The 57,214-nt window shown below is 45.2% G+C and carries 59 protein-coding genes, 1 tRNA gene, 1 rRNA gene, 1 other RNA gene and 2 riboswitches (1 of these 64 cut by a window edge); of the genes, 36 read left to right on the top strand and 26 right to left on the bottom strand.

Annotated elements, in window-relative coordinates; genetic code table 11:
* From L1N97_RS10145 to L1N97_RS10155, 3 genes are all read right to left on the bottom strand, one after another.
* Positions 1-124, bottom strand: a 16S ribosomal RNA gene (locus L1N97_RS10145); the annotation flags it as partial.
* Between the two features lie 341 nt (positions 125-465).
* Positions 466-1,185 carry a DUF3581 family protein gene (locus L1N97_RS10150; RefSeq protein WP_229585982.1) on the bottom strand — a complete coding sequence of 240 codons (720 nt, stop codon included), beginning with the start codon at positions 1,183-1,185 and terminating at the stop codon, positions 466-468.
* A gap of 49 nt (positions 1,186-1,234) precedes the next feature.
* Positions 1,235-3,013 carry a GGDEF domain-containing protein gene (locus L1N97_RS10155; protein WP_236129720.1) on the bottom strand — a complete coding sequence of 593 codons (1,779 nt, stop codon included), beginning with the start codon at positions 3,011-3,013 and terminating at the stop codon, positions 1,235-1,237.
* Between the two features lie 156 nt (positions 3,014-3,169).
* Here L1N97_RS10155 and L1N97_RS10160 point away from each other — a divergent pair, with 156 nt between their 5' ends.
* Positions 3,170-3,604: a SulA-like leucine-rich domain-containing protein gene (locus L1N97_RS10160; RefSeq protein ID WP_229585980.1), complete on the top strand. Its 435-nt coding sequence runs from the start codon at positions 3,170-3,172 to the stop codon at positions 3,602-3,604.
* Between the two features lie 155 nt (positions 3,605-3,759).
* On the top strand, positions 3,760-4,236 hold the full coding sequence (locus L1N97_RS10165) for a YchJ family protein (protein WP_236129721.1): 477 nt from the start codon (positions 3,760-3,762) through the stop codon (positions 4,234-4,236).
* Positions 4,237-4,248: 12 nt separating this feature from the next.
* On the opposite strand, the gene L1N97_RS10170 is transcribed toward L1N97_RS10165, so the two are convergent.
* Complete coding sequence (locus tag L1N97_RS10170) at positions 4,249-4,725, bottom strand: VC2046/SO_2500 family protein (protein WP_236129722.1); 477 nt, start codon at positions 4,723-4,725, stop codon at positions 4,249-4,251.
* A 108-nt stretch (positions 4,726-4,833) separates the two neighbouring features.
* On the opposite strand from L1N97_RS10170, the gene L1N97_RS10175 reads away from it, so the two are divergent.
* Together L1N97_RS10175 and L1N97_RS10180 are read left to right on the top strand one after the other, a co-directional pair.
* Positions 4,834-4,918, top strand: a tRNA-Tyr gene (locus L1N97_RS10175).
* Positions 4,919-5,127: 209 nt separating this feature from the next.
* Positions 5,128-5,251: non-coding RNA, RtT sRNA (locus tag L1N97_RS10180), on the top strand.
* 197 nt (positions 5,252-5,448) lie between these two features.
* Here the strand turns inward: L1N97_RS10180 and deoC are convergent.
* Both deoC and L1N97_RS10190 read right to left on the bottom strand, forming a co-directional pair.
* On the bottom strand, positions 5,449-6,183 hold the full coding sequence (gene deoC / locus L1N97_RS10185; protein ID WP_236129723.1) for a deoxyribose-phosphate aldolase: 735 nt from the start codon (positions 6,181-6,183) through the stop codon (positions 5,449-5,451).
* Between the two features lie 235 nt (positions 6,184-6,418).
* Positions 6,419-7,126: a M48 family metallopeptidase gene (locus L1N97_RS10190; protein WP_236129724.1), complete on the bottom strand. Its 708-nt coding sequence runs from the start codon at positions 7,124-7,126 to the stop codon at positions 6,419-6,421.
* Between the two features lie 97 nt (positions 7,127-7,223).
* On the opposite strand from L1N97_RS10190, the gene xthA reads away from it, so the two are divergent.
* A complete protein-coding gene (gene xthA / locus L1N97_RS10195; RefSeq protein WP_229585975.1) occupies positions 7,224-8,039 on the top strand; it encodes an exodeoxyribonuclease III in 816 nt (271 codons plus the stop codon).
* A gap of 23 nt (positions 8,040-8,062) precedes the next feature.
* Here xthA and yfbV read toward each other — a convergent pair whose 3' ends face one another.
* Entirely contained in the window at positions 8,063-8,503 is a 441-nt protein-coding gene (gene yfbV, locus L1N97_RS10200; RefSeq protein WP_226751578.1) for a terminus macrodomain insulation protein YfbV, read from the bottom strand.
* 528 nt (positions 8,504-9,031) lie between these two features.
* Between yfbV and L1N97_RS10205 the strand changes: the two genes are divergently transcribed.
* From L1N97_RS10205 to L1N97_RS10225, 5 genes are read left to right on the top strand one after another with little or no spacing between them, the layout of a single operon-like run.
* Entirely contained in the window at positions 9,032-9,538 is a 507-nt protein-coding gene (locus tag L1N97_RS10205) for a PTS glucose transporter subunit IIA (RefSeq protein ID WP_226751577.1), read from the top strand.
* Between the two features lie 6 nt (positions 9,539-9,544).
* Entirely contained in the window at positions 9,545-9,901 is a 357-nt protein-coding gene (locus L1N97_RS10210) for an ArsC family reductase (RefSeq protein WP_236129725.1), read from the top strand.
* Between the two features lie 11 nt (positions 9,902-9,912).
* On the top strand, positions 9,913-11,076 hold the full coding sequence (dapE, locus tag L1N97_RS10215; RefSeq protein WP_268964701.1) for a succinyl-diaminopimelate desuccinylase: 1,164 nt from the start codon (positions 9,913-9,915) through the stop codon (positions 11,074-11,076).
* Entirely contained in the window at positions 11,073-11,765 is a 693-nt protein-coding gene (locus L1N97_RS10220) for a M15 family metallopeptidase (RefSeq protein ID WP_236129726.1), read from the top strand. The genes dapE and L1N97_RS10220 overlap by 4 nt, the downstream gene beginning before the upstream one ends.
* Positions 11,762-11,983 carry a DUF2897 family protein gene (locus tag L1N97_RS10225; RefSeq protein ID WP_229585972.1) on the top strand — a complete coding sequence of 74 codons (222 nt, stop codon included), beginning with the start codon at positions 11,762-11,764 and terminating at the stop codon, positions 11,981-11,983. Before L1N97_RS10220 ends, L1N97_RS10225 begins: the two co-directional genes overlap by 4 nt.
* On the opposite strand, the gene yejK is transcribed toward L1N97_RS10225, so the two are convergent.
* Positions 11,943-12,980, bottom strand: coding sequence for a nucleoid-associated protein YejK (yejK, locus tag L1N97_RS10230; protein ID WP_226751572.1), 1,038 nt, complete (start codon positions 12,978-12,980; stop codon positions 11,943-11,945). The genes L1N97_RS10225 and yejK overlap by 41 nt on opposite strands.
* A gap of 69 nt (positions 12,981-13,049) precedes the next feature.
* Here yejK and L1N97_RS10235 point away from each other — a divergent pair, with 69 nt between their 5' ends.
* Positions 13,050-13,274 (top strand): DUF1414 domain-containing protein, encoded by a 225-nt coding sequence (locus tag L1N97_RS10235; RefSeq protein ID WP_236129727.1) that lies wholly within the window; start codon positions 13,050-13,052, stop codon positions 13,272-13,274.
* A 7-nt stretch (positions 13,275-13,281) separates the two neighbouring features.
* Entirely contained in the window at positions 13,282-14,790 is a 1,509-nt protein-coding gene (locus L1N97_RS10240; protein WP_226751570.1) for a DUF3413 domain-containing protein, read from the top strand.
* 14 nt (positions 14,791-14,804) lie between these two features.
* On the opposite strand, the gene L1N97_RS10245 is transcribed toward L1N97_RS10240, so the two are convergent.
* A complete protein-coding gene (locus L1N97_RS10245) occupies positions 14,805-15,095 on the bottom strand; it encodes a hypothetical protein (protein ID WP_236129728.1) in 291 nt (96 codons plus the stop codon).
* Between the two features lie 213 nt (positions 15,096-15,308).
* On the opposite strand from L1N97_RS10245, the gene L1N97_RS10250 reads away from it, so the two are divergent.
* Entirely contained in the window at positions 15,309-15,500 is a 192-nt protein-coding gene (locus L1N97_RS10250; RefSeq protein WP_226751568.1) for a DUF2061 domain-containing protein, read from the top strand.
* Between the two features lie 102 nt (positions 15,501-15,602).
* Positions 15,603-16,442, top strand: a complete 840-nt coding sequence (locus L1N97_RS10255) for a CvfB family protein (protein WP_226751567.1) — start codon at positions 15,603-15,605, stop codon at positions 16,440-16,442.
* 149 nt (positions 16,443-16,591) lie between these two features.
* On the opposite strand, the gene L1N97_RS10260 is transcribed toward L1N97_RS10255, so the two are convergent.
* The 13 genes from L1N97_RS10260 to dapA form a co-directional block, all read right to left on the bottom strand.
* Positions 16,592-17,836: an SAM-dependent methyltransferase gene (locus L1N97_RS10260; RefSeq protein WP_229585968.1), complete on the bottom strand. Its 1,245-nt coding sequence runs from the start codon at positions 17,834-17,836 to the stop codon at positions 16,592-16,594.
* Positions 17,833-18,582 carry a DUF1365 domain-containing protein gene (locus L1N97_RS10265; RefSeq protein ID WP_236129729.1) on the bottom strand — a complete coding sequence of 250 codons (750 nt, stop codon included), beginning with the start codon at positions 18,580-18,582 and terminating at the stop codon, positions 17,833-17,835. The genes L1N97_RS10260 and L1N97_RS10265 overlap by 4 nt, the downstream gene beginning before the upstream one ends.
* Positions 18,582-19,835, bottom strand: a complete 1,254-nt coding sequence (locus L1N97_RS10270; protein ID WP_236129730.1) for an NAD(P)/FAD-dependent oxidoreductase — start codon at positions 19,833-19,835, stop codon at positions 18,582-18,584. Before L1N97_RS10270 ends, L1N97_RS10265 begins: the two co-directional genes overlap by 1 nt.
* 45 nt (positions 19,836-19,880) lie before the next feature.
* Entirely contained in the window at positions 19,881-20,312 is a 432-nt protein-coding gene (locus L1N97_RS10275; RefSeq protein WP_236129731.1) for a nuclear transport factor 2 family protein, read from the bottom strand.
* Positions 20,305-21,744 (bottom strand): deoxyribodipyrimidine photo-lyase, encoded by a 1,440-nt coding sequence (gene phrB, locus L1N97_RS10280; protein ID WP_236129732.1) that lies wholly within the window; start codon positions 21,742-21,744, stop codon positions 20,305-20,307. The genes L1N97_RS10275 and phrB overlap by 8 nt, the downstream gene beginning before the upstream one ends.
* Positions 21,745-22,010: 266 nt before the next feature.
* A complete protein-coding gene (gene ihfA, locus L1N97_RS10285; RefSeq protein WP_226751561.1) occupies positions 22,011-22,307 on the bottom strand; it encodes an integration host factor subunit alpha in 297 nt (98 codons plus the stop codon).
* A 2-nt stretch (positions 22,308-22,309) separates the two neighbouring features.
* Entirely contained in the window at positions 22,310-24,697 is a 2,388-nt protein-coding gene (pheT, locus tag L1N97_RS10290; protein ID WP_236129733.1) for a phenylalanine--tRNA ligase subunit beta, read from the bottom strand.
* A 15-nt stretch (positions 24,698-24,712) separates the two neighbouring features.
* Complete coding sequence (pheS, locus tag L1N97_RS10295) at positions 24,713-25,693, bottom strand: phenylalanine--tRNA ligase subunit alpha (RefSeq protein ID WP_226751559.1); 981 nt, start codon at positions 25,691-25,693, stop codon at positions 24,713-24,715.
* 121 nt (positions 25,694-25,814) lie between these two features.
* The gene (gene hda, locus L1N97_RS10300) at positions 25,815-26,507 is read right to left on the bottom strand and encodes a DnaA regulatory inactivator Hda (RefSeq protein WP_236129734.1); all 693 of its coding nucleotides are present in this window, start codon (positions 26,505-26,507) and stop codon (positions 25,815-25,817) included.
* The gene (locus L1N97_RS10305; RefSeq protein WP_236129735.1) at positions 26,508-27,593 is read right to left on the bottom strand and encodes a DUF2066 domain-containing protein; all 1,086 of its coding nucleotides are present in this window, start codon (positions 27,591-27,593) and stop codon (positions 26,508-26,510) included.
* Positions 27,594-27,677: 84 nt separating this feature from the next.
* Entirely contained in the window at positions 27,678-28,394 is a 717-nt protein-coding gene (gene purC / locus L1N97_RS10310) for a phosphoribosylaminoimidazolesuccinocarboxamide synthase (RefSeq protein WP_229585960.1), read from the bottom strand.
* Between the two features lie 84 nt (positions 28,395-28,478).
* The gene (gene bamC / locus L1N97_RS10315) at positions 28,479-29,546 is read right to left on the bottom strand and encodes an outer membrane protein assembly factor BamC (RefSeq protein ID WP_236129736.1); all 1,068 of its coding nucleotides are present in this window, start codon (positions 29,544-29,546) and stop codon (positions 28,479-28,481) included.
* Between the two features lie 5 nt (positions 29,547-29,551).
* Positions 29,552-30,439, bottom strand: coding sequence for a 4-hydroxy-tetrahydrodipicolinate synthase (gene dapA / locus L1N97_RS10320; protein ID WP_229585958.1), 888 nt, complete (start codon positions 30,437-30,439; stop codon positions 29,552-29,554).
* Between the two features lie 188 nt (positions 30,440-30,627).
* On the opposite strand from dapA, the gene L1N97_RS10325 reads away from it, so the two are divergent.
* The 4 genes from L1N97_RS10325 to L1N97_RS10340 all read left to right on the top strand — a co-directional run bounded on the left by L1N97_RS10325 (position 30,628) and on the right by L1N97_RS10340 (position 34,881).
* On the top strand, positions 30,628-31,149 hold the full coding sequence (locus tag L1N97_RS10325; RefSeq protein ID WP_229585957.1) for a glycine cleavage system protein R: 522 nt from the start codon (positions 30,628-30,630) through the stop codon (positions 31,147-31,149).
* 9 nt (positions 31,150-31,158) lie between these two features.
* Positions 31,159-31,626, top strand: coding sequence for a thioredoxin-dependent thiol peroxidase (gene bcp / locus L1N97_RS10330; RefSeq protein WP_236129737.1), 468 nt, complete (start codon positions 31,159-31,161; stop codon positions 31,624-31,626).
* Between the two features lie 112 nt (positions 31,627-31,738).
* Positions 31,739-32,854, top strand: coding sequence for a PQQ-dependent sugar dehydrogenase (locus tag L1N97_RS10335; protein WP_236129738.1), 1,116 nt, complete (start codon positions 31,739-31,741; stop codon positions 32,852-32,854).
* Positions 32,855-32,856: 2 nt separating this feature from the next.
* Positions 32,857-34,881 (top strand): TonB-dependent receptor family protein, encoded by a 2,025-nt coding sequence (locus L1N97_RS10340; RefSeq protein WP_236129739.1) that lies wholly within the window; start codon positions 32,857-32,859, stop codon positions 34,879-34,881.
* A 2-nt stretch (positions 34,882-34,883) separates the two neighbouring features.
* Here the strand turns inward: L1N97_RS10340 and L1N97_RS10345 are convergent, their stop codons facing one another.
* On the bottom strand, positions 34,884-35,954 hold the full coding sequence (locus tag L1N97_RS10345; protein WP_236129740.1) for an AI-2E family transporter: 1,071 nt from the start codon (positions 35,952-35,954) through the stop codon (positions 34,884-34,886).
* Between the two features lie 318 nt (positions 35,955-36,272).
* On the opposite strand from L1N97_RS10345, the gene L1N97_RS10350 reads away from it, so the two are divergent.
* The 5 genes from L1N97_RS10350 (at position 36,273) to L1N97_RS10370 (ending at position 39,741) form a co-directional block, all read left to right on the top strand.
* A complete protein-coding gene (locus L1N97_RS10350) occupies positions 36,273-37,649 on the top strand; it encodes a M48 family metalloprotease (protein ID WP_229585952.1) in 1,377 nt (458 codons plus the stop codon).
* 19 nt (positions 37,650-37,668) lie between these two features.
* The gene (gene arsC / locus L1N97_RS10355; protein WP_236129741.1) at positions 37,669-38,013 is read left to right on the top strand and encodes an arsenate reductase (glutaredoxin); all 345 of its coding nucleotides are present in this window, start codon (positions 37,669-37,671) and stop codon (positions 38,011-38,013) included.
* Complete coding sequence (wrbA, locus tag L1N97_RS10360) at positions 38,010-38,594, top strand: NAD(P)H:quinone oxidoreductase (protein ID WP_226751546.1); 585 nt, start codon at positions 38,010-38,012, stop codon at positions 38,592-38,594. Before arsC ends, wrbA begins: the two co-directional genes overlap by 4 nt.
* Complete coding sequence (locus L1N97_RS10365) at positions 38,594-39,049, top strand: DUF2069 domain-containing protein (RefSeq protein WP_226751545.1); 456 nt, start codon at positions 38,594-38,596, stop codon at positions 39,047-39,049. The genes wrbA and L1N97_RS10365 overlap by 1 nt, the downstream gene beginning before the upstream one ends.
* 113 nt (positions 39,050-39,162) lie before the next feature.
* Positions 39,163-39,741 (top strand): LON peptidase substrate-binding domain-containing protein, encoded by a 579-nt coding sequence (locus L1N97_RS10370; protein ID WP_236129742.1) that lies wholly within the window; start codon positions 39,163-39,165, stop codon positions 39,739-39,741.
* Positions 39,742-39,771: 30 nt separating this feature from the next.
* Here L1N97_RS10370 and queE read toward each other — a convergent pair whose 3' ends face one another.
* Positions 39,772-40,437: a 7-carboxy-7-deazaguanine synthase QueE gene (gene queE / locus L1N97_RS10375; RefSeq protein ID WP_324295602.1), complete on the bottom strand. Its 666-nt coding sequence runs from the start codon at positions 40,435-40,437 to the stop codon at positions 39,772-39,774.
* Positions 40,438-40,550: 113 nt separating this feature from the next.
* Here queE and queC point away from each other — a divergent pair, with 113 nt between their 5' ends.
* Together queC and L1N97_RS10385 are read left to right on the top strand one after the other, a co-directional pair.
* Positions 40,551-41,207, top strand: a complete 657-nt coding sequence (gene queC, locus L1N97_RS10380) for a 7-cyano-7-deazaguanine synthase QueC (RefSeq protein ID WP_229585948.1) — start codon at positions 40,551-40,553, stop codon at positions 41,205-41,207.
* A 49-nt stretch (positions 41,208-41,256) separates the two neighbouring features.
* The gene (locus L1N97_RS10385) at positions 41,257-41,682 is read left to right on the top strand and encodes a hypothetical protein (protein WP_236129743.1); all 426 of its coding nucleotides are present in this window, start codon (positions 41,257-41,259) and stop codon (positions 41,680-41,682) included.
* A gap of 138 nt (positions 41,683-41,820) precedes the next feature.
* Here L1N97_RS10385 and lysC read toward each other — a convergent pair whose 3' ends face one another.
* Entirely contained in the window at positions 41,821-43,170 is a 1,350-nt protein-coding gene (lysC, locus tag L1N97_RS10390; protein WP_236129744.1) for a lysine-sensitive aspartokinase 3, read from the bottom strand.
* A 92-nt stretch (positions 43,171-43,262) separates the two neighbouring features.
* A riboswitch (Lysine riboswitch) is annotated at positions 43,263-43,435 on the bottom strand.
* Positions 43,436-43,553: 118 nt separating this feature from the next.
* On the bottom strand, positions 43,554-43,823 hold the full coding sequence (locus tag L1N97_RS10395) for a DUF3081 family protein (RefSeq protein WP_229585945.1): 270 nt from the start codon (positions 43,821-43,823) through the stop codon (positions 43,554-43,556).
* 76 nt (positions 43,824-43,899) lie between these two features.
* Here L1N97_RS10395 and L1N97_RS10400 point away from each other — a divergent pair, with 76 nt between their 5' ends.
* The 11 genes from L1N97_RS10400 to L1N97_RS10450 form a co-directional block, all read left to right on the top strand.
* Complete coding sequence (locus L1N97_RS10400) at positions 43,900-44,496, top strand: hypothetical protein (RefSeq protein ID WP_236129745.1); 597 nt, start codon at positions 43,900-43,902, stop codon at positions 44,494-44,496.
* 89 nt (positions 44,497-44,585) lie between these two features.
* Positions 44,586-46,289: a M28 family metallopeptidase gene (locus L1N97_RS10405; RefSeq protein ID WP_236129746.1), complete on the top strand. Its 1,704-nt coding sequence runs from the start codon at positions 44,586-44,588 to the stop codon at positions 46,287-46,289.
* A gap of 128 nt (positions 46,290-46,417) precedes the next feature.
* Positions 46,418-48,994, top strand: coding sequence for a YdbH domain-containing protein (locus L1N97_RS10410; RefSeq protein ID WP_236129747.1), 2,577 nt, complete (start codon positions 46,418-46,420; stop codon positions 48,992-48,994).
* Entirely contained in the window at positions 48,991-49,179 is a 189-nt protein-coding gene (locus L1N97_RS10415; RefSeq protein ID WP_226751535.1) for a YnbE family lipoprotein, read from the top strand. The genes L1N97_RS10410 and L1N97_RS10415 overlap by 4 nt, the downstream gene beginning before the upstream one ends.
* Positions 49,180-49,189: 10 nt before the next feature.
* A complete protein-coding gene (locus L1N97_RS10420; RefSeq protein ID WP_226751534.1) occupies positions 49,190-49,561 on the top strand; it encodes a YdbL family protein in 372 nt (123 codons plus the stop codon).
* 128 nt (positions 49,562-49,689) lie between these two features.
* On the top strand, positions 49,690-51,369 hold the full coding sequence (locus L1N97_RS10425; RefSeq protein WP_229585940.1) for a carbon starvation CstA family protein: 1,680 nt from the start codon (positions 49,690-49,692) through the stop codon (positions 51,367-51,369).
* Complete coding sequence (locus L1N97_RS10430) at positions 51,366-51,638, top strand: cory-CC-star protein (protein ID WP_229585939.1); 273 nt, start codon at positions 51,366-51,368, stop codon at positions 51,636-51,638. Before L1N97_RS10425 ends, L1N97_RS10430 begins: the two co-directional genes overlap by 4 nt.
* On the top strand, positions 51,629-52,636 hold the full coding sequence (locus L1N97_RS10435) for an ArsA family ATPase (RefSeq protein WP_236129748.1): 1,008 nt from the start codon (positions 51,629-51,631) through the stop codon (positions 52,634-52,636). The genes L1N97_RS10430 and L1N97_RS10435 overlap by 10 nt, the downstream gene beginning before the upstream one ends.
* 162 nt (positions 52,637-52,798) lie before the next feature.
* A riboswitch (cyclic di-GMP riboswitch) is annotated at positions 52,799-52,885 on the top strand.
* Positions 52,886-52,988: 103 nt separating this feature from the next.
* Positions 52,989-53,360: a DUF3718 domain-containing protein gene (locus L1N97_RS10440; RefSeq protein ID WP_236129749.1), complete on the top strand. Its 372-nt coding sequence runs from the start codon at positions 52,989-52,991 to the stop codon at positions 53,358-53,360.
* A gap of 389 nt (positions 53,361-53,749) precedes the next feature.
* Positions 53,750-56,326 carry a TonB-dependent receptor plug domain-containing protein gene (locus L1N97_RS10445; RefSeq protein ID WP_236129750.1) on the top strand — a complete coding sequence of 859 codons (2,577 nt, stop codon included), beginning with the start codon at positions 53,750-53,752 and terminating at the stop codon, positions 56,324-56,326.
* Positions 56,327-56,842: 516 nt separating this feature from the next.
* A protein-coding gene (locus L1N97_RS10450) for an amidohydrolase family protein (RefSeq protein WP_236129751.1) crosses the window boundary here: on the top strand, positions 56,843-57,214 show its 5' portion. Its footprint extends 2,799 nt past the window's final position; only the first 372 of its 3,171 coding nucleotides appear in the window; the start codon lies at positions 56,843-56,845; its stop codon lies off the right edge, out of view.

Here is a 57,214-nt window from a genome sequence, read left to right on the forward strand (position 1 = left end):
TCCCTATACATTACTCACCCGTCCGCCGCTAAATCAGGTAGCAAGCTACCCTCATCCGCTCGACTTGCATGTGTTAGGCCTGCCGCCAGCGTTCAATCTGAGCCATGATCAAACTCTTCAATTTAAGTTCTTTCGAGACCGAAGCCTCAGCTCAGCATTACTGACTAAATCTTTATAACTTGGTCACTCATACTGATTATTTCGTTTTAAACGAACATCATCATAAGTGCCCACACAGATAATTGATTGCGAATTGTTAAAGAGCGTGCTCTGCATTCAGAGCGAGGCGTTTGCCTCAGTTAGCTTTCGCTTCACAGACCGGATGTCGTTGCCGTTGTCCCTGTCTGTGGATGCGCATTATAGGGAGTTTAATTAAGCCTGCAAGCATAATTTTAAAAAAAGAGTTTGTTCGGCTACTTTTTGAACTAAACAGCTAAAAATGACACTTTTTAGCTGTTATAGGGCTTATAAATCGAAATTGCCACAACCCGCAGAGGTCTTACGATTATTATATTCATCAACCATACGCTGCATCTCTGTAGCATCATAAGGCTGAAGATTACTTAAAATCATTTTCTTCTCACCCTTGCCAATCTGCACGCCCTTTGCAGTCAATATAAAGTTAAGCGTCACGTTACCTCTTTTACCCTCTATATCTAACTTACTGCTGGCAAGACTGAGTTCGACTTTACTTGTGGGTAACGTCGTGAAGCTTAATGCCATACTTTCATAAATGACTAAAGGACGCAGTGGATGAATCATCACACCTTGCTGTTCCATTAACGGTTGCAGAATATGCGGAAAGTTTTGACCTGAAAATTGCACATAATCTTGAAACAACGGTTCGATCACCCCGATATCATGGGTGTGCTCACCAGAAAACTGTACCGTAAGGTAAACGCGGCCCTGTTCATCACATACTTGAATTTGTCCTTCAGACAACTCGCAGTGTAAAAGGACATCGGCGCTGACCATACCGGAGAATTGACAATTCAGTTGTTGGCTTACTCCATAGCGGGTAAGTAAATAACTAAATAACAAATCACCTGGGACACAGAACCGTTTAGCGTCAACATCATGAATAGGATTAAAATCACCCGCGATCTTCTTGGCAAAATTACAGGAGTGCTGACGTGTAAAACTAAAGGCGTCGCCATGACGACTGACAAATGCATCTAAAATCATTACTTCTGAATTACCTTAATAACATATCGATGGGATATTCTAGCCTAAATCAGTCTGCAGATGGTCTAGCCAGTGCGGTTGCCTTACTGATTGGCCCTTGATGTCTTGACAAGAATAGCGCGTTACCACCCATTTGTTTAGCATTAAACTTAGCTGAAGTGCTTAAAGCCGCCACATCATGATGTGTATGACATAAAGTAGGATCAGGAAAAGCCACGCCAATAGACAATGACAGCATAGGATAAAAACAAGAGTCGCCCATTCTATTTAAAGCATGGATCCCTTGTTGTTGCACATGTTCAGGTTCATAGTGAACCAAAATACGTACAGCAAACTCATCCAAAATCGCCTGACACAGTGGCTCAATAACAACAGTATCACTGACCAGCACAAAATCATCCCCTCCTATATGACCAACGAAACACGCTACCCCTTGGGCATTTTGCTGGATAATCTCGGCTAACATCTGCAATACCGCATCACCTTTACTATAACCATAGATATCGTTGTAGGGTTTAAAGTGATTTAGATCTAAGTAAGCTACGGCAAACACACTCCCCTTAGATAACCATTTATCAATCTCTAAATAAATAGGCACATTACCGGGCAAAAAGGTCAATGGATTTGCGTAACGTGCAAGCTGGAGTTTCTCTTCGCTGACTTTTTTTAATAATTGCCGTACCGAACCTAAACCTAAATAATGACCATGACGACAAATAATGAAATACCAACTTGCGGCACTGTATTCATTTTCAGCAACCATTTTACTTACATCATCGAGACTAGAGTCTGCATCGACAATGACTGCGTTAGTATTCATTATCTGGCCAATCGTTTTTCTTTCATGTAACGCTCGACCAAAATGTTGTGAGAAAAGCGCTTGCAGCTCCGAACGACACACTAAACCGACAGGCCTGTTATTACTTACCACAGCCAGCGTTTGCAATCTGGCATCCTGCTCAAACAGCGTGGCCACTTGTAACGCAGTTAGCGATGTTGATATCGGTGCAATATCAATCATCAGCGAAAGAACACTATGTTGACTGGGTAATGGAGGTTTCGCACCCATGATGACTTTACTACTTATTTGCGTTAAAAAAGAGACTTGCGGGCGCCCTAGCAAATAACCTTGCCCAAAGTCGGCTCCAAGTTCTTTACATTGCAAGAGCTCTTCTTCCGTTTCAATCCCTTCTGCAATAATTAAGGAGCCCGTTGCTTTTGCCAAACTGATAATATTTTTTACAAATGCTTTTTTGGTTGGATCGCGATAAATCTCACTAATAAAGTATCGATCAATTTTAACAAAGTCAGGTTGCAACTCTGACCAAAGTTTTAAACCCGAAAAGCCACTCCCTAAATCATCAATGGCAATTAAAAAACCCAGATCACGATAATGATTTACAGCCTTAATCAGTAAGCTAGCATCTTCAACTTGGTATTGCTCAGAAATCTCAATCACGACTTGTGACGGATCTAAACCTGCTTGTTGCAACATGCTTTTGGTTAGCCCACTAGGATGATCAGCAGTAAGTAAAAGCAAGGGGTTGACGTTTAAAAATAATTTACCGCAAACAGCCGCACTGGCAAAAGCCGTAATACTCAACTCGCGACACAGCAACTCTAACTCAGCTAAAGCATGGCATGCTAACGCCGTTTTAAATAGTTGAAAGGGCGAATGCAGTGGGCTATTGGAAGGCCCACGAATTAACGCTTCATAACCAAATACATGAGCATTATTTAAAGAAACAATAGGTTGAAATAGCGGTTGAAGCGCTCTGGAACGCAAAATACTTTTTAGCTCAAGACAAGACTGTTCAGAAGTTGCCATACATCAAATCCAAAATTAACAACAATGACAATATTATGCAGAGCTCATGACAAAAATATGACTCACTAAAAAAACCCACACAAAACACTTGCTTTTTATTTGAACAAAAACTACTGTATAAGCATACACTGTATAAATAACCAGTTAGAGGTTTACATGCTTATCACCAGCAAAGTTTTACATTCCGATACCCCATCTCGTACCAGCAAAACGTTAAACACGAGTCATACTGGATCAATACCGCCACTCACCTTATTGCAACGCAATAACACTGAACTCCAACTCTTAAAATTGTTACAGCAACACCGCGATGTGGACGGCTGGATTGTATTAATTGCACCGAAAGTGAAGCCTAATAAAAATTTTTGGGCAAGCTGCCAGATCCCTTTAGAAAAAATCTTAATGATTCATCCGCACCAGGTTAAGGATTTAGCGAAAACGGTACAACGCGCGATAAACAGTGCTAGCTGTAAAGTTGTGTTGCATGGTGGTGTGTTAACTGATGAGGAAGCAACGCAATTAGCGCAATTAGCAGAGAAGCAGCAAACTGCGTTGTATCCCTTAACGCAGGCAATGGTAAAACAACACTAAAACACTATATTAGTGACAAGTGACAAGTGACAAGTGACATATTTTATCTGAGCTATGCATCACAATACTTAACAAAAAATGATAAATTATCAATAAAGTGAAACACCCTGAGCTGGCTTAGGGGTAAACTAGCACGCATTAATGTGGAGATAACGATGCTGTGTTATTGCTGTTCAAAAAAACCGTTTATTGAATGCTGTGCCCCTTATTTATTAGAAGGTGAGTTAGCACCAAATTGTGAAGCGTTAATGCGATCACGTTACACGGCCTATTGTCGCGGTCAGATTGACTATGTTTACCACACTACGCATCCAACACAACGTTCAGCAGAATTGATAGAAGAAATTCAACAGTTTGCTGATAGTGTGCATTTTTTTAAGTTAGCGATCAGCGCAAGCAATCAGAATATGCCCAAAGGTGAAGTGAGTTTCAAAGCCTACTTTATTATCGATAACACCGTTGAAGTGATCACAGAACAGTCATTTTTCGAATTTATTGATAAATGGTATTACCACAGTGGCAAACTGTCAGCCACACCAAGCCATAAGTTAAAACGTAATGAGCTTTGCCCGTGTGGTTCATTGATAAAAGTGAAACATTGTCAAACTCATCTAAGAAGCGGTCAAGCATAAGATCAAAAAGCACTAAAGCGGTAAAGGGTTAGCATTCAGTTCTTGCAGCATTTCATATAACGCGGTTTCGTCCCCTTCTTGGATCGGTTGTTCCTTGCCACTTAGACGACGTATAGCATGCTGATCTAAATTACTCATCAAGCGACCATCTAATTTTTTGGCATCATCTTTTCTAACCCAAGGCTCAGGGGTTAAAGCGCTTTGTAATTTTAATTGGCGTAAACTCGTTTGCGCAGATCGATTAAGTTGCGCTAACACAGTCGCATCAGTTTCTTGCCATGCAAAACTGCGGCGTTGACGCACAGATAATTGCTGATAGAGCGTTGCGTTTACCTCAGCGCTTTTAGGTAATGGCGTATAAAAAGCCGCCATTTCTTGTACCGCCGGAGACAACACCGCTAACCACAACGCAAAATCAGCACGATGCTGTTGTTGCAATGCTTGGTTAAGCGTTGTACCCAGTTGCCATTCGTTAATGATTGCTTGCATTATCTACACTTTTTAACCTAACTGTTTGCTTTATCGGCAAACAGTCAAAAAACTTTAGTAAAGTGCTTTACTTAAAAACTGAATTTGATAATATGCGCCTGCACTTGTGGAGGGGTTCCCGAGTGGCCAAAGGGATCAGACTGTAAATCTGCCGGCACTGCCTTCGAAGGTTCGAATCCTTCCCCCTCCACCATTTCTCTTTCTGCCTAAGTTCTTCAATTTAAATCAATACGCTATAAAATAGTCTTAGGGGAAGGTGAGAACCTTCGTCAGTTTTGACAATGCGCAGCATTGAACAGCTGAACAACGTGACGCTGGCCTGCAAGGCGAGCAACGCGAGTTATCCTTCCCCCTCCACCATTTCTCTTTCTGCCTAAGTTCTTCAATTTAAATCAATACGCTATAAATAGTCTTAGGGGAAGGTGAGAATCTTCGTCAGGTTTGACAATGCGCAGCATTGAACAGCGGAACAACGTGACGCTGGCCTGCAAGGCGAGCAACGCGAGTTATCCTTCCCCCTCCACCATTTCTCTTTCTGCCTAAGTTCTTCAATTTAAATCAATACGCTATAAAACACTCTTAGGGGAAGGTAAGAACCTTCGTCAGGTTTGACAATGCGCAGCATTGAACAGCGGAACAACGTGACGCTGGCCTGCAAGGCGAGTTATCCTTTCTACCGCCTCCCTCTGTTCTCTAGCGTCCTTGCATGATTCAAATGGCACGTTACTCACTAGCAAGTTGCTGACATAGCTCAGTTAATAAGGTACTGGCACCAATACGTAGCCCTTCGCTTTGTGCCGTTTTACCCGTCACTTGCTCATATAAACTAACTATCTCTAATGCTTGCTCAACGGTTTTGACACCACCTGATGCTTTAAATCCTACCGAGCGATCTGCGGCAGCTATACTGGTTAAGATAATTTTAGCCGCTTCCAATGTAACGCCAACCGGCACTTTACCGGTTGATGTTTTAATAAACTCGGCACCACTATCTATAACCAATTCACTGGCTTTAGTAATTTGTTGTGCGGTTAATAGCTCACCTGATTCAATAATGATTTTTAAACACAGACCTTGGCTTGCTTCACGCACCGCAGCTAAAAACTGAGCGACTTCGGTTTCTTTGCCGCTGAGTAAGGTTTGATAAGGTAAAACACAATCAATTTCCGTCGCACTGGCTTGGAGTGCTGTAGCGATGTCTGCTAGTACGGTAGATAAGGGTTGATCGCCAGTTGGAAAGTTAACAACCGTCGCCAGTGCCACAGTTTCATTAGACTGAGTAATATGTTCACGGGCCTCGGCTAAAAATTCAGGATACACACATAATGCGGCCACCGGCGCGGGAGTTACCGGTAATTGGGCTAACCAATCGGTCATTTGACGCTGATCATCGTTATCTTGTAAGCGTGTTACATCTAAAAGTTTAAGCAGTTGCAATAAACGAAGGGGATTCATCATGGTTAGTTGCCTGTCTGATTCATTATTATTAATTACCGTCTAATTAATCGCGGTATGCTCACCTAGTAAGGGCAGAGATTAAACTAAAATAGCGATTTAATGCAAAATCTAATAAATAATTATGCCGCAATGGAATCTTTTCATAATCAGTGGGTCTTAAAAGGTGTGTTATCCCTGGATGTATTCTCCTTTAATCAATTTATCTTGATACCGACCTGCAAAGGTCGGTTTTTTTTTATAACAACAACCGCTGATGTTGCTTTAGCCACTGCTCCGCTAACCTGTAATCAGCAGAAAACTTCGCTACGCGTTGCCAAAAAGCGTTTGAATGATTCATGTGGGTTAAATGTGCTAATTCGTGCACAACAACATAATCGGCGACCCAAGTAGGCGCTTGCATCAAGCGCCAATTAAACCCGACCTCTGACAAACTATTGCAAAACCCCCATTTACGCTGCCAGTTACCAATACGGATTGCCTTTGGCTTACACCCCATAAGCTGAGCTTGAGAAGCTACGGCTTGCTGAAAATACTGTTCAGCCAGCGGTACAAAATATTCTTGCAGTTGTCGATTCAGGTATAAAGCACGTCGTTCTGGCTTCACCCGCGTTGGGATCGATACTTTACACTGACGTTCCGTCATTACCACATCGGCTTTGGCCGCTAACTGCCAACAAAATGGTATCGATTGCCCTGACACTAAAATTTCATGACGATCTAACGCTGTCACGACGCTATCAGCTTCGGCTTCCGTTCGAGCAAGGTGTAATAAGATCCATTGTTGTTTGCGCGCTAATAACGCAGAGATGAACTGACTTGAAGTGCCTTTTGGTGCTCGAATGGTCAATTGCCCTGCCTTAATGGCCAATTGCACAGAACGTCGCCGACTGTAGATGACTTGATAGTTAAAAGGCAAAGCTGTTTGCCCAGATAATATTGCCAAAGATTGCTCCGGATCCGAGTTTGTCACAGGTCGTGCTGATTTGGATTACATGGTATGATCAACAACAAGCGTTAACAGGTCTTAATTCGGATAGTGTATGAAAATAATTTCTTTTAATATTAATGGTATTCGCGCCAGGCTGCATCAACTTCAAGCATTAATTGAAAAACATCAACCTGACATTATTGGTTTACAGGAAATCAAAGTACATGACAGTGAATTCCCATTAGCTGATGTTCAAGCCATGGGTTATCACGTTTATCATTTTGGCCAAAAAGGGCATTATGGCGTTGCCATCATGAGTAAGCAACCGGCCAGCGAAATGCAATATGGTTTTCCCGGCGATGCTGAAGATGCTCAACGTCGAATGCTAATTGGACAATTCGATTTAGCCGATGGCAAACGCCTAACCGTGCTAAACGGCTATTTCCCGCAGGGGGAAAACCGCGAGCACCCGATAAAATTCCCAGCGAAAACTCAGTTTTACGCTGATTTGCAACATTACCTAGAAACTTCGCATAACAGCGAAAAGGACTACGTGGCCGTAATAGGTGATATTAACATCTCGCCTATCGACTTAGATATCGGCATCGGCGAAGCCAATGCCAAACGTTGGTTACGTGAAGGTAAGACCTCTTTTTTGCCGGAAGAACGTGCTTGGCTACAACAATTGAAAGATTGGGGCTTGATCGATACTTTCCGTGCACTGCATCCAGAAACTGGCGCTCAATACAGTTGGTTTGATTATCGCTCAAAGGGTTTTGATGATAATCGTGGATTACGCATAGACGTGGTTATGGCTACCCCGTTGCTGGCGGCTAAGTGTATTGAGTCAGGCATCGATTATGAACTCAGGGGTATTGAACGCCCATCTGACCACGCCCCCGTTTGGTCAGTATTTAATTTAGCTTAAGACACTGCCATGAATGCGTCTTGTTAAAACCAACGGCGCATTACCGTATTGTCTAACTGCTGATAAGCCTGTTGTAGTAGCTTAGCCAGATCAAAATAACTTTTTAACGAGCCAGGCTGGCTTTGTAATTGGCCATGCTTGATGATTTGCTCACGAATTTCGTTTCCCCAATTTATCAGCGCAGGAGGTAAACTGTTGTCAGCTCGTATACCTAGCCAGTAAAAACCCTGCAACGGTAACGCGGCTAAAAACAACATCATGGCAATAATCTGACCGAGATGTTCTGCACCAAGCAATTTGAATTGGACTAAAGCCGTGATTACCGATAACACCGGCAAAAAATGAACGCCTTTACGCGTTAAGAAAATGACTTTATTTTCAGGGAAAATAGCATTTAATTCTGGTTTAGTCGGCCAAGTACGACTATAACGAATACCTTGGCTTAGAATACGAATCAGCTGCAATTACTCTACTCCCGTGCTGGCCTAGTTTGATAACTTTAGCATACTTTTAATTGTTCTAAACAAAATAAAAATGCCATTGAAACGTTAATGACAGACCCAGTGACGCCTCAGATTTAACAAAATATAAACAACAAGATATTTAAACCAATTTGATAGCAAAACTCTGATTTTTTTACGTTCTCTGTACTTTTTCGATCATGACAGACTAAACAAAAAATATGCCAAAACAAAAAGCCAATAAAATACATAACGATAAACAAGATAAACCGTGTTATTCACAATGTTATTCACAGAATCTGTGGACAACATGAGGCTTGTTAATAACGGTTTAATGGCTTAACCACTGTTTTTTTGCTAGTAAAAATCGTTAATTAAGCTACAAATTTGAGCAAATACGGCAAAAGCAGCAGTTTTATGGCCAAAAGCGCTGCTATCGCTTCAATGCTGGGCTACATAAGGCAGTGAAAGATGCTGATATTGCAAAAACTTTAAGCTATCATCAAAGCTTCATGATCTTGGAGAGCAACAGTGCAGCAATCAGTCATCATCTGGCAACAAGATTGGACCACACTAGAAGGTTTTATTATTAAAAGCCCGTTTAGTGGTCAGGTCTTACCGATCAGCATGCATCCTGAATTACTGTATCAGCAGGATATTTTTCCGGCGACCTTATGCTGTAAATTACAACAAGGTACGCTTTATGCTCCATTCAGTGGCCACTTTACAACAGCCAGAGCCGGTGAGCGTCGTTTAATCTTTACTCATACTTCGGGGCTAACGCTGACCGTCGATTTGCCTTTTGCTATTAGCATCGATCACGGCAAAGGCTTACATTGGCTGTGCCGAGCACCACGTGAAGTCAAGGCTGGTACACCGATACTGCAAATCGACTTAGCGTATTGGCAATTAGTGCTCGATGAACTGTATTGTGTCGCGAGCTTATCTTTACCGAGCAAACTCGATAAGTTACTCAGCCGACAAGCTCAAGTGCTAGCCAACCAAGATCCTCTTTTTGTTCTGCAATTTAAAAAGTAAAAAACTATGATTACCTTATACGGCATCAAAAACTGTGACACTATCAAAAAAGCCCGACGTTGTTTAGAGCAACAAGCGTTAGCCTATCAATTTCACGATTATCGCACCGATGGCTTGGACGCTGAATTGCTAGCGCGTTTCGCCGTGGAATTAGGCTGGAAAAATTTACTTAATACACGTGGCACAACTTGGCGTAAGTTAGCTGACAGCAGTAAAGCGGAGATCAACGAAACACGTGCTTTAGCCTTAATGCTAGAACAACCTGCGCTAATCAAACGGCCGGTATTACAACATAACGAACAACTGTTACTGGGCTTTGATGAGCAAGCTTATCTTGCTTTATCTGCCTCTTCTGAAAAATAGGTAATTCATTTATGACTGATCTCACCAATCCGGCCAGCAACCCAACATTAGCGCTCACCATGGCTTTAATTGAACGGGCGTCAGTAACACCTGAAGATGCCGGTTGTCAGCAACTGATGGCAGCACGTTTAGCTAAAGTGGGCTTTAATATTGAGATGATGCCGTTTGCCGATACGCTCAATATGTGGGCTCGCCATGGTCAAGGCAAACCGTTATTTTGTTTTGCCGGTCACACCGATGTAGTACCGAGCGGTCCTGTCGATGCATGGCACACCCCCCCATTTCAGCCAACCATCATTGGCGATACCTTATTTGGTCGCGGTGCTGCCGATATGAAAGGCAGCTTAGCTGCGATGGTTGTTGCGACTGAGCAATTTTTAGCACAAGAACCGTCACCGGCTTTTAATTTAGCTTACTTAATTACCAGCGATGAAGAAGGCCCCTTTATCAATGGTACGGTCAAAGTGATTGAAACTTTAGAAGCACGCCAAGAAAAAATTCGTTGGTGTTTAGTGGGCGAACCCTCTAGCCATCTGCAAGTGGGTGATGTGATAAAAAACGGTCGGCGTGGTTCGTTAACAGGGCACTTAACCGTAAAAGGTATTCAAGGCCATGTCGCCTACCCACACTTGGCTGATAATCCTATTCATAAAGCGGTACCGGCATTGGCCGCCTTAGCCTCAGAGGTTTGGGATAACGGGAACGCTTATTTTCCAGCAACCAGCTTTCAAATCGCCAATATTCAAGGTGGCACCGGCGCCTCAAATGTGATCCCGGGAGAATTAAACGTTATGTTTAACTTCCGCTACAGCACGGAAGTGGATGCCGAACAGCTGCAAAGTCGAGTCTATGCCCTACTCGACAAATTTGGTTTACATTATCAGCTAGAGTGGACGTTAAATGGCTTACCGTTTTTAACTGAGCAAGGCGATTTAGTTGACTCCACGGTGGCCGCGATTGAAAAAGTACGAGGTATTACGCCACGGCTTGAAACCACAGGTGGCACCTCGGATGGCCGTTTTATTGCCCCAACTGGCGCTCAAGTTATTGAACTAGGCCCCTGCAATGCCACTATCCACAAAGTAAATGAATGTGTGGCGATTGCCGATCTTAGCCAATTAACTGAAGTGTACCTGCAATTATTGATTAATTTGCAGCAACGCTTAACCGCATGAGCCGCGCGATACTGAACCGAGCCCTGTTAACGGGGCTTGATAATTCAGCCATGCAACATATCGGCAATCAGCAATGGCTTCACCAAGAGGCCATGGCTGCATTTCTGCAACTCAAAGCGGCCTTGGCTAATGAAGGTATTGATTTAGCCGTGGTATCGGCTTGGCGCAGTTTCGAGCGTCAAGCACGTATCTGGCAAGCAAAATGTTTGGGGCAACGTCCGGTTTTTAATCATGCTCAACAACGGGTTGATGTGACATCGCTGTCAGCGCAGGCACGTATTGAAGCGATTATGCTTTATTCGGCACTACCTGGTGCAAGTCGACATCACTGGGGAACGGAAATAGATGTTTATGATGCCGCGGCTGTGCCAACAGATTATCAAGTACAGTTAAGTACAGACGAATATCAAGGCGATGGGCCTTTCGCCACTTTAGCGCAGTGGTTACAACAGAATGCTGCTGACTATGGCTTCTTTTTACCTTATCGCGAATTTCGCGGTGGTGTAGCGGCAGAGCCTTGGCATTTGAGCTATCAACCGCTGGCCAGTGCATGTCAGGCAGCGCTAACCCTAGAGCAATTACAACAAACCTTGATGGATAACCCGATTGCCGAGCAAGCCACGGTGTTGCAAATGTTACCGGAGTTATATCCTCGTTTTATCACTAACATTTGTGAGGCAAAAATATGAATTGGCCGTTATTTTGGGGCATCGCACTCGCTTTTGGCGTAATCATCGGCAATATCATGCTCATTAAACATTCAGCTAAAATGAAAATGCCCAGTTTAAAAGATCTAGCCGATCCGCAAGCCAAGCCTGACAACGCCAGTCAAACTGACGCTGCCAAGCAAACACAAAGTAAAACGGTTACTCCGAGCCCTGATCAAAAGCCGAATAGCCCTGACTAAAGCGTTGTAACTGGTCTCGTAAGTTAGGTGGTGTGCCCGTAATAACTAAAGTATCGGTTTTGATATCGTACTTTATCCGCTCCCCGAGTAGCTTTTCATCGAAGCTAAGCGATAAGCCGCCACCCGCACCATTAAACTTGACCATTTTTTTCAGCTCTTTCACTTCGACTGGAAATTGTTCAGCGACATCGAGCTGTTGTTCCGCACAATAGTGTAAGAAACCATTACTCTGCTCAGGATCAACGACCGCCGATAACTCAGTGAGAACCACATCTTGCCCGCTCTTGGCGCGCTCTTCACAGTAGTCAAACACCTGACGCCGAGCGCTGGTTTTTTCAGAGGCATCAAATTCTGCCGCACCCAGGTATTCTTCAACCGACGCCAACACTTTTTGGCTATTCACTCGTGCATCGGCGCCCTCGGTACAGCCTAAAAAATCTAAAAAGAAATCGGCCACTTTTCGCCCTGCACGGCCACGAATAAAACTGATGTAATTGCCTTTAGCCGCATTAACCGCATACTCCGTTAAATCTAAACGTGCGGCCAGTTGCATCCGGCCAATATCTAAATGCCGTGAAGTTGCTAACTCGAGTTGCTCCGACAATTCAAAGTGATCTTTACTGCCTAACAGGCAGACCAAAAGGTAATCGCTGGCTAGATAACGATAATGAGCCAGTAACACATAACCTGTTTCAGGTAATTGATGTTGGCTTAATTCCACCACCAATGCATCCGTAGTGGCTTTGGCAAAACCCAAAAAGTCTGTTTGATCAGCCTGCCAATCGGCTAATGCTTGTGGCACTCGTGCGGACTTCTCTGGATTAAAACTGGCATATCCTTTAGCTGGTTTGCCGTTATAGGCCAGATGTAAGGTTTCTACCAAGTTGGCAACGGCGACGTTACTGCTGATCAAACCGTCACGATAATGCGCTTGATGTTCGCCACTATCGGTCAACGCAATGTAATTAATAGCCAGATGTTGCATATCTACCGACATAAATTTTCCTGTTTTTTCTGAATTCTGTTACTATTCTATCTGTTTAAGCTTTGTTTATCTGAGTAATCCATGCCTATTGTATCAAAATATTCGACTAGCCAAATTGAAAAGCTGGTAAATCAACTTATCGACATCCTGCAAAATGAGCAGGCGACTACCGAGCTGAGCTTAATGTGTTTAGGCAATGCCGTCAGCCATGTTATTAATACATCAGTACCCGCCAAACAACGCGCTGCGGTCACTGAATCATTTAATCGGGCATTAGCGGATGCCATCAACGTAAATCGTCAGTAAACTTAACATGGTGTTAGAACAAAATCTGTCACTGGTAAAAAAAGTCAATCGCTTGCTGAATTGGGGTCACTGGTTCAGCTTTTTTAATATGCTACTGGCTTTAGTGATTACCGCCTCTTTCTGGTGGGCGGAACCTTTACCTGTGACATTCCTTGGCTGGAGTTATCTTGTATTAACCTGGCTAGGACATACCGCATTTATCTGCTTTATGTTTTTTATTTTAACCATCTTTCCGTTGTCGTTAATTTTCCCCTATCAGCGCCATATTCGCGGCTTGGCCGCAGCGCTCGCCAGTATTGGCTTAGTATTATTAATCTTTGACGCCTACGTTTATAACCAGCTTGGTTATCATCTAGGCAGTGCATCTTATGATCAAACGATTGATTTATTACGCCAGCAAATAGTCACCAACCTGCGTAACTTTTTGCTGATCGTGGCCGTAGTGGGCAGTATGTTGTTTGCCATAGAACTGACCATCAGTAACTTTTGCTGGAAAAAGATCACCCGCTTAGGGCAATCAGGCATTGGTAAACCTGCACTTATGCTGTTTTTCGGCAGTTTTATGTTAAGCCATGTTTTACATATTTATGCTGACGCGAAGTTGCAGTGGGACATTACCCGCCAAGATAATGTTTTACCGTTTTCTTATCCCGCTACGGCAAAAAGTTTGTTAGCCCGCTATCAGTTAGTTGATTTAACACAACGTGCACAACGCCAAGCCGAGCGGCTAAGTTTAGAAACCAGTTTGCCACTTACCGGTGAGTTACGTTGTACTTTGCCGGCACAACAGTCGACACTACTGCTGTTTAGCCAACCCTTAACCGAGTCGCAGATTAACTTTTTCCGTCAGCAGCAATTTCGATTACACGAACAACATTTTGCCCCCAATAATGCCCCTGAAGCGCTGCTCAATGTGTTGTATGGCCAATTTATGGTAGAAGCAAGCGACACCGAAGCGCTTAAACAGCGGCCAAGCTGGTTATCACCCTCTCACAGCCAGGCATTTTCGGTAGTGAATCGCGACCCTAAGCTCAGCGCGTTGCTTCCTTGGGCAACAGAGTCGGCCACTCTCACGCCTTTTAGTATGGTATTTGATGCGGATCCCACGCAAAATTGGGCTGACTATCAACAATATGCCCAAATTGTCATTGTGCCGTTACACAGTAATAATACTAAGTTCCAACTGGCTCCTGTCACCGCTCTGACCCGCTGGCCAGCACTGAGTCAACAATTAAAACAGCATAATAGCCAACAGCTGGACTGGTTACCCACCTTGGTTGCTGCGGCCGGCTGTGATGGCCAGCAACGCTGGCTTAGCGACAATTTACTCGCACCTAAAGCCTTACCCAAACTGAATATCAGCCAGCAAGATATTATTAGTATCCGAAAAGATAAGATGCTGATCCTACGTCAAGATGGTAGCTATGGCGTGTGGTCTGCAGGTACTCTGGTGCCGCTGAATGATAAGCTCGACGTTCCGATGCTGATTGATGCCTTAAAGCGCTTAGAAGACTAACTGCACCCGAGCGCTTACTGGATCAGCTTCGGCCCTTTTAAGCGGGGCCGCTTACCTGCTAACTCAAGCTCGGCGAGATGAAATAAATTGGTAAACACAATGGGCGGCGCCGGTTCACCAAAACATTCAATAAACGCCACTTCTGCTTCTTTAACAATTTGCTGATACAGCTGATCATAGGTACTAAAACCATCATAACTATAAGGCTCATTCAAATCAGCCATAGCGTGTTGTTGTTGACGACGCATAAAATAGTTCATCAGGAACTCATACTGCTTGATATCCAGCCATTGACGGTAATCCATAAGGTTTCTCCGAAATATTCTACCCTGCGATAATGTAAATCACTTAGGCTAAACAGCATATTGCTCATGCCAAGATAAGGTATACGCAACACGGGCGTCAATTGACTTGCCAAGCTGATTAATTTTATTGTTTATGTTAAGCAATAAAATTCACTTTAAATACAAATGAGAAGTGTTATCATTTAATCATCGTATTGAGATAGGATGTAACTGATGATTAAGACTCTCACCTTCGCGCTAATGCACTTTACCATTGCTTTTGCAGTGACCTATTTAATTACCGGCGATCTCATCCTCGGTGGCTTGGTTGCTATTGTTGAACCCGCGGTAAATACGGTAGGTTATTTTTTCCATGAAAAAATCTGGTCTAAACTGGCTAATACACCGCAAGGCTTTGCGGCTTAAACTAATAAGCAACGAAAGCAGCATACCCGTTGAAATTAGCACAGCACGCACCGCAAAAAGCCGTTACAATATTCAACTTAAACAATGAATAATGAGGCACAAATGATAGCATTAGGTACCCTGAATACATTAACCGTAAAAAAACAGGTTAAGTTTGGTTATTACCTGGACGGATTAAGCTGGGGTGAGATCCTACTGCCGAACAACGTGGCGCCCGCAGATATTGTTATCGGCGAGCCCTTGTCTGTATTTTTATATTTAGATTCTGAAGATCAACTGATTGCCACCACTGAGCAACCGAAAATTATGGTTGGCCAGGTGGCCTCTTTAGCTGTGGTTGCCAGTACTAAGGTGGGTGCTTTCTTAGATTGGGGTTTAAAGAAAGACTTATTAGTGCCCTTTAGCGAGCAGCAAATCCCGCTGAAAGTGGGCCAGCACTATCTAGTGTATTGTTATGTCGATTTAAGTAATCGTATTGTTGCTTCGACTAAATTAGATCGTCATTTACATAAAACCCCTGTGCCTTACCAAACCGGTGATAAGGTGCAAGTGATGATCAGCGAGCAAACCGATATTGGATACAAAGCGATTATTGAACATCAACATTGGGGTGTATTGTATAAAAATGAAGTTTTTCGCCCACTGAAACGAGGTGAACGCCACACCGCCCTGATCACCAAAGTTCGCGATGATGGCAAAATTGATTTACGCCTAAATCAAGCCACTTATCAGCAAGCTCAGGCGTTAACTGAAAAGATTTTACAGCGTTTACGCCAAAACGATGGCAAACTGGCTTTAACGGATAAAAGCTCGCCAGAACTGATTGCCGATGCCTTTGGGGTGAGTAAAAAAACCTTTAAGCAAGCCATTGGTGCATTGTATAAAGACAAGCTAATTGTTATCACGCCTGCCGGTTTGCTGCTGGTTGAAAAGTCAGTTTAAATAAATAATACCTGTGCTTCGTGCAAAACGAGGCGCATTGAAGCGGTAATCACCTTCATGCTATACGCCGTTCATGCTAAAAATGGCGAGTAAAACAAAAAAACCGGTCTTGCTGAGCAGACCGGTTTTATTTTTTAGCCCAATTTGGCTCAAATCACGCTGCGGTTATTTGGTTTTGTGCAAACTAGATGCACCGCGCTGGTGGCCCGCTCACGAAAGCCGCCTTCGCAATAACACAGATAAAAATGCCATAACCGAATAAAGTTATCGTCATAATTTAATTTATGTACCGCATCGCGCTGTGCCATAAAATTATCACACCAATCTTTTAGCGTACGAGCGTAATCAAAACCGATATCCTGAACCTGACGGATCACTAAGTCTGTATGCTCCGCAACCGCAGTAGCCATCCGGCTAATGGACGGTAAACAACCGCCCGGAAAAATATAGCGTTTAATAAAGTCAACTTCTCGCACATATTGATCATAACGATGATCGACCATGGTAATTGCCTGCAATACCATAATGCCATCGGGTTTTAATAAGCTGCTGCACTTGGCAAAGTAATTATCGAGAAAATCATCACCTACCGCTTCAATCATCTCAATAGAAACCAGTTTATCGTAGCTACCCTCAAGCTCGCGATAATCTTTAAACAACAGGGTAATTTGTCCCTCTAAACCTAAGGCTTTTATACGGGCTTGGGTGTAATCATATTGCTGTTGTGAAATCGTGGTGGTAGTCACTTTACAGCCATAATGCTGTGCAGCATAAATAGCCATGCTGCCCCAACCGGTGCCAATCTCAATCACATGATCACTGGCTTGTAATTGCAGACGCTCACAAATTTGTTGCAACTTATGCTGCTGCGCTTCGGCTAAACTGCTATCAACAGAGGGATAAACCGCACTGGAATACATCATACTAGGATCTAAGAACAGCTTATACATCGCGTTGCCTAAGTCATAATGCGCAGAAATGTTGCGTTTAGACTGACTGACCGTATTACGATTACGGTAATTTAACAGCTTTAATACTGGACGGCTCAAGCGGGCCCAGGTGGAGTCCATCTTATCGAGCACAGCTAAGTTACGGGCAAAAATTTGTACTAGGGCGGTTAAGTTGTCGCAGCGCCAATGGCCATGAATATAAGCTTCACCGCCGCCAACCGAGCCAGCTAACACCAGTTTTTGGTAAAAGGCAGGATCTACCACTGTTATCGTGGCGTGTAACTCAGCACCCGTTTCACCAAATTGTTGTTCTACCCCTGCTTCAATCACCGTGATGGCACCGTGACGTAATTGGCTGAGGAAATTCAAAGTAAATTTACGACATAACCGGTCAAACCAACCAAGATTGTCAAACACCGCTTTTTCACTAAGCGACAAACTCATACATCAGATCCTCTGGATTTAGGATGGCCATAGATAGGCATCCTTTTAAACACTAGTTTTAAAGCCTGCCAATAAATTCGCGTCATGATCTGTACGCTTTGCCATGGCTGACGGATCAATATCTTACGGCGCACTGCGGCTGTCAGCTCAAAGCGTCGCAGGGTAAACCACGCACTAAACACCGCTTGGGCTTGCTTGATATTCGTAATACTGCAAAACAATTGCTCGCCAGGCTGAGGAATTTGCCATCGATATTGCATATCTAATGGATTAAACGGTGAAACATGAAACACTTTGTCATGTTCATAAAACTTGGCGTCTTCTTGCAACTGCTGCAAATAGTAATGCCGTTCGTTCCAAGGCGTATTACTGACCTCCGCGAGCAAATAACAGCAACGACCGCTTTCATCGTAACAGTAGTATAAATTAAGCGGACTAAAATAGACGCCCCAGCCTGCCAATGGCGACACCAAGAAAACCTGGTTAATCGCCACATTACCCCCTAACTGCTGTACTTTGGTGCGAACAGCTTGCCCCAAGTCGCTATCACCCTCGAGAAAATCTTTACGTCGAAAACTAATCGCAGCAAACCGCTCAAAACCGATGCCTACAGCAGATAAACTAGCCTGGTTTAGCTGGCTGCAATCCAGCCAATAAGCCGCATAAGGATAGCTAAAGCCATGCACCTTGGGTAGAAAGCGCTTATGCCCTACCCGACCACAATATACCGCATGGCCTGCTTGCATCAGTAATGCACACCTAATAAGGCGGCAACATCGACAGCACTACGCGCGCCGTCTTCATGAAAACCGTTATACCAATAGGCACCACAAAAGAAACTATTATTCACACCATTGATCTCATGACGCCGCTGCTGGCTGGCGATAGTACTATGGTTATACACGGGATGTGCATAGTGATAAACCCCTAAAACCTTATCTTTGGCGATACTGGCGCTGTTGTTTAACGTCACGCAAAAAGTCACGGGGGCTTCTAAGCGCTGTAAAATATTCATATTATAGGTAAGTGTCGCTTGATTGCTTTGCTGGCTATCAAGATTGTAGTTCCAAGACGCCCAAGCCGCTTGGCGAACCGGCAGTAAATTCGTGTCGGTATGCAGCACAACTTCGTTTTGTTGGTAAGCAATTCCCCCCAAAATCTCCCGCTCTTGTGCTGTGGCATCTTTTAATAAAGCCAGCGCTTGATCGCTGTGACAAGCAAAGATCACTTTATCAAATTGTTCGGTTGTGCCATCGGCAAAATGAATGGTTGCACCCATAGCATCGCGCGACACGCCACTGATGTTTTGCTTTAAGCGTAATTTAGCAGCATCGACCTTTTGTAACAGTGCCTCAACGTAGCGCTTAGACCCTCCTTTGATCACTGACCATTGTGGCCGATCATTAATATTTAACAAACCGTGGTTATTAAAAAAGCGAAGGAAAAAACGCACCGGAAATTTTGGCATATCGGTTAAACCGGCTGACCAGATTGCTGCGCCCATCGGCATTAAATAATTATCACGAATACCTTGGCCAAAGCCATGTTTGTCTAAAAACACGCCCAATTCTAAATCCAGATCGGCATGATCTTCAGCAACCAGTTGCTTACCCAATTTGTTAAAACGCACGATTTGCCGCAGCATTAACCAAAAAGACGGTCGAAACACATTACGTTTTTGCGCAAACAAGCTGGCTAAAGTGTTGCCATTATATTCCAGATTGTTTTGTGTATTTTTTACTGAAAAGCTCATCTCTGTTGGTAACGCAGGTACAGCAAGCTCAGCAATAAATTTATTGAAGATGGGATAGGTCCAGTTATTGAAAACAATAAAACCGGTATCAATGGCATAGTGCTTGCCTTGCACTTCGACATCAACAGTGGCAGTGTGACCGCCAAGATAATCATTTGCTTCTAACAAAGTAACATCATATTTATGTTGCAACAGATACCAGCTTAACATGCCAGAAATTCCGCCGCCTATTACTGCTATGCGCATAACTTTCCTTATAATGACAGGCTAAACGCCTGCTTAAACAGCGGGTTAACCCGCAGCCATTTTACGTTTAACTTGGCTGGTTAACCAACCTAATACTGGGATCTGCTGATAAACCATTTCGGTCATATCATAATAATCACGATGATAGATAATCTGCTCACCTTGCCACCGTAATTCTGAACAGCCCTTAACACTAATTTCTTTACCCTTAGCGATGGCAGGATGGCTGTACGTCATCACCCAACTTAAAAAACCGACATCACCCGTACAAGATCCGGATACCGGCGCAAAGCGCGCATAGTTCAACCGTTGATAACCATGATTCAAGTAAACTTGTAACGCAGTTGCGCCTTGAATTTGTTGCACCGGATCAATAAAACAGACGTCTTTATGATAGAGCGCGGTTGGTGCAATAGTATGTTGCCCTGAGATCTGATTAAAATAATCTAAAAAGGCCTGTAGGCGCGGTTCAAGCATGCTGGTTCTCCTGATTTTTTACTGCTGAAAACAGCGCTAAGGTAATTTTTCGAACTTGATCATGTGCAACCACAGGAGCAGCATAACCTTTAGGCGTAATCGGTTTATGCGGCCAATGAATGTCTTTAGCCGATTTAGCCGCCAATTCAGGAATAAACTTACGGATAAAGTCACCATTGGCATCAAAACGCTGGCTTTGTGTTACTGGATTAAAAATACGGAAGTACGGTGCCGCGTCTGTACCGGTTGATGCGGCCCACTGCCAGCCGCCGTTGTTCGCCGCAAAATCGCCATCAATGAGCTTCGACATAAAGTATTGCTCGCCCCAGCGCCAATCAATATGCAAATCTTTAACTAAAAAACTGGCCGTGATCATACGTAAGCGATTATGCATCCAGCCCGTTTGATTTAATTGCCGCATGGCAGCATCCACAATCGGATAACCGGTTTTACCCTGACACCACGCTTCAAATAAGGCCGCATTATTCGGCCATTGAATGAGATCGGTTTCCGCTTGAAACGCTTTATGCTTTATTAGTTTTGGAAAGGCCAGCATGATGTGTTTATAAAAATCACGCCAAATCAGTTCAGATAACCAGACTGCAGCACCACTTTTCTCTTGCCAAATTGATGCTCCGGCTTCTAATTGCAAGCGAGCGACGCATTGTTGTGCTGACAACACGCCAATCGCCAAATAAGGTGAAACCTGTGACGTGCCATCCACGGCAGGTAGGTCACGTTGCAAAGTGTAATCTTGCACCTTTTGCTGACAAAATAGGCGCATCTGCTGCAGCACTTCTACCTCTGCCACTGGCCACGCCGCTGAACTGTTATCCCCCTCTTGCATCACAGTAAACGTTGGCAAGTCAGTAAAGGTTCGCAGTTGTGGCTTTGGCTTAGCCAAGCAATGCACACCTTGATCAGCATATTTTGCTAGCCAATTACGTTTGAACGGTGTAAATACTTTATAGACATCCCCCTGCTGGGTTAACACTGAGCCGGGGGGCATAATGCAAAGCCTGTCGAACCAATGACAATCAATCTGCTGCTGTTGTAACAGTGCGCTAACCTGCTCATCGCGCTGCTGCTCACGCACTTCGTACTCACGCTGTGCATACAAAGCCACCAGCCCTTTAGGAATAAAGGCAGCAATCGTCTTAGCGCAGCCAGCATAGTCGGCACCTTCCACCATCACTAACGGAATATTTAAATCTGCCAGCTCGCTCTCTAATGCTTTGACACGACGGCGCAACAAATCTTGACGCATAGCGGCCATATGGTGTTGTTGCCAGCTTTTAGCGGTAGCAATAAACACAGCGATAACCACACCATTGTCTGCCGCCGCCGCGTTAGCAGCCGCATGCAATGCTTCGTTGTCATGACAACGTAAATCATGTCGAAACCAGACTAAATGGACAGAAGGTGTTTTCATGAGGCTTTGTATCCAAATTAGACGTGTTTGCACGTCAAAATAATTCCAGCAATCAATTTACCATAATTGCCTAAACACGATTATTTAAGGATCCTACCAGTAGAAAGCACGGCAGCACTGATCCTGACGTTACTGCTGTCAGCATTTTGCTCAGTAGTGAACACTCTTCTTTACAGTTGACCTATTCATTCGGATCAACCCTTTAAAAAAAATCAAAAAAAAACGGCAGTTACTTGGTAACTGCCGTTTTCGGATTTACTGTCTATCTAACCTTTACTGGTACCGCTTTCTACCCGTGATTTCAGTTTCTGGCCTGGCCGAAACGTGACTACACAGCGAGCAGAAATGGGAATATCTTCGCCCGTTTTTGGATTTCGGCCTGGTCGCTCGTTTTTAGTGCGCAAATCAAAATTACCAAAACCCGATAACTTAACCTGCTCACCAGACTCTAGCGCAGCACGGATCTCTTCAAAAAAAGCTTCCACTATTAGTTTGGCATCTCGTTTACTTACGCCAAACTTGGTAAACAAACGTTCTGCTAAATCAGCTTTGGTAAGCGCCATCTTTATTCCCTCAACGTTGCGTCGAAATCATTTTTAAGCACGCTAACCACTTGATTTATAACTTCTTGGATAGCTTTATCCTCAAGCGTACGCGCTTTATCCTGTAAGGTCAGAGCAATCGCTAATGACTTAAATCCTTCCGCAACGCCCTGACCGGTGTATACGTCAAATAATTTTAGGTCAACTAACTGATTTACGCCAACTTTTTTAATACTAGCAACAATATCAGCAAAATGCACATCTGATCTAACAACAACCGCTAAATCTCGGCGATTTGCCGGGTATTTTGATAAATCTTGCGCTTGCACTATTTGACGAAGGCCTAAAGCGGCAACGTCAAGCTCAAACAAGAAAGCTTTACCTTTAATGCCTAACTTACGTTCAGCTTCGGGATGCAAAGCACCTAAATAGCCCACTACCTCGCCATCAACATACACTGCTGCAGTTTGCCCAGGGTGCAGTGCACTGTGCTCTGCCGCAGCAAAATGTACACGAGCGGGCGCTGACAATAAGGCCAACAAGGCTTCGACATCACCTTTCACATCGTAAAAATCAGCCGGACGCTCTGCGATTGTCCAGTGTTCATTGGCATAAGAACCCACGACCACACCACCGATCACCGGTACTTGACGTACACCGTTTTCGGCAGCAGCATCAGGAATAAATTTTAAGCCATATTCAAATAACCGTAACCGATTATGCTGACGATTTTGATTGTATTGCACCGCTTGTAATAAGCCTGGCCAGCTATTTAAACGCATGGCCGACATATCTGCCGAAATCGGATTCGGTAACACTAAGGCGCTCTGCTCGCCAAATAACGCCTGTTGCACTTTGGGATCAACAAAGCTGTAAGTAATGGCTTCTTGATAACCACGATCCACCAACACTTGACGCATTTGCGACACACTTAAACTGGCTTCATTAAAACGGCGCATTTTTAAGGCTGCGATGGGCGCTTGGTTTGGAATATTGTTATAGCCATATACCCGGGCCACTTCTTCAATCAAATCTTCGGCGATACTGATATCAAAACGGTAACCTGGCACCGTGACTTGCCAACCTTCTGCGGTATCTGTGACACCTAAGCCTAGGCGCTGAAAAATATCAGTCACTTCGCTGCGAGCGATATCATGACCGACAATGCGTTTTAACTTTTGCTCAGTCAACACGATAGGAGCTTTTACCGGTAAACAGTCTGCAGCAACCGCTTCGGTGATCGGGCCGGCTTCACCGCCAACTATTTGCAACAACAACGCGGTGGCACGTTCCATGGCGGTACGTTGTAATTCAGGATCAACACCGCGCTCATAACGATGCGAGGCATCCGTGTGTAAACCATACTGACGCGCTTTACCGGCAATGGCTAAAGGGGCAAAAAAGGCACTTTCTAGGAAAATATCCGTCGTGCTTTTTGTAACACCACTGTCTAAACCACCAAATATACCTGCCATCGCTAACGCTTTATCCGCATCGGCAATTAATAAGGTATTAGCCTGCAAAGTCACTTCTTCGCCATCTAATAACACCAGTTTTTCGCCGGCTGTGGCCATTCGTACTTGAATATCACCGTTGATTTTTGCTAAATCAAAGGCATGCATTGGATGCCCCAGCTCTAATAAAACATAGTTGGTAACATCAACAATGGCATCGATACTACGAACACCACAGCGCCGTAATTTTTCAGTTAGCCATAATGGGCTGGCCGCTTGCACATTAACGTTGCGAATGACACGACCTAAATAGCGTGGGCAGGCACTCGGGGCTTTAAGGTTGATGGCTTTTTGTTCATCGATGGTCGCAGCGACTGGCGTAAACACAGGCTGGCAAACCTCAAGTTTATTTAACGCGGCCACTTCACGCGCTAAGCCTTTAATCCCTAAACAGTCAGCACGGTTTGGCGTTAAATCAACTTCGATAGTCACATCATCTAAAGCTAAATATTGACGAAGATCAGTGCCCACTGGCGCATCTGTTGGTAATTCCATAATACCGTCAGAGTCATCTGCCATGCCTAATTCTGAGAATGAACACAACATACCGTGTGAAGGCTGTCCACGCAGTTTGGCTTTTTTAATTTGAAAATTACCCGGTAATACCGCACCCACGGTAGCTACCGCAACTTTTAGCCCTAAACGGCAATTCTTTGCCCCACAAACAATGTCTAATAACTCCGCAGAGCCAATAGACACTTTGGTAATTTGCAATTTATCGGCATCAGGATGTTGCTCACAAGCCACGACTTCACCGACGACTACGCCGCTAAACTCACCGGCCACCGCTGCAATACCATCGACTTCTAAACCGGCCATGGATAATTGTTCAGATAAAGCTTGAGTATCCAGCTTAGGGCTAACCCATTCACGTAACCAGGATTCGCTAAATTTCATCTTGTTCTACTCCGCTTATCTGAACTGCTTTAAGAAGCGCACATCATTTTCAAAGAATGAGCGTAAATCGGTTACGCCGTAACGCAACATCGTTAAACGCTCAACGCCCATACCAAAGGCAAAGCCACTGTACACGTCAGGATCGATGCCGACAGAGCGCAGCACATTCGGATGCACCATGCCACAACCGAGTACTTCTAACCATTTTCCGTTTTTACCCATCACATCCACTTCAGCGGAAGGCTCTGTAAATGGGAAGAACGACGGTCTAAAGCGAACCTGTAAGTCTTCTTCAAAAAAGTTTTGCAAGAAGTCATGCAAAATGCCTTTAAGCTCAGCAAAGTTGACATTTTTATCGACCATTAAGCCTTCAACTTGATGAAACATTGGCGTATGTGTTTGATCATAATCATTACGATACACCCGACCTGGCGAAATAATGCGCAGTGGCGGTTGTTCTTTTTCCATAGTGCGAATTTGCACGCCCGAGGTTTGCGTGCGCAACATCAGCTTAGGATTGAAATAAAAGGTGTCATGATCTGCTCTGGCAGGATGGTGCTCAGGAATATTCAGCGCATCAAAGTTATGAAAGTCGTCTTCGATTTCTGGGCCGTGCTTGGTTTCAAAACCTAACTCAGCAAAAAAACTTTCGATCCGCGCAATAGTGCGACTGACCGGGTGTAAGCCACCGCTTTCAATAGCGCGGCCGGGTAAGGTGACATCAATTCGCTCTTGTGCCAACTTAGCGGCAAGTTGCGCTTGTTGTAACAAATCACGTTTTTGATTTAGCGCGTCTTGCACTTGCTGCTTTAATTCGTTTATTTGTTGACCAGCGATTTTACGCTGCTCTGGGTCCATCGCCCCTAAGGATTTCAGCAGATCGGTAATACTGCCTTTTTTGCCCATAAAGGTTACGCGAACCTCTTCTAAAGCAGGAATATCGCTCGCGGTTGCTACCGCAGCCAGAGCCTCATTTAATATCGCTGTCAGGTTCATTGTTGTCCTCAACGTCACCAGGATTGCCTAGATTCAAAGCCGCCAATAATACACCAGAAATGGCTAGCACGCAGTTTTAGCAGCAGATTTTTTCGTTTAGATGCAAATTTTTCTGATTATTTTAGGCTTGTTGCAGAATTTCACGGATGAATGGGATAGTGAGTTTGCGCTGATGCACAATAGAGGCTTTATCAAGTCGATCTAAAATAGCCACCAGCGATCGGATATCACGATTATGGTGGTTTAATAAATAACGCGCCGCCTCAGCAGGCAGTTCAATGCCCTTGAGCCGCGCTTTTTGCTGTAATAAGCCTTGCTTGTCGTCATCACTTAACAAACGTAATTGAAAACTGGTGCAGGCATGCAAGCGTGACACTAAATCCGGTAAGGTGATCCCCAGCTGTTGTGGTGCTTGATTAGCCACAATAATCAGTGCTTTACCTTGCTCAACCAGACGATTATATAAATCAAACACCGCCACCTGCCAGTTGAGATCGCCCGCCACCGCCTGAATATTGTCTAAACAAACCAGATCGAGTTGTTCAAGGTTATCTAAGATCCGCGGAGTTAATTGCTCACAATCTTGCAATGCCACTAACTGGCTGGTGCGGCCTTGCTCATGCGCCTGCACGCAGGCAGCATATAATAAATGCGATTTACCGCTACCACTGGCACCGAATAAATACACCGGTGCTTGCCCATTTGGATCAGCTAAATACTGCTTTAAAAAGCTCACTGCCGCACTATGTTCGGCGGCATAAAAACTGTCTAAGGTTTCATCTTCAGGCAAAGTAACAGCTAAAGTCAGTTGCATTTAACGCCTAACAAATTGAAATACCGCTAACACATCCGATGGATTAGGATCCGTTTGCAGCATCGGTACCCCAGGATAGGCACCGAAAGAAGGTTCAAGGGTATCGATTTTTTGAATAGTCGGTTCAAACTGCAAGCTTTGCAATAATTGCTCGGTACTCATTTGGATAGTCAGCTGAAAACGGGTAAATTGCGCGCTTTGTTGCACGATCTGAACTTTGCTGACCCCCAGTAAACTTGCTAGGTTACGCTCAACACTGACCACCTCGGCCAAACTTTGCATACCACCGACTTGCAGTACCACATGTTGCTCTGCTGCAGGGTTAAGTAAAATAGCGAATTGTTGCGCCAGTTCTTGACCTAAGCTAGCCGCATACTGCTGCATTAATTCTGCTTCACTGGCCGCTTGATATTCATTTCGTAATACGCGCCCTTCTTGCTGTCGCAACGCGGTTAAACGCCAAGGTAATTCGGGGTTATCGCTTGTGGTTTCGAGTAATAACACCACCACTTCATCTGCTTGATAGCGTGCGCTGGCGGCGTCAATTTGTTGCCAAAACCCGGCCCACACATCAGTTTCAGTTAACAACATTAAGTCGTCGATATCATACAAGGGTAAAGTAAAAGGTAAGGCTTGTTGCTGCAAAGCGCTGCTTAAGCTCGTTAACCAGACGCTATCAGCGCGGCGCACAAAATTACGTTGCAACTGTTGTTGTTCAACAATCCAGAACAAGATGTCAGGTCTTTGACCACCCCATACTGGAATTTGGTAAGTTTTAAGTAATTGTTGAATACGTTGGCTGTCTAGGACAACACGAACCTTATTGCCTTGCTCGGTTCGGATCGCTTCAAACTGCTTAACGTAGCTTGCGGCATTGGCTAATTCACTACGCAGCTCGGCTTGTTGCATAATGTCTGGACGACCAGTCACACGCATTAACACTTGCTGTAAGGCTTCACGTTGCCATTGCTGTTGCGTTTGCTCTGCACTCACTTCAGCCTGATACAAAGGCGGGCGCTCTGCGCTACACAGTACATTGCTAAACAACAATATTAATGCTAACCCCAGCCATTTAGCCAAGACCATGCTCTCTCCTTTGCGCTGCTCGCCAGATTACGCCTTATTATAACAAAGCCACCCGCAGGTGGCTTCACTCAAACAAGCAAACGATTAGCCTAAATGAACACCTAAACGATTGGCCACTTCTTCATAAGCTTCTACCACGCCACCTAAACCTTGACGGAAGCGATCTTTATCTAGTTTTTTACGGGTTGCTTTATCCCATAAACGGCAGCCATCCGGTGAGAATTCATCACCTAACACCACTTGGCCGTTAAAAACACCAAATTCTAATTTGAAGTCAACTAACAACATCCCAGCTGCGTCAAACAAGGCATTTAATACTTCATTCGCTTTAAATGTCAGACGCTTCATTTCAGCTAATTGCTCAGCTGTTGCCCAGCCAAAAGACACCGCCAACGATTCATTCACCATCGGATCGTGTAACGCATCATTTTTTAAGAACAATTCAAAGGTCGCAGGCGTTAAAGCCATCCCTTCAGCAACACCAAGCCGACGCACCAATGAGCCAGCAGCATAGTTACGAATAACGCACTCTACTGGGATCATGTCTAACTTTTTCACCAGCACTTCATCATCGCTGAGCAATTTCTCAACTTGCGTTGGAATACCGGCTTCTTGCAACTTTTGCATGATGAAAAAGTTAAATTTGTTGTTGATCATGCCTTTACGATCAAGCTGTTCAATACGCTCACCATCAAAAGCAGAGGTATCATTACGAAAGTGTAACACGAGCAGCGTATTATCTGTGGTGTTATACACTGTTTTGGCTTTTCCACGGTACAGCTCAGTTGTCTTTTGGACCATTTTAAACTCCGATCGGCAGGCACTAAAATCAGGCGCAAAGTATAAAGGGCTTTGGCCTGATCGCAAATGACTTTTTACCGCAGATTATAACTCAGCACCAGCTGCACGGATGGCGGTGACCATCGGCTCGTAAATACTGTTCACAATATCAGCAGATAATGGCTCACCTGTTTTGTCTAACCAAGCAATCGCAGTATGGTTGTTGGCTAAACGTGATAACACAATCCGGTAATCGCCATTTTCTATTGGCAACTGTAAAGGGGCATCACGCAACGTAATAGTGCGCCAAAAACCCCGTTCGGGTTTGGTGTAATTCAAAAAATAGGTATAAACAGAACGGTCAAAATCTGTTACCGATAAATTTAAATCATTAAATAATAACTCTAACTGTGACCACGTCACATCTAACGGCTGTTCAGTGATTAAAGCGGCATTGCCGGCTTTGTCGATACCGGGAGCCAAAGAGACTTCGGCCACTTGTGCACGTAACTCACGCGCCTTGGCGACCTCGGTTACAGCAACCTGATTAATTACTCGGTTAAGTAAATTCACTTCGTTGGCTTTAATTTGTACCGCATTGAGCTGTTCACCTGGCACAAAATACTGATGCTCTAACAAGGTCACCGTCATACTTAAACTGCGACCATGCGGCCGAGGTGCTAACTCAATTTGAAAACGGACTTGATCCACGGCATCTTCAGATTTCCAAAACAAAAAGCCGGAAGTCTCAGAGCGCTTGATCCAACCCGTTTCATACCGTAAGCCGGCATCGTCAGTTTGCTTTAATTCAATGGCTTGCTGTTGAAAAAACGCCTGCAATTGCTCAGTCACAAAAGGCGTTAACTCACCGGTTAAATCATTCCGTTCGAACCATACCCGAGCAAGTTTTTCTTCTTCCTCTAGGCGACTACTGGTTGCAGTGGCAAGAACTAAGGTAGGAGAACGCTTACTGATTTGTTCTTTTGCGGCGGTTTTCACCGGCTGATTGGCTGGAATATCATAGATTGCTGGCTGATTGGGTGTGGCCATACCTGCGGGGATCTGCAGGTTAACTTTCTTCAGCTCAGTGCTTTCTGTTGGTGTTTTGTCAAAAACTGAACAGCCACTTACTAAGACGCTGACAGCGATAATACCATTTGCCCACTTTTGCACCTAAACTACTCCTGCTCTAAAATTCCGGCTTGTTGTAATGCCTGTTCGATTCGTTTTTCATGAATTGGTTCCAACTGGGTTAACGGTAAGCGCAAAAAATCAGACTTGATTAAGCCCATGCGCTTTAATGCCCACTTTGTTGGAATTGGATTGGATTCGATAAATAAATCTTGATGAAGCGCTTGAAGCTTTGCATCAATGGCTAAGGCTGCGGCATTTTGCTCGGCAAAAGCAGCCTGACACACTTGGCTCATGGCCGCGGGAACGACATTAGCCGACACCGAGATGACACCATGCCCCCCCGCCAACATAAACTGTGCAAAGCTCGCATCGTCGCCACTTAACAGTAAAAAATCAGCAGGACATAGCGCTTTAAGCTCGGCTAAACGAGCCAGTGAACCGGTCGCTTCTTTTATACCGACAATATTGTTGACTTTCGCTAAAGCCGCTACCGTTTCCGGTAGTAAATCAACGCCCGTTCTGCCTGGCACGTTATATAAAATGATCGGCTTGTCTGTTGCCGCCGCTACCGCAGTAAAATGCGCCAGCATGCCCTTTTGCATTGGCTTATTGTAAAACGGTGTCACCGTTAGGTAGCCATCGATGGGCAGATCAGCAAAGAATTGCGTTTTAGCAATGGTTTCACTGGTCGACATTGCACCATTACCCGCAATGACCGGGATCTTCCCCGCCACTTGCTCGCATACCTTAGCCATCACTGCATGTTGTTCTGCCATGGTTAAAGTAGCGGCTTCTGCTGTAGTGCCCATAATCACCAGACCGGCACTACCTTGCGCCAAGTGAAAAGCCACTAATTGCGCTAAGCTCTCAAAATCAACCTGACCCTCATCGGTCATCGGCGTCACCAGGGCAACGATACTACCTTTGAACATGCTACTGTGGCTCCACATTTTGTATTAAGGGCGCCTATGTTAAAGACAGCAGCCAGTAAACACAAGCAAGCTTTCACCCTGATTGCTGATGCGTAAGGGCAGATGACATTCATTTGCAATATGCTAAACTGCGCGCCGTATCATGCAGGCAAAAAAACTGCTGTTTTTAGACCTTTATAGGAAGTGCTATGCCTCTTCAACTTGTGGTTACCGCGATAGGCCCGGATCGCACCGGCATCGTCAGTAAGCTAGCCCGCTTGGTGACCGAATGTAATTGCAACATCATTGATAGCCGTATGGCTATTTTCGGCAGTGAATTCACCTTTATTATGCTGCTCTCTGGCGATTTACCGGCCATCAGCCGTATTGAACACCTGTTACCGGCTCTTGGGTTAGAACTTGATCTAACTACGATGAGTAAACGTACTAGTGGCCAATCGCAAACCCAGGTTGTGTCGCATTATGTCTTGGACTATGCGGGCCCAGACAAAGTCGGTACGCTTGGTGCTATTACGGGATTGTTAGCCAGTCACAATATTTACATTGGCTCTTTGCAATCGGCTACCAGCCCCAGCGCAAACGGCGTAATGATGCATACGCAAATGACGCTGGAGTTAGCGGAAGGAATTGATGCTGAACACATTTCTGTAGAACTCTTTGCCTTGATGCAACAACTCGGCTTACAAGGTACTTTTCAAGCACAACAATAAGGAAACGCTATGCAAACACTAACCGCCGGACAAATCGCCCCTGATTTTACGTTGCCCGATCAACAACAACAGCCCGTCAACCTTAGTGCTTTGCTTAAACAGCAGCGCGTACTTGTTTATTTTTACCCAAAAGCCATGACGCCAGGTTGCACTGTGCAGGCCTGTGCACTGCGTGACAGCATGGCTGAACTTGAACAGTTAGGCGTTAAAGTGGTGGGTATTAGCACTGACGCACCGGCACGCTTAGCCAAATTCGCTGAACGCGATCAATTGAATTTTACCTTGCTTGGCGATGAAGACCATCAGGTTGCAGAAGCTTTTGGCGTTTGGGGCTTGAAAAAATTCATGGGTAAAGAATACGATGGTTTGCATCGTTTAAGCTTTCTTATCAATCAAGACGGTAGCATTGCAAAAGTCTTCGATAAATTTAAAACCAAAGATCACCACGAAGTCGTACTGAGCTACTTAAAAAGCTAGCATTCATCTTGCCAGACTCGCATTTTAGCCTGTCGTTATACTAAATAACGACAGAGCTGCTAGCATCATATTCAGTGATTACGCTTAGCTTTATCCTTATTTGGAGCACCCGATGAAAAAATTAATGACATTTTCTGCCCTGGCTTCGGCCCTTTTATTAGCCTCACCGGTGATGAATGCACAAACCTTACAAACAGAAAAATCAGTCTTGTCTGTTGAAAAAGTGGCCGAAGGCTTAGAGCACCCTTGGGGTTTGGCATTTTTACCCGATGGTCGGATGTTGGTAACAGAACGCGCTGGCAAGCTGCGTTTCGTTAATACAGACGGTAGCCTGAGCGCACCTTTACAGGGCTTACCTGACATCGTTGTCAACGGTCAAGGGGGATTACTTGATGTGGTGTTACACCCTGATTTCGCAACGAATAAGCAGTTCTATTTTAGTTTTAATCAGCCTGGCGAAAATGGCAGCAGTACGGCTGTCGCCATGGCAACTTTGAGCGACACGGCGATCAGCGATTTAAACATCGTGTTTAGTGCTAATCCTAAATTTGAAAGCCGCCATCACTTTGGCGGGCGCTTAGTGATCCAAGATAATAACTACTTATTTATAACATTGGGCGATCGAGGGCAGCGCCGTGATGATGCACAAACCTTAGATAACCATCACGGTAAAGTGATCCGTTTACATTTAGATGGTAGCGTACCCACCGATAACCCTTATGTGAAAGATGCTGCAGTCTTAGATGATATTTGGTCTTATGGTCATCGTAATATTCAAGGTGCAGCTCTGCATCCCGTTACGGGTGAATTGTGGACGCATGAGCACGGCCCACAAGGCGGTGATGAAATTAACGTAACGCGTGCCACACTTAACTATGGCTGGCCGGTGATTACTTATGGGGAAGAATATGGCGGCGGCACTATTGGTCAAACCAAAAAAGCCGGCTTAGAGCAGCCAATGCATTATTGGGTGCCATCCATTGCACCTAGCGGCATGAGCTTCTACTTGTCTGACGCCATTCCTGGGTGGAAAGACAGCTTATTAGTTGGATCACTGAAATTTGGTCAACTCGTGCGCTTAGAACTCAACGGTGAAAAAGTCAGTCATGAAGAACGTATTATGATTGGCCAGCGGATCCGTGATGTCCGCCAAGGCCCTGATGGTGCAGTGTATCTGCTGACCGATCAAATTAATGGCCAAATTCTTCGATTAAAAGCTGCCAATTAAACATGTCTATGCTTCCTCGATTTACACTAGCCGGTGGCCTTGTTGCCACCAGCTGGTTGCCCTACTCGGCATTCGCGGCTGAACCCACAGAAATTATTGTAGTTACAGCCAGTCAGCAACAACAATCTTGGCTCAGTACGCCTGCGAGTATCGACATTGCCAGGCGCAATGAACACGGTCTGTTAATCGATAGCGCGGAACTCCTGCAAGGGATCCCCGGCTTGCAAGTTGATAGTCGTGCCAATTTTGCGCAGGACACACGGCTCAGTTTACGTGGTTTTGGTAGCCGCAGCGCTTTTGGTATTCGTGGTATTTACTTACAACAAGACGGTATACCCATCTCGGCACCCGATGGCCAAGGCCAACTCTCCAGCGTTTTACTCGATAACATTGCTTATGCCGAAGTACTGCGTGGCCCGATGGCCGTATTGTATGGCAATGGCGCCGGTGGCGTGATTTCGTTATACACTAATGAGCAACAACCCAGTGGGGTTAGCAGTGATCTCGCGTTAAGTTCTATGCATCAGCAATACCAACTGCAAATTAGCCAACGCTCATTAAATAATAGTTGGCAGTTGGCCGCTAAACACTTTGAAACAGAGGGCTTTCGAGAGCGTTCCAGCGCGCGTAAGCAACAAGTTCAATTTGGTTGGCAAAGCTTATTAACAGACGAGCTCACCCTACGTGTTCGCATTGACGGCTCGAATGATCCGCTGCTGCAAGATCCGCTGAGTTTATCTGCAGAGCAATGGCGAGAAGATCCTGAGCAAACAGCGGCTCAAGCCAGTTTGTTTGATACCACTAAAAGCACCCGACAACATCAAGCCAGCCTTGCCCTAGCACACAGTGGTAAGCATCCTTGGCAAGTTGCTATTTGGCAAGGTAATCGTGAAGTGGCACAAAACTTAGCCTTCCCCGGCTCTGCCATCACCTCATCAGGCGGTGTCATAGCACTAGACCGCGATTTCCAAGGCGCTAATGCACAAAAGCAATGGCAGCTGCACCCTGAGCTGAGTACTCTGGTTGGCGCGGCCATTGCCAAAAGTGATGATGCTCGCCAAGGGTATGTTAATCAATTCGGACAGCGGGGTGACTTGCGACGCGACGAAACCAATCTCGCCGAAAACCGGGATCTGTACTGGCGTGTCAATTATCAACCGACCGATAAATTAAGCTTTAATGGGGGGTTACGCTACAGCGAACTGCACTATGCTATTCGCGATAATTTTATCCAAGGCGCCAATCCCGATGACAGTGGTGAGCGCAATTATTACCAACACGCTGGCGCCATCGGTATAAATTATCAGTTTGCCGCCAACTGGGCTTGGTTTATGAGTACGGGTCAAGGTTTTGAAGCCCCCACATTAAGCGAGCTTGCCTATAAAACTGAAGGCAGTGGCTTAAATTTAGGCTTACAAGCCAGTGAGAATCGCCAGTGGGAAACAGGTATAAAGTACCAAGATGCTGCGAGCAGCATGAGCTTAAGTGTGTTCAGTATCCGCAGCAGCGATGAATTGTTGGTTGCCAGTAGCAATAACGGCCGCACCAGTTATCGTAATGCCGGTAATACGGCGCGAGATGGTATTGAATTGGCAATGCGCACCGCGTTATCCGCGCATTTGCAACACGATTTTAGCTTAACCTTACTTGATGCGACCTTTGCATCAACAGCACTATCGGGAAATCGCTTACCCGGCGTAGCAAAAACAGATGCCTATTCGCAATTACGCTATCAACCCCGCTTAGCGCTGCCGTTATATTTAGAATGGATCAGCAGCTATCGAAGCAAAATTGCAACCGATGATGAGAATAGTGATTTTGCGCCAAGCGCCGTTACTTTTGATGCCGCTATCAGCACCGAGCAGGTGTTAGCACAGTGGCAAGTGCGTTATTGGCTAAAAGTGAACAACTTGACCGATCGGAAAAATGTGGGTGCGGTGGTGGTTAATCAAAGTAATGGCCGCGCTTTTGAACCCGCACCAGGACGTTATTTTAGTGCGGGTGTGAACCTAAATTATCGCTGGTAATATTAATCTGCGGGGTCAGCGGGATGGACTCTCGTTGACCACGCTTTCGCTGTTGCTTTTACCAGTGAAGCTAATGGTATGGCGAAGAAAATCCCCCAAAAACCAAATAACCCTCCGAAAAACAATACCGCAATGATGATGTAAACGGGGTTTAAGTCGACCACTTCTGAAAATAACAGCGGCACCAATACATTGCCATCCAAGGCTTGAATAATGCCATACGCCAACAGTAAGTAACCAAATTCAGGTGTTAAACCCAACTGAAACAACCCTACCGTGGCCACCGGCAGCGTGACCACAGCCGCCCCGATGTAGGGGATGAGTACCGAGAAACCGACCAGTAAGCCCAATAACATCGCATAGTTTAACCCAAACAACGAAAATACCGCGTAACTCACCGTACCGACAATGACAATTTCCAGCACTTTGCCACGAATATAATTCATGATCTGCACGTTCATTTCATGCCAAACTTGAGTAATTAATTTGCGCTCATCGGGTAAAAACTGCACAAAGCCATTAGTCAACTCGGTTTTATCTTTCAGCATAAAGAAAACCATGACCGGTACTAATACCAGATAAATCAGCAGCGCGACTAAATCCACAATAGATCCCAGTGATAACGACAACACAGTGCGACCAAACGTCATGACTCGCTCATCAACTGATTGCATCAGCAATAAAATCTGATCTTCGCCGACCATGCCGGGTAACAGCTCAGGTAATTCGAGTAAGTAAGTGCGACCGAGCGCAATCATTTGTGGCAAATCGCGCAATAAGTTACGGCCTTGATACCAAGCAATCGGGACCACCCACATCAACAGCAGGATCAAAATGCTCATAAAACCAAGCACTACTGCGCTGGTACTGATGGTTCGATTAAAACCACAGCGCGTTAGACGTGCAACGGGCCATTCTAATAAGTAGGCAAATACAATGGCGACCAACACAGGCGCTAACATGCCACTGAGCCAATAAATGGCAAAAAAACCGGTCAGCAGCATCAAAAATAGCGTAACGACCTGCGGATCAGAGAATTTGTTTTTGTACCATTTTTGCAACCAGTCTAGCATGTGATGCCTCGCGTAAATTTAAACGACTTTGCAGTATACCAACATCAGCATAAAAGTAACGACTCACTGTTAGACAAGGTGCTGAATGTGGTAAATTAGTGCAGTATTGAGCCGTTAGCTTACTGATTGTATTAAAAAGCGACAAACAGTGACGCTTCGTTGAACTTAACTGAACTTACAGCGTTTAACAGAGCCAAACCAGCAGAAATGTAGCTTAATTTGCAGCATCAAACAGGTCAGTGATTTATGATACGCTTTGCAGTAAGAAAGACAATTTTGCTCTCTCTGCTCACATTGAGTTTGCAGACGCCATCCGCTATGGCTTTAAATACATTGCCCGATATTGGCGGCAACGCTTTTTCAACTTTAACGCCTGAAAAAGAAAAGCAAATCGGTGATGTACTGATCCGACAAACCCGTGCTCGTTTACCCATGGTGTACGACCCTTTACTCGATGAGTACCTTAATGCACTGGGTAACCGTTTAGTCGCTCGCTCGAATGATGTGAAATTTCCTTTTAAATTTTATTGGGTCAATAACAAAGAGATTAATGCTTTTGCCTCTTTAGGCGGCAATATCGTTTCTCATACGGGTACTTTAGCGGTCTCTGAAAGTGAAAGTGAGTTTGCGTCGGTGATCGCCCATGAAGTTGCCCACGTGACACAACGACATATCGCCCGTTTTGTTGAAGCGCAAAACCAACGTTCGCCGCTGACCATTGCCAGTTTGTTGGGGTCGATTATTTTAGCGACCATCAACCCAGAAGCGGGCATGGCTGCGATGGCCGCCTCGCAGGGCGCGGCACAGCAAAGTGCCATTAACTTTACCCGCAGTAATGAACAAGAAGCTGATCGTATAGGGATGACGATCTTAGCCGAAGCGGGTTTTGATCCTAATGCCGTACCGATATTTTTCAGCCGGTTAAGTCAACAAAGCCGGTTTGTTAATCAACAATTATCCTTTTTACAAACGCACCCTCTTTCGCAAGCTCGAGTCAGTGACACCCGTTTACGTGCGCAACAGTTCCCACAACGTTTTGTGCCGGATAGCCAAGATTTCACTTTAACTAAATCGCGTATTTTGGCCCGTTATCATTACAGCACCAAAGATGCGTTAATCATCTTCGAACGTATGCTAACCGAACCCGGTGGCAATACCCGCGCCAATCATTACGGTTTAGCCATTGCCAAGCTAGATAATAAAAACTACGAAGAAGCCCGTGTTCTTATAGAAGACTTGCTGAAGCAAGATCCGTACAACCTGTATTACCTTGATGTGTATACGGATATCTTGATAGCTGAAAAGAAATACGAACAAGCAAAAGAGTTTTTACAACAAGCCTATTTACTGCGGCCTAACAACCAAGTGGTAACGTTAAACTACGCTAACGTGGCCGTGAAATCAGCTAACTATGGTTTAGCCGTACATTTGCTACGTAACTTATTGTATTACAAAGACGATAATATCTTAGCTTATGATTTGTTGTCAGAAGCTTATAAAGCACAAGAAGACTTCGCCAAATATTATGAAACACGCTCAGATCTGTTTTATCAATTGGCTAATTATCCAAAAGCCATCGATGATTTGAATGAAGCGTTGAACAGTCTTAAACCCGATGCCCGTTTAGAAAACCGGCGAATTGAAGCCAAAAAACGTCAACTGCAAGCTGAATTTGAGCGCTTGCAACGCATGTAACTGACGATGAGGACCTATTATGATTATTTACCATAACCCACGTTGCTCAAAAAGCCGTGACGCTTTAGCGCTTCTGGCCGATAGCGGCCAACCCTATCAAGTTATTGAATACTTAAAAACGCCACTCAATTACCCAGCCATCGTTGATTTACTGGCGAAGTTACAATTACCTGCACGGCAGATTTTACGTAGTAAAGAGCCAGAGTATCAAAATTTGAACTTGGCGGATCCGTCGCTCAGCGAGCAGCAGATTATCGAGGCCGTAGTCGCACATCCACGTTTAATGGAGCGCCCTATCGTCGTTAAAGGTAAGCAAGCAGCGATTGGCCGGCCGTTAGCTAATATTGAAGCGTTGTTAGCATGACTTGCAGTGTTTTAGTCCTCTATTACTCACGCCATGGCTCAGTCGCTGCTTTGGCTGAGAAAATCGCCAGCGGCATCCAACAAGCCGGTGCAGAAGCAAAAGTTCGCTGTATAGCTGGTTTTGATAAAACCAGTGTGCCTAAGCACCCCGTCGCTGAATTAGCAGAGTTACGAGAATGTGATGGTTTAGCCTTTGGTAGCCCAGTACGTTTTGGTAATATGGCCGCGGAAGCTAAAGCTTTTTGGGATTCAACCAGCAGTTGTTGGCTTAAAGGCGAATTAATTAACAAGGCCGCGGGGGTCTTTACGTCCTCAGGCAGTTTGCATGGGGGCAACGAAGCCAACCTGCTCAGTATGATGTTACCCTTGCTACATCACGGTATGGTATTAATGGGCGTGCCTTACAGCGAGCCTGAGCTGCATAAAACCCAGAGTGGCGGCACACCTTACGGCCCAAGCCATGTCAGTGGTTTAAACCATGATACCCAGTTATCGGTTGACGAACAGCGATTAGCCTTGGCGTTTGGCAAACGCCTAGGTCAACTTAGTATTGCATTGAAAAATAAAGGATTTACAAGTTAATGACGGCAACTTCTGCAGTGCCCATGTCTGCGCAAACCCAACGTTTTCTGTTATTGGGTAGGCTTGGCTATTGGGGCTTATGGCTTTTGATCCCGCTGTGGCATCTTTGGTTGGCCCCAGTGAGTTATGGTGAAGATCAAAATTTGCAACCCAGCACGCTTAGTACACTCCTTTTTTTGTGGCTACCGTTATGGTTACCGATGATAGGCATTATCAAAGCCAAAGCATATACCTTTGCTTGGGCTAATTTTATTGTCATGATCTATTTTTTACACAGTTTAACCAACTTATGGGTCAGCAGCGGCTTATATCAAGCCTTGTCTGCAGTAGAGTTAGTGTTATCTTGCGTCATGTTTTATGGCTGCACCTACTTTGCCCGCAATCGCGGCCAAGAACTTGGTTTAAAAATCCCCAAATTAAAAGATGATCCAGAGCGCAAAATCTCGGGTCGTTAATCCAGCAAAACTGCAATTTACCCTCGGTAGCTTGCAGTTTTTTTTATGCGAGCAATCTGCTTGCTCATTGAGTCCGTAATATTCACTATCTTGAATAAACATATGCAGTAGTTATGAGCGAGCAATTGGCACTATTTCCATTAAGCAGTTTTCTGTTACCCGGTGGCAGAATGAAATTGCGGGTATTTGAGCCACGCTATGTCCGGTTGGTCAAAGAATCGCTAAGTGAAAAACGTGATTTTGCGATGGCCACGTTAAATCCATTCGTCAGTCAACAACACCCTGATCGGATATTGCCACTGGTCTGTAAGGTGAAAATAGAAGATTTTGAAGCATTGCCAGATGGTCTGTTAGGCATCACCTTGCGTGGCGTAGGTCGTTATCATATCCGCCACCGTTGGCAAGAGAGTGATAATTTGCACATCGCCGAGGTAGAAGCACAAGCAGATTGGGCTGATACACTGCTGCCGGCAGCTCAGCATGGCTTTGCCCAATCCTTTGCAGCGCTTTTAGCCGAATACCCGCTGTTAGCGGAGTTATACCCAGAGCCTAAACTGGATGATGGCGCTTGGCTGGCCGGGCGCTGGTTAGAATTACTGCCAATGCAACCGGCACTTAAAGTGAGCTTAGCGCAAAGTGATCCTGCCTATTGCTTAGAGCAACTTGAAAGCTGGTTCGAACATAACGCCTAAGCCTTAGGGCTGAAAGCTGATGTTGTATTCTTATTCAATACCCAAGTATTTATGCACTTGCACACTCAAGCGCCAGTTATGCTGAATACAGCTGGCGATGGCAAGTTCAGTGGCGCGCTTTTGCTGGCTAATCGGTTGTAAATACACTAACTTATTTAAAATTTGATGCTCGGTTAATAACGTCACTAGCTCATCAACGTGTTTTTGCATGGCCACCGGGTGTTTAATTTCATCAGCGCGCTGCAAAGCGCTAGCTAAAACTTTATAGCCCCCCGCCATATTCAATTTTGGTGATACCGTCACCCAACAATCAGCAGGGGCTTTTATTTCAAATGTGCCGCTGGTTTCAATTTGGCTACTGTAACCTTGCTCGCTTAACGCTTGGCATAATGGAACGAGATCATACATGCAAGGTTCACCACCGGTAATCACCACATGCCGGGCTTGATAACCACGCTCGGCAAACAGTGCTAACAAGGCTTGCGGTGTCACATCTGCCCAAAATTCACTATCGGCTTGTTTCGCACTGACCTGAGCCAAATCGACTTGTTGTTCCAGATTGATGGCCCAAGTGTGCTTGGTATCACACCAAGCACAGCCGACAGGACAGCCCTGCAACCGCACGAAAATCGCTGGCATACCGGTAAAACTACCTTCGCCCTGAATGGTTTGAAAAACTTCGTTAACCTTATACACCCGCTTTGTTAATCCTCTAAATCAAAGTAACCGACGCAATTAGTGCGCCCTTGCCGCTTTTGCACTATACTACGCGGCCAAATTTTCCGGCATTATACTAGAGAGAGGCGCGAATGACGCAAAAAGTTGTGGTTATTTATTCTGGCGGTATGGACTCCTTCACGGTGCTGCACAATGCCATTCATGCCGGTCATCAGGTATATGCGCTGTCTTTTAATTACGGCCAACGCCACGTTAAAGAGCTAAAATGCGCGGAGCAAGTTTGCCAGGAATTAAATATCGACCATAAAATTGTTGATATTACCGCGATTAACCAATTGATCAGCGGCTCTTCACTGACCAGTGACATCGATGTGCCTGAAGGCCATTATGCTGCCGATACCATGAAATCGACCATAGTGCCCAACCGCAATATGATTTTATTATCGCTTGCGGTTGGTTATGCCGACTCACTGGGCGCGCGCGCGGTATATTATGGTGCACATTCAGGTGATCACTTTATCTACCCAGATTGCCGACCTGAATTTGTTGAAAAAATGAATGATGTTTGTCAGATCGCTAATTATCAACCCGTCGACATTGTCAGCCCGTATTTATATCAAACGAAAATTGAGATCTTACGTGATGGCTTAGCAATGGGCTTGGATTACAGTAAAACCTGGACATGCTACAACGGCCGTGAACATGCTTGCGGTAAATGCGGTTCTTGTCAGGAGCGTTTGGAAGCCTTTGCACTCAATCACACCACCGATCCGTTGCCGTATGAATAACGGCGGAGCCTGTTTAACCCTGTCTTTTGCTAAATAGGAGCGAAGCGGTATGCAGATAGACACTCAGATCACTAAACTGAGTCGACTGCCCTACACTGCCGGTGCAGAATTAGCCCAGTGTAGCTATACAGGATTAAAAGCACTGATCATTGATGGTGATGAAGACGATTTTGATGCCATAGCAGAACGGCATCAGCAGACGATTACGCTGCGTTGTAGTTTGTGGGAGGCCAAACGGCTGAGCGATGACGACACCCAAGCGAACCCATCGTTACAAGCCATTGTCGCCAGCTTGCCGCAAGTTAAGGTTAGTGGCGTCGTACAGCAGATCCTTAGTGATGAGCAGCTGTTACTGCGTCTTGCAGATAGCGCTGAACCTTTGCCGGTTTGGCTCAGCGATACGCAGCAGCTGTGCGTTGGTCAACCCCTCAATTGCTATGGTGAACTGCACGCCAGTGTGCTGGCTTATCGTTAACAGCTGCGCTCAGTGGCTAACACCAGCATCACACTAAAACGAGCCCGTCTGCCACAAAAAAACCGGTTAGGCTTAAGTACGTTATCTTAAGTTAAAACCGGTTTTTTTACGCTAGCTCAGTGGCGAAATGAGGCCGTGCTAACTGCTAAACAAGCTTTGATGCAGTTGCTTGACGACAGCGGGGCCATCCTGATCTTGGATTAAGAAACACAGATTATGCTTTGAAGCGCCGTGACAAATCAGCCGCATATTAATACGCTCAAGCGCATGGAATAACGCGCCCGCTACCCCTTTACTGCTATGTAAATGGTTACCAATCACCGCCACTAAACTTAAACCTTGCTCAACGGTGACTTCACAAAAGGTTTTAAGCTCATCTAACGCGGGTTCAACGCTATTAGAAAAAGCACTGGTCATGCCGCCTTCATCCAGCGTTAGCGCCACACTGATCTCGGATGTTGTGACCAAATCGACCGAGATCTGATGACGGCTAAGTGTATCAAACACCCGTGTTAAAAAACCCGCGGCATGCAACATGGCAGGACTTTTTACTGTGATCAAGGTTTGTGATTTACGCAAAGCGATAGCACGATAAGGTGGCCGCTCTTGCACGGTCTTCGCAATCCAAGTTCCACCGGCAGCCGGTTCACGGCTTGAACCGACAAACACCGCGATATTTTGCCGCATTGCCGGCAACAAGGTGGCAGGATGTAACACTTTAGCACCGAAAGTGGCCATTTCTGCCGCTTCGTCAAAACTGATTTCGCGGATACAACGCGCATCACTGGTTAAACGCGGATCGGTGGTGAAGATACCCACAACGTCGGTCCATATTTGTACCGTTGCCGCTTGGATCGCTTCAGCTAATAAGGCGGCACTGTAATCGGAACCGCCACGGCCTAAGGTTGTGGTTTGTTCAAAATCATCTGCGCCAATAAAGCCTTGGGTAACAACACGATAATCGGCTAACAACGGTGTTAAATGCACTTGAGCAAGCTCAGCGATCATTGCTAATTGCGGCTCAGCTTTGCCAAAGCGACTGTCGGTACGCATAACTCGGCGAATATCAAAACACAGCGAAGCCGCACCACGCTCAACTAATACTTGTGCAAACAGCACAGAACTTAAACGCTCACCAAAGGATTGGATCAGATCTTTATGTGCGCTGCTGTATACTGCACCGCCATTTTCAATCATCGCTCTAAGTTCAGCCAACAACAACTCAATAGGCTCGGCTACGACTTGCGGTTGCTGTAAGCGATTCAACACATTTAAAGTAATGCGCTCAATGCCAGCAAAGGCATCGTGACGGGAAGTGACATCAGTAGTTTTGGTAATATCCACTAACAAGTTGGTTACGCCTGAGCTTGCGCTAACCACTACCACACGGATATTGTCATCTGCCAGAATGATATCGGCACAACGAGACATAGCATCGAAGTCAGCGACACTGGTGCCACCAAATTTGGCAATAATAAATTTAGACACTGGGGTCTCTCCTTAACAAATTAGATAAGCAGAGCATGGCATTTGCTAGCAGGCAAAACGAGAATAGAAACAGACCGTTGCTGAAAGTAACAAAGGCCAGAAGCTCTCCACCGATTACAGGTGACAGTCCTAAGGATTCAGCCTTAGCGACCGAGTAAGTAATGTCTATCTCGTTACTCACTCTCGGCGCTAAACCCCCTCAACTATGCTACGAGTGATAGTGCTCTGACATAGAATACCTGGCTAGCGCGCCTCTTCTGGTCTATCGAATACGATTGACGGCGCTGACTTTACCAAGATTTCTGCAGACTTGCAATAGCCTTTTAGCCATCTAGATGTAAGAATGCAATGATTTTCTTGAACCGTCAAGCGCCAATGAAAAATTAATAATGTGTTTGAATATGTTTTAACCGTTCTAGAAAACGTTCCATGGTTTTTTCTTCAGCGGCATCGGCATGCCATTTATTATGAAAACCCAAGGTGAGTTGCACTTGCCCATCGGTAAAGTAGACTTCATAACCATCAAAACCTTGGCTTACGGTTATGCCTTCTAATTCAAAGCCCGCCCCCTGCTCAGTGTTCACGGCTTGACCTGATTTTTCAATTTTACTGTACAAATTCAGTAAGAACTTGCCATCAATTTCGTTTTGCATAATGACTCCAGTTTGTTCGGTTTGAACCAGTTACGCTTTATCGGTATAGTTCGATTGTCTTAAAAGGAGAAAAATAATGAAAATAGCCTTTGTTGCTGCCAGTTTACTCAGCATCTTTGCAGCTCACGCCAACATTGTCCAACCCGCACCGCTCGTTTCTATTGCCACGCATGATAGTTTTTTTAATCAATTAAAAGCACTGTGTGGAAAAGCCTTTGCCGGCAAAACCGTCGTTGATACACCCGCTGCACCGGGTTTTGATGGTGCATTAATTATGCACGTACGCCGCTGCACCGATACGGAATTACAAATACCGTTTCATGTCGGAGACAATCATTCGCGTACTTGGATTATCACTAAAACCGGTTCAGGACTCTCTTTAAAACACGATCACCGCCATAAAGATGGTTCGCATGACGAGCAAACCATGTATGGGGGTCATACTGTTGATGCCGGTTGGCCGAACGTGCAGTCGTTTCCTGCCGATCAATACTCTAAAGAGTTATTTGCCGCCAATGGCTCTGCACAATCCATTGGGAATACCTGGCAAATGTATGTCTATCCAGAACAATTTACTTATCGGCTAGTGCGCGAAGGCCGCGAATTTCGGGTCGACTTTGATTTGACTCAACCGGTGTCTTTACCGCCTGTACCTTGGGGTTATGCCGATTAACCGCCCTAATTTCGCGACGGCAGCACTAGGCAAGTGTGTCGTCGACTCATACACTAAGAATATAGCCTAACACATCCAAGGAAGTTCTAATGAAAGATACTGTTAAACCTGCTATCTGGTTAAGTTTAGCCTCTGCACTATTCCTCAGTGCTTGCGATAAATCTGCCGAAGCCCCTAGTAATGCGGCGGCTACGGCAACCACCGAAGCCCCTGCGTTGGTCGATACCGACTTTAACCCTAAACTCGCTGAATACATCAAAACCCTGTCTTCAGATGAATTTCAAGGGCGCGCTCCGGCCACTAAAGGCGAAGAGCTTACCGTTGCTTACATTGAAGATAATTTTCGCCGTATCGGTTTAAAAGGCATTGATGGCGACAGCTATAAACAACCGGTATCGTTGGTGCAAATTGATCCGAAAAATGTCACGGCAATGACACTTACGGGCGGTGGCGATGCGGTGCCTGATAGCCTAGCCTATCGCGATGACATGATTGCTTGGACCACCCAAGTTGTTGAAAAAGTGAATGTCGCAGAAAGCGAAATGGTGTTTGTCGGCTACGGTATTGTTGCACCAGAATATAATTGGAACGACTACGAAGGCTTAGATGTTAAAGGCAAAACCGTCGTGATGTTTGTTAACGACCCCGGTTATGCGACTCAAGATCCTGAATTGTTTAACGGTAATGCCATGACTTATTACGGTCGTTGGACTTACAAATATGAAGAAGCGGCGCGTCAAGGCGCGGCAATGGTCCTGATCATTCACGAAACCGCACCTGCTAGCTATGGTTGGGGCGTGGTTGCGCATGGCTCGCCGATTAAATTTGATTTAATCAAAGAAAACAAAAACAGTGATCGTGCACAAGTGGAAGGTTGGATCACCGCAGAAACCGCTGAAAAGCTGTTTAGCAATATTGATCAAAATATTGAAAGCATGCGTGCACAGGCTTTATCAGGTGATTTCAAACCGGTGCCATTAAATGTGAAAGCGTCGGTTTCCATCGATAACAACTTACGCGAGCTTAACTCAAGTAATGTGGTCGGTTACATTGAAGGTAGCAAATACCCCGATGAATACGTACTTTACATGGCGCATTGGGACCACCTTGGCATGGACTTCTCCAACCCAACCAATAAAGTCTTCAATGGTGCGCAAGATAATGCCAGCGGCACCGGTGCTGTTATTGCCTTAGCGGAATACTTTAAACAACACGCCCAGCCAGAGCGCTCGGTGGTATTTGTGTTAGTGACGGCGGAAGAGCGTGGCTTACTTGGCTCTGCTTGGTATGCTGCAAATCCAGTATTCCCATTAGAGAAAACAGTTGCAGCCATCAATATGGATGTGATGAACGTTTATGGCCCAATGAAAGACATGGTCGTTGTTGGACTGGGTAACACCGACTTAGAAGAAATATTGGTAAAACACACCAAAGCACAAAATCGATATGCCGTAAAAGAGCCGAATCCAGAAGCCGGTATCGCTTACCGTTCAGACCATTTTAGTTTGTCGAAAAAAGGGGTACCAATCCTGTATGCCAAAGGCGGTAATGACCACTATCAAAACGGCTCAGAATGGGGTGCGGCTCAACGTGCAGAATACAACAGCTGTTGTTATCACAAAGTAGGTGATGAATGGGACGACAGTTGGGACTTACGTGGTGCGCAGCAAGATCTGTTCTTGTACTATCGCGTCGGTAACGAGTTAGCAAATAGTCGACTGTGGCCAAACTGGTATCAAGGTAACGAGTTCCGCGCTATTCGTGATGCTTCAGCGGCACAACGCCAAGAATAATTTTTCTTAATTTAATCAGTTACATTAAAAAGCAGCTTCGGCTGCTTTTTTTATCGCTATAAATTCAGAATCAATTCAGTTAGGCTAAAGCACACTCACCTTTGGCGGTAAACTAACGAGGAGCCTGCATGCGTCGATTGCTAAAAATCTTAGCTATGCTGCTGTTAGCATTACCGGTGTTACTGTTTATCGCTTGGTTGTACCTGCATACTCAATTAAAAATGGCCGGGATCAGTAGCTGGTCGCTGCAACTGGCACACCTTTCTTGGCATCAAGCCAACATAAACCAATTAGATCTCGTTTATGAAAACGACCACTATCGTAGCGAAGTGAGCTTTCACGACTTACAACTGCGCTGGTCATGGCCGGCCTTTTTTCGAATTCAAGCACATAGCATCCAACTGGCCAGTGCTACCATCACTGTGCAGCAAACCGGCGAGCACGTGGCAGACACCGCCGCTCGCCTCCCTGTGGTGCTATCAGCCGATTGGCGCTTACCTACATGGTTGCCAAAGCTGATTAAACTAGACCAAATCGATTTATTGCTGCCCTGTGCCAGCGGCCAATGTGCCTTGCAAGCTAGTCTACTGGCCAGTGCGGATGAACAGCAAGCTTGGCAAGCCAATTTATCGTTCAGAAGCCCACAGTATCAGCAAACCGTCAAAACTGATTGGCAATTGCAGCAAGGTCCTGATGCACTGGCTGTTCAAGCGACCTTGATCCTAGATCAGCAACTGGCGTTAAGTTTTAAACAACAGCTTGCTGTCGATCGTGCTGCCAGTACCGAGTTAGCCTTAGCCATTTCGCCGCCCTCACCGGCCTTATTAGCTTGGCTTAACGAGTGGGATCTGCAGATACCTGATGAATGGCGCGAGCAATTTACCCAACCAGTACAATTACATCTTGTCGCCCGTTGGCAATTACCCGAGCTATGGCCTGAGGCAAGGCTAGCAACCAACGCCTTACCCTTGGCCAATGCCGAGTTAGATATTATTGCCAGAGCCCCCGATGCATTTATTATTCCCAATGTCGGCTGGTTAAAAGGAGAATTAAAGGCACAGCTCCAGATTGCCGATCAGCAAGTGGCGCAGTGGCAATTAGCCGCTGATCTGGCATTAAGTCATTATCCTGATTTTGGCCTGAAAGCTTATTTGGCGGATCCGCTGGCGCCGCTGCTGATTAAAATTGATAGTCAAAGCGCCAGCAGCCCATCATTATCGCAACTGCCGCTAAAACTTCAACTTAGTTCGGCCAGCCCAGTACAAAGCAGCTTTAATGCACAAGCGATGTTAAGTTTAACGCCAGAGCTAGCCATCACGCTCAATCAAGCTGAACTCACGCTAAAAACCAAGCAACTGCACGTCAAAGCGCACCAATTGAAACTGCAAGATGTGACATTGCAAAGCCGTTTTCACGGCGCTTGGCAGGCCAAATATTGGCAATTACAGCTAGCCGATAACACCAGCTTAGCGGCAAAAGTGACGCATCCCAGCGCTAAAGGTCAAGTGAAACTAGCCGTTAATGCCACCACAATTAGCCAAGCAGCAGAGGCCGATGTCACGCTGAGCAGTCAACTGCAACTGGTGGTACAACAACTGCAACACACTCAATTGTTCACACAAAACTGGCAATGGCAAGGCAACGTCAGTGGCTCCCTCACAAAGCTTGACGCTGACGGGGTGTTAAGCAATGACAGTGGCTTAACCGTAAAACAACAAACCGCATGGCAAGCCCCTGCGCAACTGCAAATGGATTGGCAACTCGAGGACTTGTTTTTACTGGCAGGCAACCCATTAGCCACAAGCTTCCATGCTTGGCCAAGTTTACTTAGTTTAAATCGTGGTCGTATTAACGCCCATGGCCAGCTTAGCTATCAGCAACAACTTGCTGCCACTGCACAGGTGAATTTTCGAGAATTAACAGGCCTTTATGATCGTACCCTGTTTACTGGCTTAACCTCTGAGTTTTTAGTGAATTTACAAGCCCAGCAATTCACAATAGCGGTACCACAATTACAGCTGGCGCAGCTTAACCATGGCTTACAGATGGGCCCATTACAGCTGAAGGCGCAGTATCAAGCGACCCTAGCAGAACCTATTTTAGGTAATTTACAACTGTTAGACGCTCGACTAGGCTTTATGCAAGGTGAGTTGTCTGTTGAACCTCAATTAATGGTGCTAAAACAGCCAAGCCAGCAACTGGTATTAATAATCAACCAACTTGATTTAGCAGAGCTGGTGCGTCAGCACCCCACTACAGAATTAAAAGCCAATGGTAAACTAAGCGGACGTATTCCATTAACTATCAACAACAAACAATTTAGTGTGCAACAAGGTCAATTAGCCGCAGAAGCGCCAGGCGGCACTTTGCAGTATCGCAGTGCCGCCAGTGCTGCCTCAGCGAAGAGTGGCGGTATGAAAATCGTCTTTGATGCACTGGAAAACTTTCAATTTAGTGTACTGAACTCTGAACTTAATTATGCAACCGATGGCAAACTGACGCTGGCGCTACAGCTAAAAGGCGCCAATCCGGCTTTACAACAAGGCCGAGCGATTAATTTAAATATTAACTTAGAGGAAGATTTACCGGCCATGCTCGCGAGCTTGCAGTTAGCCAACAAACTGAACGATACCTTGACCAAACGAGTCCAACAATATATTCAACGACAACAAGCTGCGAAAGCCGCTGCAGGAGAAAAACGATGAAACGACATGCGCTGCTAGGGCTAGGCTTAGTTTTCGCCCTTGCTGCTTGCACCCCAAAGGTGGAAGTCGCACTAGCCAATGAGCCTATTAACATTAACCTTAATGTAAAAATCCAACATGAGATCTATATTAAAGTAGATAAGCAACTCGACGATTTATTCAGTGATGCCAGCGGGTTATTCTAAGGAGAACACCATGACTTTTTTATCACGTTTTACCGCTTTTAGCTCACTTAAACTGTTAGTACTGAGTGTATTAATGGCAGTCAGTTTGCCAATTATGGCCATGACATTACAACAAGCAATGGCCGCTTTACCCAACGCCAAAACACAAGGTTTAGTTGGTGAACAACTGAATGGTTATCTTGGGGTGATCAACGCCAATAGTGAAGCCGACACCATCGCTAAACTGATTAATGATGCACGCCGTGCCGAATATACGCGCCTAGCAAAAGACAACAATATCGCCGTTGCAGATGTTGAAGCCTTAGCAGGTCAAAAGGCCATCGAACGCACGCAACGTGGCCACTTTATTTTACTTGAAGGAAAATGGGTACAAAAACGCTGATTTTTACAGCAAAAACAGCAACTTTACCGATAACAGGAACCAACAATTAGACTTTAGTCGCATACTTGAACATCAGGCCTTACTGTATTATTTAAGGTTGATTCTAACACCCACTAAGAGGTTATAGCATGAATGCTATTTATTTGATGGTAATGGGCCTAGCCGCCATGGCGCTAGGTTACTTTGTTTACTCAAAGTTTATTTGCGAAAAAATCTTCAAGGTAGATCCAAATTTCCGTACGCCCGCTCATGAAATGCAGGACGGTATCGATTATGTGCCAACCAACAAGTATATCTTATGGGGGCATCACTTTACCTCAGTAGCGGGAGCAGCCCCCATCATCGGGCCTGCCATTGCGGTGATCTGGGGTTGGGTACCGGCTTTTTTATGGGTTGTCTTTGGTACTATTTTCTTTGCGGGTGTGCACGATGCAGGCGCAATTTGGGCCAGTAGCCGTAACAAAGCGAAATCTATCGGTGCCTTAACAGGTGATATCGTCGGTAATCGCGCCCGCAGTATCTTTATGATCGTTATTTTCTTGGTATTGCTGATGGTTAACGCGGTATTTGCCGTGGTTATTGCCGGTCAGTTAATTAACTTCCCAAGCGCCACCGTGCCCGTCTGGGGCGCCATTGTGGTTGCCTTAATTATCGGTCAGTTAATTTATCGCAAGCTGATTGGCTTGTTAATGGTGACCATTATTGGTGTCGTCGCGCTCTATGCGATGATTTATGCCGGCCCAATGTTCCCGCTGTCGTTACCAGAAACCGTTATGGGTTTATCTGATCGCCAAGGCTGGATTGTCTTACTGTTTGTTTACGCAGCTATCGCCTCATTATTACCGGTATGGGCCTTATTGCAACCACGTGATTACATTAACGGCATCCAATTATTTATCGGTTTAGGTTTATTATACGCGGCCGTTATTTTTGCCAGCCCAGATATTGTTGCTCCGGCCTTTAATCATGATGTACCGGAAGGCACACCTTCGCTGATCCCATTGTTGTTCGTTACTATCGCCTGTGGTGCTATCTCCGGTTTCCATGGTTTAGTTGCTAGCGGTACAACTTCTAAACAGCTTGATAAAGAACCCGATGTACGTTTTGTCGGTTACTTCGGCGCCATTGGTGAAGGTTCATTAGCTTTAGCAGCCATTATTGCTGCCACTGCCGGTTTTGCTACCCTTGCTGATTGGCAGGCAATTTATCATAGCTTTGGCCAAGGTGGCGTTAGCGCCTTTATCCGCGGCGGTGCCAATATCTTGGAAAATGGTATTGGTTTAGACGCGGTTTTATCTCAAACCTTGTTAACGGTAATGGTAGTTTTGTTTGCAGGTACCACGATGGATACCGGCTTACGCTTACAACGTTACATTTTCCAAGAATGGGGCAGTATTTATAATATTAGTTGGATGCAAAAAGCTGCACCCGCCACGCTTTTAGCGGTAGGTTCTTGTTTACTGCTGGCCTTTGGTGCCGGTGGTGATGGTTCAGGCGGCATGATGATTTGGCCATTGTTTGGTACCACTAACCAACTATTAGCAGGTTTAACCTTGCTAGTGATCACGGTTATGTTAGTAAAACTGGGCCGTCCAATGTGGTACACGCTGGCACCATTAATCTTCTTATTAACAATGACCACTCTAGGTCTGTTAATTCAACTCAAAAGCTTTTATGACAAGCAAGATTGGTTCTTATTCACTCTAGACTTGGTTATCTTAATCGCAGCAATCTTAGTGATCCTTGAATCTGTGGGTACGCTTACCCGACAAATCAAAGCCAATAAGCTTGCCAACGATAAAGTATGAAGCTCGATACCATTAAGGCCTGGTTTCGCCAGGCCAGTTTTTATGCTGAAGAGGCTTATAATGCCCCCTACCGCTCGGCTATTGCCCGAGCGCAACGGGAGCAAAATGACCTCTTCATGCTGCTGATTTTTTCTGAAATGATGGGTGTCCCCAACCCTGCCAGTTATTACACCTTAGAATTGCAGCCACTGTTAATGGAGCGATTTCATGATTGGCATACCCGCATGGGTATGGAGCACTCACCTCTGGATAATTTCAAATGTTGTTAACCGACAAAAAAGTACTGCTAATTGGTGGCAAAGGCGGAGTCGGTAAAACGACCATGTCGTCCGCCTTAGCGGTATTAGCCAGCCAACGCGGTAAAAAAGTGTTATTGGTTTCCACCGATCCGGCGCATAGCTTGGCCGATGCCTTTGGTCGTGAAAAAATTGGCGACAAGATCACTCGTTTAGCTGCAAATTTGGATGCATTAGAACTCGATCCAGATGAGGAAGTGAATCAGCACCTGGCCAGAGTGAGCGCGCAATTGAAGCGTTTTACCCGTCCTGAAATGTACGCTGAAATTGAACGGCAAATGCGTTTAACAAGGCAATCACCTGGGGCACAAGAAGCGGCCATGCTGGAACGGATTGCGCATACGATTGAACTGGGTTTAACCGATTATGATTTAGTCATATTCGATACGGCACCAACAGGCCATACTTTGCGCTTACTCAGCTTGCCTGAAGCCATGGCCGCGTGGACGCAAGGCTTACTCAGTGCCAATAAACGCTCGGAAAAACTCGGTGAAGTGCTCGGACATCTGACCCCTAAAGGCGGCCGTGATATTGATAATCCGCTGGTTGATCCCGCCGAGCTGGCGACATCAGGCATGGATGAGCGCAATAAGGCCATCACCGAAACCCTATTAACTCGGCAACGTTTATTGCAACGCACCCGTGAGTTATTGCTTGATAAAAAGCGCACCGCTTTACTCTTTGTATTAACGCCCGAGAAGTTGCCTATCTTAGAAACAGGTCGTGCGGTACAAAGTTTACAGCAAGAAAAATTACCGTTAGCCGGTTTAATCGTTAATCGTATTTTACCTGCTGAAGCGGATGGCGCTTTTTTAGCGAAAAGACGCACCCAAGAACAAAGCCATTTACAACAAATTGAACAGGATTTTAGCCAGCTACCGCGCTATAAGATCCCGTTACAAGCTACTGATATTCAAGGCTTAGCCGCTTTAGAATTAATGGCTAACTTGTTAAACAACGCTGGGCTTTAAGGCCCAGTTTTTTTTCGTCTGCACAAATCTGCCCTTCAGCAAGACCTCGTGTCGGTAGTGCAAAGATTACGAAACACTTGCAAAAATACAGCGCTTAAAAAAAGAATTTAAAAAATGAACCATTTATTTCTTGCACATTTAATAATCATTGATTAGTATAAATTCATTGACAGGCAAGTCATCCGAAAGGATGAACACGCAAAGCTACGGATCTAACGGGTTCTTCCCTATGATAGCCGGGCTGCCATTAATTAACCCATGTTAATTAATGATCACGCTTCCCGCATGATTTGCCTTTCACTAAATTAACTAACTTTACAGTGATCGCCAACGGCACACGCAGGAGCACACCATGACTAAGACCATCATTACACTTGCCGCTTTAGTTGCTACATCAGCATTTATCAGTACTCCTGTTGCCGCTGACGAACAGTTAGCACAATCAATCTGCTCTTACGTCGCTGCAGATAACCGCAACCAATTACGTAAAACCTTATCTGATAATCGCTTACGTTTAAGCAATGTGTACGAAGGTATCGTATGTGACGGCTTACCCATGGTCCGTTTTGCAATCAAAAACAACGCGAATGACACCGCTGAATTTATCATCAAGCAATTACCAAGCAGCATCGTTGCCTCTTCAGGTGACATTAACTGGGCTAAAGGTAATGGCTTTGCTGACTCACCTGTTGTTGAAGTTTTAGTTGCTCGCGCAGGTGGCTAACCGCTAAACATATACACTCCCTCTCCTTTTAGCCAGTCAATTTGACTGGCTTTTTTCATCTTGCCCTAAGCAAATCCGCTTCCAAACCTGTTAACACATAATGAATTATTATTGATGTGTTTAGCTTGATATTGGGTGCTTTAATGTCTACCACCGTATTCAAACGTACTATAAAAAACACTAGGGTTACAAACGCCTCCCCTAAGTCATTGTTATTATTAATCGTCACTTTTATAGATTGGCTTATTCATTAAAATGTTAATATTAGACTAATTGCTAATACATTAGTCTAATATTGTGAATTTTTGTGACTAGCATAAATACAAGCTGATGCTAGAATCAAAGCGTCGCATTCGTGACGGGATTACATCATCATGCAAAGGAACTTTATGAAAAAGCTATTTAACTATTCTCTGTGCGCACTCGCTGTTAATTCACTTTTCACAAGTGGCGTAGTTTTAGCTCAACAGAATGACGAGCAAGCTCAAGTAGAACGCATTGAAGTGACAGGCTCACGCATCAAGAGAAATGATTTAGAAGGCGCCTCACCGATTGACGTGATTAACCGAGAAGAAATCGCTAAGTCTGGCTTCGCCAATTTACAGCAACTTTTAGAACGAACTCCCGTAGCCGGTACAGGCACCTTTTCAACTCGCGGAAACAACCAAGACTCCACCGCAAACGGTGGTGCAGCTATCAGTTTGCGTGGCTTTGGTTCAGATGCAACATTAGTATTAATTAACGGTCGACGCATCGCGGTGAGTGCTTTTGCTGAAAGCATTGCCAACTCTTTTGTCGATATTAACTCTATCCCTGTGGCGGCTATCGAACGCATTGAAATTTTAAAGGACGGCGCCTCTGCGGTATATGGCTCTGATGCGGTTGCGGGCGTGGTTAATATCATTTTACGCAAAGACTACGATGGTGCTGAAGTAAGTTTCAGTCAAGGTGGCACGACTGGCCCCTCTTATGATGAAACTGCGGCAAGTTTAGTCTGGGGTACGCAAGCGGGTGATGCGAACGCGACCTTAATTTTGGATTACTTCAAAAACACCACTATAACCGGTGCTGAAATGGGTCGTAATGGTACGGCTAACCAAGAACCCTACGGCGGCTCAGACCTGCGTTCTTCACGTGGTTATCCCGGTAATTTTATCGTCAATGGCGTACAACGCATTGATCCAGGCTGCCCAGCTGAACGGACATTTGGCCAAACCTGTGTATTTGATTATGGTCCATTCGGTATGACCAATCCACCAGCAGAACGAGTTGGCGCAATTTTCCAAGGTAACCAACAGCTTACTCAAGATATTCAAGCCTATGTTGAAGTATCAGTACAGCATAACCGCTCGAAAGCCTCAGGTGCTGCCACACCTCTAGATGGTGATGCGGGTTTAACTGTACCGGCAAGCCACCCAAACAATCCGTTTGGCACGGATATTAGTATTAACCGTTTCCGTACCGTTGATGCCGGCCCACGGACTTGGGATATTGAATCTGATAGTATGCGTATGTTAATTGGGGTAAAAGGCCAATTAAATAATTGGGATTGGGACATTTCAGCCCAGAAAGGCCGCAGCGAATCAATGCAAACGGGTAGCAAATCACAAGGCTGGGTAAGAACCGACTTTTTACAGCAACAAATTGATTTAGGAAACTATAATCCGTTTGGTGGCTTTGTAAACTCCCCTGAGGTTATCGACGCTATAACCACCAGCTTGGTTCGCCGTGGTGAGTCTCATCTAACTTCTTACGATGCGAGCATCACAGGTGAAGCCTTTACATTAGGCGATCAGATGGTGTCTTTTGCTGCGGGTGTTGAATACCGTAAAGAAGATGCGTTTGACCAGCCAGATGATCAATTCCAACGTGGTTTAATTTTTGGTACTGAATCGGTATCAGCACAAGCTGAACGTGATCAATACGCAGCTTACCTTGAGTTGTTAATTCCCGTCAGCGATACGCTCGAATTTACCGTTGCTGGCCGCTATGATGATTACAGCGATTTTGGCTCTACGGTTAATCCACAACTGGCGATGCAGTGGCGACCCGTCGATAACTTCACCATGCGCGCCTCATTTGGTCAGGGATTTAGAGCTCCATCATTAGCGCAAATTGGTTTAGGCCCTTCACAAGAGTCTGTTTTCTTTACAGATACATACCGTTGCCCTACACAAAGTGCTGCTAACCCCGCCTGTGCCGCCACCGATTACACTATCGTATTCCAAGGTAGTGAAGGCTTGCAGCCAGAGGAATCAGAAACCTTTAACCTAGGTTTTGTATGGCAAATTAATGATGAGTTTGATGTTACTGCAGATGTCTGGAGCATTACCCAAGACAATAAGATTGACCAAAATGACTTTCAGAATGTCTATCTTGCCGAGTGTAATAACCAAGCGAGTACCATCTGTGTGCGCCTTCCCGCCTTACCGGGGCAAAGCTTAGGTGAGCTATCTCGTATCTTTAACAGCTACATCAACGTTAGCTCACAAGAAGCTACTGGTTTAGATCTATCGACCTCTTATCGTTTAGCACTGCAAGATATGGGTATGGTACGCTTTAGCTTAGATTGGTCTTATATCAGTAAGTTTGAAAAAAACGGCATCGACTATGCGGGTGAATATAACTATCCACAGCACCGTTGGTTAGCCTCGGCAGACTGGAGCCATGGTGACTGGGGTTTTGTGGCTAGCTTAAGTTATGTTAGTGAATTTGAAGATTACGCGGCGCCAGCCGACGTGGAGTCAACGAAAACACGTATGGTGGACTCGCAAATGCTGCTGGACTTACAAGGCCGTTATAACCTAAATCCAAATACCACACTGGTATTAGGCTTAAATAATGCTTTAGATGAAGAGCCACCTTTTGTGATAGGTGATGGTGATGGTGATTTGTATGGCTATGCCTCACAGGTGCATAACCCACGTGGTCAATTTGTCTATGCTAAAATAAGCTACCGCTTCTAAGCTTTTGCTAATAATGCATGACTAAGACAAAGCCTGTCGCTGCTGCTGACAGGCTTTTTTTATCGCTTATTTTACCGTCCTGCGCTTTGCTATTGATGCTGTTGTGCTATTGATACAACAATGCCACTCGCTAGCGGTTTTTATCTGACGCTAAGGGTGATTTAACGCAGCAACTGCGCTAGCCTCTTAACTAATCTTGTAGAGTGTGACAATCTAGGGCTTGTTGACGTTTGCTGTTTAGATTTTGTTCGTTTGGCGATGTTTTGATCGCGAAACGAGAAGTGCAGTTTAGTTATTCTAAATAAACGACGAGAGACAAAGAGCAAAGCATCGCCAAACGAACCCTTCGGGCAGCGTGTGGCTGGCATTTCTACTACGTTATCGCTTGTTTATGTAGAATAACTACACGGCACAAGCTCTGCCTTGTATAAATACCAGCCACTCAGCTGCAAAAACAACCATCAAATGTCAACAAGCCCTAACTAAAATACAAAAAATACAATAATAAGGATCCTTATGCGTATTCAGTCTCCAACCTTACTCGCGTTAGCCATCAGTAGCTTTTTTAGTTATGCCGAAACAGAACCTGCTACCTGGCAGGTTAATGCTCCTATCGGTCAATTCAGCAGTGTTGATATTAAGGTACAACAAGGTAGCTGGATGAACGTTAACGTCAGCCCAGACGGTAAAACCGTGGTATTTGATTTACTGGGTGACATTTACACTATGCCGATTAGCGGTGGTAAAGCCACGCCGCTGACCAACGATATAGCTTGGAATATGCAGCCAGTATTTAGCCCCGATGGTAAATACATCGCTTTTACCTCAGATCGCGATGGTGGAGACAACATTTGGCTCATGGGCAGCGATGGCTCAGCGCCTCGTGCC

This window comes from Rheinheimera sp. UJ63, assembly GCF_021568285.1.
GTDB lineage: Bacteria > Pseudomonadota > Gammaproteobacteria > Enterobacterales > Alteromonadaceae > Alishewanella > Alishewanella maricola.

What these genes read in the sequence shown, in the direction of transcription:
- L1N97_RS10150 (WP_229585982.1), bottom strand. Translation starts at nt 1,185, where the DNA reads ATGATTTTAGATGCATTTGTCAGTCGTCATGGCGACGCCTTTAGTTTT.
- L1N97_RS10155 (WP_236129720.1), bottom strand. Translation starts at nt 3,013, where the DNA reads ATGGCAACTTCTGAACAGTCTTGTCTTGAGCTAAAAAGTATTTTGCGT.
- L1N97_RS10160 (WP_229585980.1), top strand. Translation starts at nt 3,170, where the DNA reads ATGCTTATCACCAGCAAAGTTTTACATTCCGATACCCCATCTCGTACC.
- L1N97_RS10165 (WP_236129721.1), top strand. Translation starts at nt 3,760, where the DNA reads ATGCTGTGTTATTGCTGTTCAAAAAAACCGTTTATTGAATGCTGTGCC.
- L1N97_RS10170 (WP_236129722.1), bottom strand. Translation starts at nt 4,725, where the DNA reads ATGCAAGCAATCATTAACGAATGGCAACTGGGTACAACGCTTAACCAA.
- deoC (WP_236129723.1), bottom strand. Translation starts at nt 6,183, where the DNA reads ATGATGAATCCCCTTCGTTTATTGCAACTGCTTAAACTTTTAGATGTA.
- xthA (WP_229585975.1), top strand. Translation starts at nt 7,224, where the DNA reads ATGAAAATAATTTCTTTTAATATTAATGGTATTCGCGCCAGGCTGCAT.
- L1N97_RS10210 (WP_236129725.1), top strand. Translation starts at nt 9,545, where the DNA reads ATGATTACCTTATACGGCATCAAAAACTGTGACACTATCAAAAAAGCC.
- dapE (WP_268964701.1), top strand. Translation starts at nt 9,913, where the DNA reads ATGACTGATCTCACCAATCCGGCCAGCAACCCAACATTAGCGCTCACC.
- L1N97_RS10220 (WP_236129726.1), top strand. Translation starts at nt 11,073, where the DNA reads ATGAGCCGCGCGATACTGAACCGAGCCCTGTTAACGGGGCTTGATAAT.
- L1N97_RS10225 (WP_229585972.1), top strand. Translation starts at nt 11,762, where the DNA reads ATGAATTGGCCGTTATTTTGGGGCATCGCACTCGCTTTTGGCGTAATC.
- yejK (WP_226751572.1), bottom strand. Translation starts at nt 12,980, where the DNA reads ATGTCGGTAGATATGCAACATCTGGCTATTAATTACATTGCGTTGACC.
- L1N97_RS10235 (WP_236129727.1), top strand. Translation starts at nt 13,050, where the DNA reads ATGCCTATTGTATCAAAATATTCGACTAGCCAAATTGAAAAGCTGGTA.
- L1N97_RS10240 (WP_226751570.1), top strand. Translation starts at nt 13,282, where the DNA reads ATGGTGTTAGAACAAAATCTGTCACTGGTAAAAAAAGTCAATCGCTTG.
- L1N97_RS10245 (WP_236129728.1), bottom strand. Translation starts at nt 15,095, where the DNA reads ATGGATTACCGTCAATGGCTGGATATCAAGCAGTATGAGTTCCTGATG.
- L1N97_RS10250 (WP_226751568.1), top strand. Translation starts at nt 15,309, where the DNA reads ATGATTAAGACTCTCACCTTCGCGCTAATGCACTTTACCATTGCTTTT.
- L1N97_RS10255 (WP_226751567.1), top strand. Translation starts at nt 15,603, where the DNA reads ATGATAGCATTAGGTACCCTGAATACATTAACCGTAAAAAAACAGGTT.
- L1N97_RS10260 (WP_229585968.1), bottom strand. Translation starts at nt 17,836, where the DNA reads ATGAGTTTGTCGCTTAGTGAAAAAGCGGTGTTTGACAATCTTGGTTGG.
- L1N97_RS10265 (WP_236129729.1), bottom strand. Translation starts at nt 18,582, where the DNA reads ATGCAAGCAGGCCATGCGGTATATTGTGGTCGGGTAGGGCATAAGCGC.
- L1N97_RS10270 (WP_236129730.1), bottom strand. Translation starts at nt 19,835, where the DNA reads ATGCGCATAGCAGTAATAGGCGGCGGAATTTCTGGCATGTTAAGCTGG.
- L1N97_RS10275 (WP_236129731.1), bottom strand. Translation starts at nt 20,312, where the DNA reads ATGCTTGAACCGCGCCTACAGGCCTTTTTAGATTATTTTAATCAGATC.
- phrB (WP_236129732.1), bottom strand. Translation starts at nt 21,744, where the DNA reads ATGAAAACACCTTCTGTCCATTTAGTCTGGTTTCGACATGATTTACGT.
- ihfA (WP_226751561.1), bottom strand. Translation starts at nt 22,307, where the DNA reads ATGGCGCTTACCAAAGCTGATTTAGCAGAACGTTTGTTTACCAAGTTT.
- pheT (WP_236129733.1), bottom strand. Translation starts at nt 24,697, where the DNA reads ATGAAATTTAGCGAATCCTGGTTACGTGAATGGGTTAGCCCTAAGCTG.
- pheS (WP_226751559.1), bottom strand. Translation starts at nt 25,693, where the DNA reads ATGAACCTGACAGCGATATTAAATGAGGCTCTGGCTGCGGTAGCAACC.
- hda (WP_236129734.1), bottom strand. Translation starts at nt 26,507, where the DNA reads ATGCAACTGACTTTAGCTGTTACTTTGCCTGAAGATGAAACCTTAGAC.
- L1N97_RS10305 (WP_236129735.1), bottom strand. Translation starts at nt 27,593, where the DNA reads ATGGTCTTGGCTAAATGGCTGGGGTTAGCATTAATATTGTTGTTTAGC.
- purC (WP_229585960.1), bottom strand. Translation starts at nt 28,394, where the DNA reads ATGGTCCAAAAGACAACTGAGCTGTACCGTGGAAAAGCCAAAACAGTG.
- dapA (WP_229585958.1), bottom strand. Translation starts at nt 30,439, where the DNA reads ATGTTCAAAGGTAGTATCGTTGCCCTGGTGACGCCGATGACCGATGAG.
- L1N97_RS10325 (WP_229585957.1), top strand. Translation starts at nt 30,628, where the DNA reads ATGCCTCTTCAACTTGTGGTTACCGCGATAGGCCCGGATCGCACCGGC.
- bcp (WP_236129737.1), top strand. Translation starts at nt 31,159, where the DNA reads ATGCAAACACTAACCGCCGGACAAATCGCCCCTGATTTTACGTTGCCC.
- L1N97_RS10335 (WP_236129738.1), top strand. Translation starts at nt 31,739, where the DNA reads ATGAAAAAATTAATGACATTTTCTGCCCTGGCTTCGGCCCTTTTATTA.
- L1N97_RS10340 (WP_236129739.1), top strand. Translation starts at nt 32,857, where the DNA reads ATGTCTATGCTTCCTCGATTTACACTAGCCGGTGGCCTTGTTGCCACC.
- L1N97_RS10345 (WP_236129740.1), bottom strand. Translation starts at nt 35,954, where the DNA reads ATGCTAGACTGGTTGCAAAAATGGTACAAAAACAAATTCTCTGATCCG.
- L1N97_RS10350 (WP_229585952.1), top strand. Translation starts at nt 36,273, where the DNA reads ATGGCTTTAAATACATTGCCCGATATTGGCGGCAACGCTTTTTCAACT.
- arsC (WP_236129741.1), top strand. Translation starts at nt 37,669, where the DNA reads ATGATTATTTACCATAACCCACGTTGCTCAAAAAGCCGTGACGCTTTA.
- wrbA (WP_226751546.1), top strand. Translation starts at nt 38,010, where the DNA reads ATGACTTGCAGTGTTTTAGTCCTCTATTACTCACGCCATGGCTCAGTC.
- L1N97_RS10365 (WP_226751545.1), top strand. Translation starts at nt 38,594, where the DNA reads ATGACGGCAACTTCTGCAGTGCCCATGTCTGCGCAAACCCAACGTTTT.
- L1N97_RS10370 (WP_236129742.1), top strand. Translation starts at nt 39,163, where the DNA reads ATGAGCGAGCAATTGGCACTATTTCCATTAAGCAGTTTTCTGTTACCC.
- queC (WP_229585948.1), top strand. Translation starts at nt 40,551, where the DNA reads ATGACGCAAAAAGTTGTGGTTATTTATTCTGGCGGTATGGACTCCTTC.
- L1N97_RS10385 (WP_236129743.1), top strand. Translation starts at nt 41,257, where the DNA reads ATGCAGATAGACACTCAGATCACTAAACTGAGTCGACTGCCCTACACT.
- L1N97_RS10395 (WP_229585945.1), bottom strand. Translation starts at nt 43,823, where the DNA reads ATGCAAAACGAAATTGATGGCAAGTTCTTACTGAATTTGTACAGTAAA.
- L1N97_RS10400 (WP_236129745.1), top strand. Translation starts at nt 43,900, where the DNA reads ATGAAAATAGCCTTTGTTGCTGCCAGTTTACTCAGCATCTTTGCAGCT.
- L1N97_RS10405 (WP_236129746.1), top strand. Translation starts at nt 44,586, where the DNA reads ATGAAAGATACTGTTAAACCTGCTATCTGGTTAAGTTTAGCCTCTGCA.
- L1N97_RS10410 (WP_236129747.1), top strand. Translation starts at nt 46,418, where the DNA reads ATGCGTCGATTGCTAAAAATCTTAGCTATGCTGCTGTTAGCATTACCG.
- L1N97_RS10415 (WP_226751535.1), top strand. Translation starts at nt 48,991, where the DNA reads ATGAAACGACATGCGCTGCTAGGGCTAGGCTTAGTTTTCGCCCTTGCT.
- L1N97_RS10420 (WP_226751534.1), top strand. Translation starts at nt 49,190, where the DNA reads ATGACTTTTTTATCACGTTTTACCGCTTTTAGCTCACTTAAACTGTTA.
- L1N97_RS10425 (WP_229585940.1), top strand. Translation starts at nt 49,690, where the DNA reads ATGAATGCTATTTATTTGATGGTAATGGGCCTAGCCGCCATGGCGCTA.
- L1N97_RS10430 (WP_229585939.1), top strand. Translation starts at nt 51,366, where the DNA reads ATGAAGCTCGATACCATTAAGGCCTGGTTTCGCCAGGCCAGTTTTTAT.
- L1N97_RS10435 (WP_236129748.1), top strand. Translation starts at nt 51,629, where the DNA reads ATGTTGTTAACCGACAAAAAAGTACTGCTAATTGGTGGCAAAGGCGGA.
- L1N97_RS10440 (WP_236129749.1), top strand. Translation starts at nt 52,989, where the DNA reads ATGACTAAGACCATCATTACACTTGCCGCTTTAGTTGCTACATCAGCA.
- L1N97_RS10445 (WP_236129750.1), top strand. Translation starts at nt 53,750, where the DNA reads ATGAAAAAGCTATTTAACTATTCTCTGTGCGCACTCGCTGTTAATTCA.